This window comes from Nonomuraea sp. ATR24 (genome assembly GCF_041950485.1).
Classification (GTDB): domain Bacteria; phylum Actinomycetota; class Actinomycetes; order Streptosporangiales; family Streptosporangiaceae; genus Nonomuraea; species Nonomuraea ceibae.
In genome coordinates this window covers 194653-250886 of sequence record NZ_JBGNUU010000014.1, presented here as the reverse complement: position 1 = coordinate 250886, position 56234 = coordinate 194653, and the positions used below count along the sequence as shown (strand labels likewise).

At 74.2% G+C, this 56234-nt stretch carries 51 protein-coding genes, 1 tRNA gene and 1 riboswitch (2 of these 53 only partly in view); of the genes, 18 read left to right on the top strand and 34 right to left on the bottom strand.

Going from position 1 to position 56234, the window contains the following annotated elements; translation table 11 throughout:
• The 5 genes from ACBI99_RS30775 to ACBI99_RS30755 form a co-directional block, all read left to right on the top strand.
• Positions 1–401 carry the 3' portion of an SAM-dependent methyltransferase gene (locus ACBI99_RS30775; protein ID WP_219511114.1) on the top strand. It extends 310 nt beyond the left edge of the window, so 401 of the gene's 711 nt are visible here — the last part of the coding sequence; its start codon lies off the left edge, out of view; its stop codon occupies positions 399–401.
• 69 nt (positions 402–470) lie between these two features.
• Positions 471–1418, top strand: a complete 948-nt coding sequence (locus tag ACBI99_RS30770; protein WP_219511115.1) for a tripartite tricarboxylate transporter substrate-binding protein — start codon at positions 471–473, stop codon at positions 1416–1418.
• 4 nt (positions 1419–1422) lie between these two features.
• Positions 1423–1616, top strand: a riboswitch (cobalamin riboswitch).
• A 101-nt stretch (positions 1617–1717) separates the two neighbouring features.
• Complete coding sequence (locus ACBI99_RS30765; protein WP_375074097.1) at positions 1718–3871, top strand: ribonucleoside-diphosphate reductase subunit alpha; 2154 nt, start codon at positions 1718–1720, stop codon at positions 3869–3871.
• Positions 3872–3887: 16 nt separating this feature from the next.
• Positions 3888–4883: a ribonucleotide-diphosphate reductase subunit beta gene (locus ACBI99_RS30760; protein WP_219511119.1), complete on the top strand. Its 996-nt coding sequence runs from the start codon at positions 3888–3890 to the stop codon at positions 4881–4883.
• 20 nt (positions 4884–4903) lie between these two features.
• Positions 4904–6034, top strand: coding sequence for a mechanosensitive ion channel domain-containing protein (locus tag ACBI99_RS30755; RefSeq protein ID WP_308126050.1), 1131 nt, complete (start codon positions 4904–4906; stop codon positions 6032–6034).
• A 4-nt stretch (positions 6035–6038) separates the two neighbouring features.
• Here the strand turns inward: ACBI99_RS30755 and ACBI99_RS30750 are convergent, their stop codons facing one another.
• The 7 genes from ACBI99_RS30750 to ACBI99_RS30720 all read right to left on the bottom strand — a co-directional run bounded on the left by ACBI99_RS30750 (position 6039) and on the right by ACBI99_RS30720 (position 13127).
• Positions 6039–6845, bottom strand: a complete 807-nt coding sequence (locus tag ACBI99_RS30750; RefSeq protein ID WP_357594003.1) for a cytochrome c biogenesis protein CcdA — start codon at positions 6843–6845, stop codon at positions 6039–6041.
• Positions 6842–7579, bottom strand: a complete 738-nt coding sequence (locus tag ACBI99_RS30745) for a thioredoxin domain-containing protein (protein ID WP_357594001.1) — start codon at positions 7577–7579, stop codon at positions 6842–6844. The genes ACBI99_RS30750 and ACBI99_RS30745 overlap by 4 nt, the downstream gene beginning before the upstream one ends.
• Positions 7580–7640: 61 nt before the next feature.
• Positions 7641–9716, bottom strand: coding sequence for an MMPL family transporter (locus tag ACBI99_RS30740; protein WP_219509721.1), 2076 nt, complete (start codon positions 9714–9716; stop codon positions 7641–7643).
• Positions 9717–9745: 29 nt separating this feature from the next.
• The gene (locus tag ACBI99_RS30735; RefSeq protein WP_219509722.1) at positions 9746–10519 is read right to left on the bottom strand and encodes an ABC transporter permease; all 774 of its coding nucleotides are present in this window, start codon (positions 10517–10519) and stop codon (positions 9746–9748) included.
• Positions 10520–10547: 28 nt separating this feature from the next.
• Positions 10548–11552, bottom strand: coding sequence for an ATP-binding cassette domain-containing protein (locus ACBI99_RS30730; protein WP_375074096.1), 1005 nt, complete (start codon positions 11550–11552; stop codon positions 10548–10550).
• A 100-nt stretch (positions 11553–11652) separates the two neighbouring features.
• Positions 11653–12129, bottom strand: coding sequence for a flavin reductase family protein (locus ACBI99_RS30725; protein ID WP_219509724.1), 477 nt, complete (start codon positions 12127–12129; stop codon positions 11653–11655).
• Complete coding sequence (locus ACBI99_RS30720) at positions 12126–13127, bottom strand: beta-ketoacyl-ACP synthase 3 (RefSeq protein ID WP_375074095.1); 1002 nt, start codon at positions 13125–13127, stop codon at positions 12126–12128. The genes ACBI99_RS30725 and ACBI99_RS30720 overlap by 4 nt, the downstream gene beginning before the upstream one ends.
• Before the next feature lie 140 nt (positions 13128–13267).
• Here ACBI99_RS30720 and ACBI99_RS30715 point away from each other — a divergent pair, with 140 nt between their 5' ends.
• Positions 13268–13528: an acyl carrier protein gene (locus ACBI99_RS30715; protein ID WP_219509727.1), complete on the top strand. Its 261-nt coding sequence runs from the start codon at positions 13268–13270 to the stop codon at positions 13526–13528.
• A 28-nt stretch (positions 13529–13556) separates the two neighbouring features.
• Positions 13557–16706, top strand: coding sequence for a BTAD domain-containing putative transcriptional regulator (locus ACBI99_RS30710; RefSeq protein ID WP_375074094.1), 3150 nt, complete (start codon positions 13557–13559; stop codon positions 16704–16706).
• 129 nt (positions 16707–16835) lie between these two features.
• On the opposite strand, the gene ACBI99_RS30705 is transcribed toward ACBI99_RS30710, so the two are convergent.
• From ACBI99_RS30705 to ACBI99_RS30625, 17 genes are all read right to left on the bottom strand, one after another.
• Entirely contained in the window at positions 16836–18611 is a 1776-nt protein-coding gene (locus tag ACBI99_RS30705; protein ID WP_375074093.1) for an acetyl/propionyl/methylcrotonyl-CoA carboxylase subunit alpha, read from the bottom strand.
• Positions 18604–18786: an acyl-CoA carboxylase epsilon subunit gene (locus tag ACBI99_RS30700; RefSeq protein ID WP_219509730.1), complete on the bottom strand. Its 183-nt coding sequence runs from the start codon at positions 18784–18786 to the stop codon at positions 18604–18606. Before ACBI99_RS30700 ends, ACBI99_RS30705 begins: the two co-directional genes overlap by 8 nt.
• Complete coding sequence (locus ACBI99_RS30695; protein ID WP_375074092.1) at positions 18786–20384, bottom strand: acyl-CoA carboxylase subunit beta; 1599 nt, start codon at positions 20382–20384, stop codon at positions 18786–18788. Before ACBI99_RS30695 ends, ACBI99_RS30700 begins: the two co-directional genes overlap by 1 nt.
• On the bottom strand, positions 20381–21901 hold the full coding sequence (locus tag ACBI99_RS30690) for an FAD-dependent monooxygenase (protein ID WP_375074091.1): 1521 nt from the start codon (positions 21899–21901) through the stop codon (positions 20381–20383). The genes ACBI99_RS30695 and ACBI99_RS30690 overlap by 4 nt, the downstream gene beginning before the upstream one ends.
• A 17-nt stretch (positions 21902–21918) precedes the next feature.
• Positions 21919–22524 (bottom strand): malonic semialdehyde reductase, encoded by a 606-nt coding sequence (locus ACBI99_RS30685; protein ID WP_375074090.1) that lies wholly within the window; start codon positions 22522–22524, stop codon positions 21919–21921.
• Positions 22517–24082, bottom strand: a complete 1566-nt coding sequence (locus ACBI99_RS30680; RefSeq protein ID WP_375074089.1) for an FAD-dependent monooxygenase — start codon at positions 24080–24082, stop codon at positions 22517–22519. Before ACBI99_RS30680 ends, ACBI99_RS30685 begins: the two co-directional genes overlap by 8 nt.
• A complete protein-coding gene (locus ACBI99_RS30675; RefSeq protein WP_219509735.1) occupies positions 24079–24678 on the bottom strand; it encodes a 2OG-Fe dioxygenase family protein in 600 nt (199 codons plus the stop codon). Before ACBI99_RS30675 ends, ACBI99_RS30680 begins: the two co-directional genes overlap by 4 nt.
• Positions 24678–25430 carry a cyclase family protein gene (locus ACBI99_RS30670; protein ID WP_219509736.1) on the bottom strand — a complete coding sequence of 251 codons (753 nt, stop codon included), beginning with the start codon at positions 25428–25430 and terminating at the stop codon, positions 24678–24680. Before ACBI99_RS30670 ends, ACBI99_RS30675 begins: the two co-directional genes overlap by 1 nt.
• Positions 25427–25915 carry an aromatase/cyclase gene (locus tag ACBI99_RS30665; protein WP_219509738.1) on the bottom strand — a complete coding sequence of 163 codons (489 nt, stop codon included), beginning with the start codon at positions 25913–25915 and terminating at the stop codon, positions 25427–25429. Before ACBI99_RS30665 ends, ACBI99_RS30670 begins: the two co-directional genes overlap by 4 nt.
• 21 nt (positions 25916–25936) lie before the next feature.
• A complete protein-coding gene (locus tag ACBI99_RS30660; protein WP_219509739.1) occupies positions 25937–26257 on the bottom strand; it encodes a hypothetical protein in 321 nt (106 codons plus the stop codon).
• A 53-nt stretch (positions 26258–26310) separates the two neighbouring features.
• Positions 26311–26553: an acyl carrier protein gene (locus tag ACBI99_RS30655; RefSeq protein WP_219509741.1), complete on the bottom strand. Its 243-nt coding sequence runs from the start codon at positions 26551–26553 to the stop codon at positions 26311–26313.
• The gene (locus tag ACBI99_RS30650) at positions 26550–27875 is read right to left on the bottom strand and encodes a ketosynthase chain-length factor (protein ID WP_357587662.1); all 1326 of its coding nucleotides are present in this window, start codon (positions 27873–27875) and stop codon (positions 26550–26552) included. Before ACBI99_RS30650 ends, ACBI99_RS30655 begins: the two co-directional genes overlap by 4 nt.
• Positions 27876–27879: 4 nt before the next feature.
• On the bottom strand, positions 27880–29145 hold the full coding sequence (locus ACBI99_RS30645) for a beta-ketoacyl synthase (protein ID WP_219509743.1): 1266 nt from the start codon (positions 29143–29145) through the stop codon (positions 27880–27882).
• A 108-nt stretch (positions 29146–29253) separates the two neighbouring features.
• Complete coding sequence (locus ACBI99_RS30640) at positions 29254–30093, bottom strand: ABC transporter permease subunit (protein WP_219509744.1); 840 nt, start codon at positions 30091–30093, stop codon at positions 29254–29256.
• Complete coding sequence (locus ACBI99_RS30635; protein ID WP_219509745.1) at positions 30090–31019, bottom strand: ABC transporter ATP-binding protein; 930 nt, start codon at positions 31017–31019, stop codon at positions 30090–30092. Before ACBI99_RS30635 ends, ACBI99_RS30640 begins: the two co-directional genes overlap by 4 nt.
• Before the next feature lie 95 nt (positions 31020–31114).
• A complete protein-coding gene (locus ACBI99_RS30630) occupies positions 31115–31783 on the bottom strand; it encodes a response regulator transcription factor (protein WP_364168617.1) in 669 nt (222 codons plus the stop codon).
• Entirely contained in the window at positions 31761–32825 is a 1065-nt protein-coding gene (locus ACBI99_RS30625; RefSeq protein WP_219509747.1) for a histidine kinase, read from the bottom strand. Before ACBI99_RS30625 ends, ACBI99_RS30630 begins: the two co-directional genes overlap by 23 nt.
• 543 nt (positions 32826–33368) lie before the next feature.
• On the opposite strand from ACBI99_RS30625, the gene ACBI99_RS30620 reads away from it, so the two are divergent.
• Positions 33369–34061 carry a BTAD domain-containing putative transcriptional regulator gene (locus ACBI99_RS30620; RefSeq protein WP_375074088.1) on the top strand — a complete coding sequence of 231 codons (693 nt, stop codon included), beginning with the start codon at positions 33369–33371 and terminating at the stop codon, positions 34059–34061.
• Positions 34062–34177: 116 nt separating this feature from the next.
• On the opposite strand, the gene ACBI99_RS30615 is transcribed toward ACBI99_RS30620, so the two are convergent.
• On the bottom strand, positions 34178–34876 hold the full coding sequence (locus ACBI99_RS30615; protein WP_357587654.1) for a response regulator transcription factor: 699 nt from the start codon (positions 34874–34876) through the stop codon (positions 34178–34180).
• Between the two features lie 139 nt (positions 34877–35015).
• Here ACBI99_RS30615 and ACBI99_RS30610 point away from each other — a divergent pair, with 139 nt between their 5' ends.
• From ACBI99_RS30610 to ACBI99_RS30600, 3 genes are all read left to right on the top strand, one after another.
• On the top strand, positions 35016–35990 hold the full coding sequence (locus ACBI99_RS30610) for an acyltransferase domain-containing protein (RefSeq protein ID WP_375074087.1): 975 nt from the start codon (positions 35016–35018) through the stop codon (positions 35988–35990).
• Positions 35987–37078 carry a hydrolase gene (locus ACBI99_RS30605; RefSeq protein WP_357587650.1) on the top strand — a complete coding sequence of 364 codons (1092 nt, stop codon included), beginning with the start codon at positions 35987–35989 and terminating at the stop codon, positions 37076–37078. Before ACBI99_RS30610 ends, ACBI99_RS30605 begins: the two co-directional genes overlap by 4 nt.
• A 309-nt stretch (positions 37079–37387) precedes the next feature.
• Positions 37388–37461, top strand: a tRNA-Leu gene (locus ACBI99_RS30600).
• Positions 37462–37497: 36 nt separating this feature from the next.
• On the opposite strand, the gene ACBI99_RS30595 is transcribed toward ACBI99_RS30600, so the two are convergent.
• Positions 37498–38199 (bottom strand): SDR family oxidoreductase, encoded by a 702-nt coding sequence (locus ACBI99_RS30595; RefSeq protein ID WP_375074086.1) that lies wholly within the window; start codon positions 38197–38199, stop codon positions 37498–37500.
• Between the two features lie 79 nt (positions 38200–38278).
• Here ACBI99_RS30595 and ACBI99_RS30590 point away from each other — a divergent pair, with 79 nt between their 5' ends.
• Positions 38279–38647, top strand: coding sequence for a MerR family transcriptional regulator (locus tag ACBI99_RS30590; RefSeq protein ID WP_357587646.1), 369 nt, complete (start codon positions 38279–38281; stop codon positions 38645–38647).
• Positions 38648–38734: 87 nt separating this feature from the next.
• Complete coding sequence (locus ACBI99_RS30585) at positions 38735–38983, top strand: hypothetical protein (protein ID WP_219509753.1); 249 nt, start codon at positions 38735–38737, stop codon at positions 38981–38983.
• 74 nt (positions 38984–39057) lie between these two features.
• On the opposite strand, the gene ACBI99_RS30580 is transcribed toward ACBI99_RS30585, so the two are convergent.
• Positions 39058–39357 carry a hypothetical protein gene (locus tag ACBI99_RS30580; RefSeq protein ID WP_357587644.1) on the bottom strand — a complete coding sequence of 100 codons (300 nt, stop codon included), beginning with the start codon at positions 39355–39357 and terminating at the stop codon, positions 39058–39060.
• 16 nt (positions 39358–39373) lie between these two features.
• Complete coding sequence (glgC, locus tag ACBI99_RS30575) at positions 39374–40609, bottom strand: glucose-1-phosphate adenylyltransferase (RefSeq protein ID WP_219509755.1); 1236 nt, start codon at positions 40607–40609, stop codon at positions 39374–39376.
• A 167-nt stretch (positions 40610–40776) separates the two neighbouring features.
• On the opposite strand from glgC, the gene glgA reads away from it, so the two are divergent.
• Together glgA and ACBI99_RS30565 are read left to right on the top strand one after the other, a co-directional pair.
• Positions 40777–41949, top strand: coding sequence for a glycogen synthase (gene glgA, locus ACBI99_RS30570; RefSeq protein WP_375074085.1), 1173 nt, complete (start codon positions 40777–40779; stop codon positions 41947–41949).
• A 55-nt stretch (positions 41950–42004) separates the two neighbouring features.
• On the top strand, positions 42005–43483 hold the full coding sequence (locus ACBI99_RS30565) for an Nramp family divalent metal transporter (protein WP_357587642.1): 1479 nt from the start codon (positions 42005–42007) through the stop codon (positions 43481–43483).
• 7 nt (positions 43484–43490) lie between these two features.
• Here the strand turns inward: ACBI99_RS30565 and ACBI99_RS30560 are convergent, their stop codons facing one another.
• Positions 43491–43895 carry a nitroreductase family deazaflavin-dependent oxidoreductase gene (locus ACBI99_RS30560; protein ID WP_219509759.1) on the bottom strand — a complete coding sequence of 135 codons (405 nt, stop codon included), beginning with the start codon at positions 43893–43895 and terminating at the stop codon, positions 43491–43493.
• A gap of 156 nt (positions 43896–44051) precedes the next feature.
• Here ACBI99_RS30560 and ACBI99_RS30555 point away from each other — a divergent pair, with 156 nt between their 5' ends.
• On the top strand, positions 44052–50243 hold the full coding sequence (locus ACBI99_RS30555) for a CHAT domain-containing protein (RefSeq protein WP_375074084.1): 6192 nt from the start codon (positions 44052–44054) through the stop codon (positions 50241–50243).
• 40 nt (positions 50244–50283) lie between these two features.
• Here ACBI99_RS30555 and ACBI99_RS30550 read toward each other — a convergent pair whose 3' ends face one another.
• Entirely contained in the window at positions 50284–50727 is a 444-nt protein-coding gene (locus ACBI99_RS30550; protein WP_375074083.1) for a hypothetical protein, read from the bottom strand.
• A 61-nt stretch (positions 50728–50788) separates the two neighbouring features.
• Complete coding sequence (locus tag ACBI99_RS30545) at positions 50789–51745, bottom strand: helix-turn-helix transcriptional regulator (protein WP_375074082.1); 957 nt, start codon at positions 51743–51745, stop codon at positions 50789–50791.
• A gap of 43 nt (positions 51746–51788) precedes the next feature.
• On the opposite strand from ACBI99_RS30545, the gene ACBI99_RS30540 reads away from it, so the two are divergent.
• Positions 51789–52916, top strand: coding sequence for an epoxide hydrolase family protein (locus ACBI99_RS30540; RefSeq protein ID WP_375074081.1), 1128 nt, complete (start codon positions 51789–51791; stop codon positions 52914–52916).
• Between the two features lie 6 nt (positions 52917–52922).
• Here ACBI99_RS30540 and ACBI99_RS30535 read toward each other — a convergent pair whose 3' ends face one another.
• The 3 genes from ACBI99_RS30535 to ACBI99_RS30525 form a co-directional block, all read right to left on the bottom strand.
• Entirely contained in the window at positions 52923–53471 is a 549-nt protein-coding gene (locus ACBI99_RS30535; protein WP_357587633.1) for a GNAT family protein, read from the bottom strand.
• Positions 53472–53530: 59 nt separating this feature from the next.
• Entirely contained in the window at positions 53531–54298 is a 768-nt protein-coding gene (locus ACBI99_RS30530) for a hypothetical protein (protein WP_308125981.1), read from the bottom strand.
• A 212-nt stretch (positions 54299–54510) separates the two neighbouring features.
• Positions 54511–55818: an MFS transporter gene (locus ACBI99_RS30525; protein WP_375074080.1), complete on the bottom strand. Its 1308-nt coding sequence runs from the start codon at positions 55816–55818 to the stop codon at positions 54511–54513.
• 90 nt (positions 55819–55908) lie between these two features.
• On the opposite strand from ACBI99_RS30525, the gene ACBI99_RS30520 reads away from it, so the two are divergent.
• Positions 55909–56234 carry the start of a GntR family transcriptional regulator gene (locus tag ACBI99_RS30520; protein ID WP_375074079.1) on the top strand. The gene runs 355 nt beyond the window's last position, so only the first 326 of its 681 coding nucleotides appear in the window; it begins with the start codon at positions 55909–55911; the stop codon falls past the right edge of the window.

The window sequence follows — 56234 nt, the reverse complement described above, 5'->3', positions numbered from 1 at the left end:
GCGAACTGCTGGCCGACGAGCCCCGCGCGGTGTTCGCCGAGGCCGATCCGCTCGACGCCGGCGAGGTGCTGGCCAGGGCGGAGGGCTTCCTGGACCTGTCGCGGCCGGTCGCCGTGTTCCTGGTGTCGATGCCGCACGGCGGCCGCGACCCGGGGCCGGCGCTGTCCCGGCTGCGGGAGGCGGTGGCGCCCGGCAGCTATGTGGCGCTCACCCACGCCGCCTCCGGCGACCGCCGGGACGGCACCCGCAGCCCGGCGGAGATCCGCGCGTTCTTCGGCGACTTCGCGCTGGTCCCGCCGGGTCTGGTGCAGGCGGCCGAGTGGCGCCCGGACCGGCCGAGGCTGGTCGGCGGCACGCCGCTGCCGTCGTACCTGCTGGCGGGGCTCGCGATGAAGAAGTAGCAGCAAATCGGATTAACTATGCGTGATGCGTCAATAACCTGAGGTAACTGCGCTCGGGGGAGGCGGGTCATGCGGCGGAGACGCTTTCTCGCGGCGGGCCTCGGAATGGCCGCCGCCGTGGCCGGCTGCGGCACCGAGCGCTTCCCGGCGGGCGCCGGGGACGCACGCGGCGCGTACGAGATCGTCGCGGGCGGCGAGCGGTGGGAACGCGTGACCCGCGCGTTCGCCGGCGCGGCGGGCGAGGCCGGGTTCGCCGGGCGGGGGCCCGTGCGGATCACCGTCACCGGGCTGCCCGCGCTCGCCGCCGCCGAGCTGAACCACGGCGAGTCGCTGATGGACACCGCGACGCCGCTGGCCAGGCTGGCCGGCGAGGTCGTGGTCGTGGTGGTGCCCGCCACGTCCCGCTTCCGCAGCTTCGACGAGTTCGGCGCCCACCTGCTGGCCAGGCCGGGGGAGACGCCGCTGGCCGGCGGCCCCCAGGGCGAGCCCGACCACCTGCTGTTCGGGCTGATCGCCAAGGGGCTTGGCGCCGACACCCGCCAGGTCGACTACACCGGCTACCGGAGCAGCGCCGAGGCGGCCACCGCGCTGCGGGCCGGCCGGGCCGCGGCCGCCGCCGGCGCGCTCGCCGACTGGCGCGGCCCCATCCGGCGCGGCGCCGTACGGGTGCTGGCCGTCTCGTGCGCCAGGCGCTTCCCCGGCGTGGACGCGCCCAGCCTGCTGGAGAGCGGCATCCGCGTCGACTTCGCCAACTGGTGCGCCGCCGTCGGCCCCGGCGCCATGCCGGAGGACAGGCGCGCCTCGGCGGTGCGGATGTGCGAGGAGGTGACCGGATCGCCGTCCTGGCAGCGCGCCTGCGAGGCGGGCGGCTGGGTGCGCATCCCGCTGGCCGGCGACGACTTCCGCGCCTGGCTCGACTCCGAGGTGCGCAGGACCAAGGCCGTGCTCCGCGATCTCGGCCTCGTCGAGACCAGCGGTGGCACAACATGCTGGGGTAGTTGCGGAAACGGCCACTAGATGTAGGATCCTGGTCGTCGCTGGTTCGCCCCTTGGGGCGGAGTGAAAGGGAACCCGGTGCGAATCCGGGGCTGCCCCGCAGCGGTGAGCGGGAACGACCGCCGTCACACGCACTGGAGAGATCCGGGAAGCGACGGCCAGTAGGAGTGCGCGTTGCGCCCGCGAGCCCGAAGACCTGCCAGCGGTTGTCTTGTCCAGGGCCTCGAGGGAGGGCCCGGGGGCGTCGCGCGGCCGGGGATCGAGGCGAGCCGCCGTGCTCTCGCGTGCCCTCACGGGGGAAGCTCGCGAGGAGAGAGCACGTGACACAGATCGTTGAGGGTGACCGCCGCCTGGCCATCGAGGAGGCCGCCGCGCGGGTGATCACCGACCCGGCCAACTCGCGGGTCGCCGCCCGGCTGCTGGCCGAGGAGATCGCCGAGGAGGCCGCCGGGCACGGCGTGCGGTCGTTCGCCGAGTCGGTCGCCGCCACCCACGCCGCCGGTCTGATCCAGGACTCGCTCGCCGCCTTCGTCGCCGCGCACGCCGCCGAGCTGGACGCGCTGATCGACGACGGCGCCGACGAGCGCTTCGAGTACTTCGGGCTGCGCACCGTCTACGACCGCTACCTGCTGCGCCACCCCGTCACGCGGGCCGTGCTGGAGCGGCCCCAGCACTTCTTCCTGCGGGTGGCGTGCGGCCTGTCGGAGACCGTGGCCGAGGCCGCCGAGCTGTACGCGCTGATGTCGGCGCTGGCCTACCTGCCCAGCTCGCCGACGCTGTTCAACGCGGGCGCGCGCCGGCCGCAGCTCTCGTCCTGCTTCCTGCTCGACTCGCCGCGCGACGAGCTGGAGTCGATCTACGACCGCTACGGCCAGGTGGCCCGGCTGTCGAAGTACGCGGGCGGCATCGGCATCTCGTGGACCCGGGTGCGCTCGCGCGGGTCGCTGATCCGGGGCACCAACGGGCACTCCAACGGCATCGTGCCGTGGCTGCGCACGCTCGACTCCTCCGTGGCCGCGGTCAACCAGGGCGGCAGGCGCAAGGGCGCGGCCTGCGTCTACCTGGAGACCTGGCACGCCGACGTCGAGGAGTTCCTGGAGCTGCGCGACAACACCGGCGAGGACGCCCGCCGCACCCACAACCTCAACCTGGCCAACTGGGTGCCCGACGAGTTCATGCGCCGGGTGGAGGCCGACGAGGTCTGGTCGCTGTTCGACCCCAAGGAGGTCCCCGACCTGACCGACCTGTACGGGGAGGAGTTCGACCGCGCCTACCGCGCCTACGAGGCCGCCGGGCGGTTCGTCCGCCAGATCCCGGCCCGCACCCTCTACGGGCGGATGATGCGCACGCTCGCGCAGACCGGCAACGGCTGGATGACGTTCAAGGACGCCGCCAACCGCACCTCCAACCAGACCGGCCGCCCCGGCAACGTCATCCACCTGTCGAACCTGTGCACCGAGATCCTGGAGGTCACCGGCGACGCCGAGACCGCGGTGTGCAACCTGGGCTCGATCAACCTCGCCGCCCACGTACGGGACGGCGACCTCGACTGGGAGCGGCTGCGCGGCACCGTCCGCACCGCCGTGCGCTTCCTGGACCGCACGATCGACCTCGGCTTCTACCCGACGCCCGAGGCCGAGACGGCCAACAGGAAGTGGCGACCGATCGGGCTCGGCGTGATGGGGCTGGCCGACGTGTTCTTCGCGCTGCGGCTGCCGTTCGACTCCGGCCCGGCGCTGGCGCTGTCGACCCGGATCGCCGAGGAGATCGCGCTGGCCGCCTACGACACCTCCGCCGACCTGGCCGCCGAACGCGGCAGGCACCCCTCCTACGACGACACCCGCGCCGCCGCCGGGGTGCTGCACCCCGACCACTACGGCGCCGCCGCCACGCCGCGCTGGGACGCGCTGCGCGACAAGATCGCCGTCACCGGGCTGCGCAACTCCCTGATGGTCGCGATCGCGCCGACGGCCACGATCGCCTCCATCGCCGGCTGCTACGAGTGCATCGAGCCGCAGGTGTCCAACGTGTTCAAGCGCGAGACGCTGTCGGGCGAGTTCCTCCAGGTCAACCGCTACCTCGTGGCCGACCTCCAGGCGCGCGGGCTGTGGACGCAGCCGGTGCGCGACGCGATCAAGCGCGCCGACGGGTCCGTGCAGGACGTGCCCGGCGTCCCGGACGACCTCAAGACCCTCTACCGCACCGCGTGGGAGCTGCCGCAGAAGGCGCTCATCGACCTCGCGGCGGCGCGGCAGCCGTACATCGACCAGTCGCAGTCGCTCAACCTGTTCATGGCCAGCCCCACCATCGGCAAGCTGTCGTCGATGTACGCCTACGCGTGGAAGAGCGGCCTCAAGACCACCTACTACCTGCGCTCGCGCCCGGCCACCCGGATCGCGCAGACGACCGTCCCCGTCGCCGAGGCCGTCGCCTGCTCGCTGGAGAACCCGGAAGTCTGCGAAGCCTGCCAGTAAAGGACGGATCCCCATCATGCTGCTCGACCCCGGAATGGACCTCACGCTCCGCCCGATGCGCTACCCGGACTTCTACGAACGCTACCGGGCCGCCATCCGCAACACCTGGACGGTGGAGGAGGTCGACCTGCACAACGACCTCGCCGACCTGACCAGGATGACGCCGCAGGAACGCCACCTGATCAACCGCCTGGTCGCCTTCTTCGCCACCGGCGACTCCATCGTGGCCAACAACCTCGTGCTCAACCTCTACCAGCACGTCAACGCCCCCGAAGCGCGCCTCTACCTGAGCAGGCAGCTGTACGAGGAGGCCGTGCACGTGCAGTTCTACCTGACGCTGCTCGACACCTACCTGCCCGACCCGGACGAGCGGGTCAAGGCGTTCGCCGCGATCGAGCACATCCCGTCCATCCGGGACAAGGCCGAGTTCTGCTTCCGGTGGATCGACTCGATCAACGGCATCCAGCGGCTGGAGAGCGCCGCCCAGCGGCGGCAGTTCCTGCTCAACCTCATCTGCTTCGCCGCCTGCATCGAGGGCCTGTTCTTCTACGGCGCCTTCGCCTACGTCTACTGGTTCCGCTCCCGGGGGCTGCTCGACGGGCTGGCCGCCGGGACGAACTGGGTGTTCCGCGACGAGTCCATGCACATGGAGTTCGCCTTCAGCGTCGTCGACACCGTACGCTCCGAGGAGCCCGAGCTGTTCGACGACGACCTGCGCGACCAGGTCACCCGCATGCTGGAGGAGGCGGTCGAGGCGGAGCTGGCCTTCGCCCGCGACCTGTGCGGCGACGGCATGCCGGGGATGAGCGTCGAGCAGATGCGCGCCTACCTGGAGTACGTGGCCGACCAGCGGCTGGCCAGGCTCGGCATGCCCGGCCGCTACGGCAGCGCGAACCCGTTCGCGTTCATGGAACTGCAGGACGTGCAGGAGCTGGCAAACTTCTTCGAGCGGCGCGTCTCCGCGTATCAAGTTGCGGTTGAGGGCAATGTGACCTTTGACGAGACGTTCTAGAACATTTGGGGGAGTAGCGCGTGCAGCCGACGTCCAACTGGCTGATCATGGCCGTCTCCGTCGCCGGGGCGATCCTCGGCGTGGAGCTGGCCAGACGGGTGCTGTCACGGGTGGGCCGCAAGTACGCGCTCGCCCGGCACCTGGTGGAGCACTGCACGTGGGCCACCTTCGCCATGGCGGCCGTCCTGGCCTGCAACATCGTGTTCGGGCCGTGGATGATGGGCGACACGCGGCAGGAGCGCCAGCTCGGCGAGTCGATCGACCGCGTCATCGGCCTGCTCACCATCGCCACCGTCACCTGGCTGATCATCGGCGTCACGTACGCGCTCACCGACGTCATCCTCGACCGGCTCGTGCTGGTCGAGGGCGAGCGCAACCGGCGGGCCCGGCGCATCATGACGCAGATCGCGCTGGTCCGCCGGATCGCCGCCGCCACCGTGATCGTCGTCGCGGTCGGCGCCATGCTCTTCTCCTTCCCGCAGGTGCGGGCCCTCGGCGCCGGACTGCTCGCCTCCGCGGGCATCGCCGGCGCCGTCGTCGGCATCGCCGCCCAGCCCACGATCGGCAACATGCTCGCCGGGCTCCAGCTCGCCTTCAGCGACGCGCTGCGCCTCGACGACGTGGTGGTGGTCGAGGAGGAGTGGGGCCGCATCGAGGAGCTCACGCTCACCTACGTGGTGCTGCGGCTGTGGGACGAGCGGCGGCTCGTGCTGCCCGTCTCCTACTTCACGCAGAACCCGTTCGAGAACTGGACCCGGCACGGCTCTCGCGTCCTGGCCGTCGTCTACTTGCGGGTCGACTGGTCGGTGCCGGTCGACAAACTGCGCGAGGAACTGTACGCGTTCATCCAGGAAAGCCCGCTGTGGGATCAGAAGGACTGGACGCTCCAGGTCACCGACGTGCTCCCCAACGGGCTGGTGGAGCTGCGCGGCCTGATGAGCGCCGCCGACTCGGCCTCCGCCTGGGACCTCAAGTGCGACGTACGCGAGCACCTGGTGAAGTTCGTCCGCGAGAACTACCCCGACGCGCTGCCCCGCTTCCGCGTCGAGACCCCCGAGACCCGGGCCGGGGTCCCCTGGTCGGCGGGCCGCGACACCGCCGCCAAGGGCACGCAGGGCGCGTCGGGCCGCGACGACCCCGGCGACGCCTGAGCGCTCAGCGGCGCCTCAGCCGCCAGAGCGTGACCCCGGCCAGCACCACGGCCGCCACCCCCACCAGCGCAAGGTCGGGCACCCGCACCGACGCCGCCGCCTCCTGCAGCCACGCCTCCCACTCCTCCGGGAACGGCGCCGCCAGCCCGCGCGTGCCGTCGGAGACCAGGAACAGCACGCCCAGCCCGGCGAACACCAGCCCCGACAGCAGCGACGTGGTGTGCACCCGCAGCCTGCCCACCCGCAGCCCGCGACCCCGCAGCCACCGCCGCCCGCCCAGGTCGAAGCGCTCCCACAGGGCCGCGAGCAGCAGCAGCGGCGCCGCCATCCCGGCCGCGTAGACCGCCAGCAGCACGCCGCCGCGCAGCGCGTCGCCGGAGGCCGCCGCCACCGTGAGCACCGCGCCCAGCACCGGCCCGGCGCAGAACCCGGCCAGCCCCGACACCAGCCCCAGCGCCAGCACGGCACCCGCCGAATCGCCGCGCACGTGCGCCCGCAGCCGCTCCAGCGGCCCGATCGTCCACCCCTGCCCGGCGGCCTGCGCCACGCCCAGCGCGATCAGCAGCCACCCGGCGGCCGTCACCAGCAGGTCCTGGTGGCCGTAGAACAGCCGGCTCGCCTGCGCGGACCCCATCCCGAGCGGCACCAGCACCAGGCACAGCCCCAGGTAGAACAGCAGCGTCCGCCCGGCCAGCCGGCGCCCGCCCGGGAACGCGTAGCCGAAGAACGCCGGCAGCAGCAGCGCCCCGCACGGGCTCAGCAGCGAGAACAGCCCGCCCAGGAACGCGGCGGCGTAACCGACGCCGCTCATCCGCCCCGGCGCGCCTTCTCGATCGCCTCCCGGAACGCCGCCACCGGCTGCGCCCCGAACAGCAGCTCCCCGTTGACCAGGAACGCGGGCGTGCCCGGCAGGCCGAGCTGGTAGGCGAACGCGGTGTCGTGGTCGACGGCCTCCCGCACGGCCCTGCCCCGGCGGTCGCGGTCGAACCTGGCCACGTCCAGCCCGGCCGTGACGGCGGCGGCGCGCAGCCGCGCGGGCGTCACCCGCGTCCCGCCCGCGAACAGCGCGTCGTGGAACTGCCAGAAGCGGCCCTGCAGCGACGCCGCCCGCGCCGCGTAGGCCGCGTCGACGCTGGCCTGGCCCCGGATCGGGTAGTCGCGCCAGAAGACGCGGACGACGCCGGTGCCGATGTAGTCGCGCTGGAGCACGGGCTCGATCTCGCGGGCGTAGCGGCGGCAGTTGGGGCACTGGAAGTCGCCGAACTCGACGATCGTGACGGGCGCGTCCTGCGACCCCTTGGCCAGCTTCAGGTCCACGGGCGGCGGCGTGGGCCCCTCCCACACGGCCACACTCGGGCTCTCGGCCGGAGTGGCCTCCGGAGTGGCCGTGGGGGCCGTGGAGGTCGGGGGCGCGGTGGCCGGGGGAGCGGTGGCCGTCACGGCGGCTTCGTCGTCGCGGTCGAGGGCGGCGACGCCGAGGACCGCCAGCACCGCCGTCCCGGCCACGGCGCCGAGCACCGCCCTGCGTCTCGATCCTGCGTCCATCTGACCCATCATCCCAGCCCCGGGGCCCGGTGCGGCCTCCCGGGAGGCCGCACCGGCCCGGTCACCGGGTGCCGACGGGGCTCTCCGCCGGCGCCGGGCTCCCGGACGCGGGGACGGGCAGCCTCGGCCACCAGACCCGCCAGTCCAGCAGCAGCGCCACCCCCGGCACCAGCACCGAGCGCACCAGCAGCGTGTCGAGCAGCACGCCGAACGCCACCAGCAGGCCGAGCTCGATCATGAACACGAGCGGCAAAGTCGCCATCGCGCCGAACGTCGCGGCCAGCACCACGCCCGCCGACGTGATCACGCCGCCGGTCGTCACCAGGGCCCGGACCACCCCGCGCGGCGTGCCGATCCGCGCGCTCTCCTCCCGCGCCCTGGTCATCAGGAAGATGTTGTAGTCCACGCCCAGCGCCACCAGGAACAGGAACCCGAGCACGACCAGCGTGGGATCCAGCCCCGGCAGGCCGAGCACCTGGACGAACACGAACGTCATCACGCCCAGCGCCGCCGCGAACGAGACCACCACCGTGGCGATCAGCACCAGCGGCGCCACCACCGAGCGCAGCAGCAGGCCCAGCACCAGCGACACCACGAGGAGGATGAGCGGGATCAGCCTGCGCTCGTCGGCGGCGGCGGCCTTGATCGTGTCGAGGTTCTGCGCGCTCGGCCCGCCCACCCGGGCGCTCGGGTCGACCGCCGCGATCCGGGCGCGGAGCGTCTCGATGGCGGCGTACTCCGGCGGGGTGTCCGGCTTGTGCCGCAGGAGCACCGCGAACTCGGTCAGCCCGTTGCCGAGCTGGCCCTTGGTGATCTGCGAGACGCCCGGCGTGGACTGCGCGGCGGCCCGCAGCCGGTCGCCCGTCTCCGCCTTGCCGATCACGATGAGCGGCTGCCCGCCCAGGTCGGGGAAGTGCGCGGGGATCTGCTGCAGCCCGCTGATGGACTCCGGCTTGTTGACGAACTGGTCCATCTGGCGCAGCGGGCTCGCCGGGGTCAGCAGGCCCAGCGCCATGACGCCGAGCAGCAGCAGCGACCCGGCCACGGCGGTCACCCGGCGGCGCGCCACCGCCTCGCCCAGCCGCGACCACAGGCTGGACGCGCTCGGCCCCGGGTCGCCCAGGCGCGGGATCCTCGGCCAGAACGCGGGCCGCCGCAGCAGCACCAGCACCGCGGGGAACAGCGTCAGCATCGCGGCGAGCGCGCTCAGGATCGCCACCGTGGCGACCGGGCCGAGCCCCTTGAGGCTGTTCATGTCGGCCGCGAGCAGGCACAGCAGCCCGGCGATCACCGTGGCGGCGGAGGCGACGACGGCCGGGGCGCTGCGCCGCAGCGCGGTGCCCATGGCCGACAGCGGCTCGTCCTGGAGGCGCAGCTCCTCCCGGTAGCGGGCGACGATCAGCAGCGCGTAGTCGGTCGCCACCCCGAACACCAGGATGATGAGGATCGCCGAGTTCTGGTCGCTGACCGTCAGCCCGAACGCCTCCACCAGCAGGTACGCGCCCGCCTGGGAGAGCACCACGGCCGCGCCCGCGCACAGCAGCGGGATGAGCCACAGCAGCGGGCTGCGGTAGGTCAGCACCAGGATCAGGGCCACCACGATCGTGGCCGCGATCAGCAGGCTCTCGTCGATGCCGTCGAAGACCGTGTCGATGTCGGCCTCGATCCCGCCGGGGCCCGACACCTTCACGTCCAGGCCGGCGGGCCGCTCGGCCACGACGGCGCGCATGCCGTCGATGTAGGTCGCGGGCGCGCCCCGCTCCGACGGGACGGACGCGATGGTGAACGCCGCCTTCCCGTCGGGCGACAGGTCCACCTTGCCCTCGTTCGGCGGGGGCACGCCCGGCTTGCCGAACCGGGCGATCAACGTGTCGAGATGCCGCTTGACCGTGTCCTTGTCCTCCTGGGTGAGCCCGCTGTCGCGCACGTACACGATCAGGAACTCGTAGTCCTGGCCGCGCGGGAGCCGCGTCTCCAGCGCGGTCACCTGCGTCGACTGGGCGCTGGACGGCAGATAGTCCACGACGCTGTCGCTCTTGACGCCGTCGAGCCTGGCCGCCAGCGGCAGGGCGCCCGCGACCAGGGCCGCCCAGATAACGATCATCACCCAGGGCAGTGCCTTGCGGGTGCGGTTCATCGGTGGAACTCCTTCGTCGGTGACGCCGGTCATCCGGACCTGCGCCGGAACCGGTGGATGGCGAGCGGCGCGAAGAGCGCGGTCAGGGCGGCGATCCACACGGCCGACCACATCAGCGGCCGGGCCACCTCCCCGCCGAGCAGCAGCCCGCGCATGGTGTCGGCGACCGACGTGACCGGGTTGAGGTTCACCCAGACCTGCAGCCAGCCGGGCATGGTCTCCGTCGGCACGAACAGGTTGCCGGTGAAGGCCAGCGGAAGAATGATCAGGAACGCGAACTCCGACGCGCTCTCCGCCGCGCGCACGGTCAGCCCCAGCAGCGCCGACCCCCACGACATGGCGAAGCCGAAGCACAGCAGCACCACGACCGCCGCGAGCGTCTCCAGGACGCCGGTCCGGATGCGGAAGCCCAGCAGCATGCCGACGACCATCAGGACGACGATGGACAGCAGGTAGCGGACCATCTCGCCGAGGATCGCCCCGGTCAGCGGGGAGAAGCGGGCGATCGGCAGGCTGCGGAACCGGTCGTAGACGCCCTTCTTGAAGTCGGTGCCGAGCGCGGTGCCCAGCCGCATCGTGGCGAACAGCGTGGCCTGCACGAGCATGCCCGGCAGCGCGAACTGCAGGTAGTCGCGCCAGTCGCCCTTGATCGCGCCGCCGAACACGAACGTGAACAGCAGCACGATCACGATGGGCTGGACGACCAGCTCGATGATCTCCTCGGGGTTGGTCTTCAGGTGCAGCAGGCTGCGCCGGGTCAGCGTCAGCGTCTCGCGCGCGCCGGCGACGGGAACGGTGGTCATCGGGACTCCTCGGTGGATGCGGGCCGGCTCACGGCTCGGCGCGACCGGCGGCGGCCTCGCGCGCGGCGGCGGCCGTGCCCGCCGGGCTCGCCGGGCTCGTCGTGGCCGCGCGGTGCCCGGTCAGGGTCAGGAACACCTCGTCCAGGTTCGGCCGCCGCAGTGCCAGCTCGGCCACCTGGACGTCGGCCAGGTCGAGCCTGAGGACCACGGCCCGCAGCACGTCCGGGTCGGCGACGGGCACGCTCACCCGCCGGTCCTCGACCGTGGCCGGGCCGCGCGCGATCTCGCCGAGGATCGTGGCGACCTCCCCGAGGTCCCGCTCGTTCGCCGGCCACACCTCCAGCACCTGGCCGCCGATCTTGCTCTTCAGCTCGAACGGGGTGCCGTCGGCGATGACGCGGCCGTGGTCGAACACCACGATCCGGTCGGCGAGCTGGTCGGCCTCCTCCAGGTACTGGGTGGTCAGCAGCACCGTCGTGCCGTCGGCCACCAGGGCGCGGATCACGTCCCAGAGGCCGTCGCGCGCCGCCGGGTCCAGGCCCGTCGTCGGCTCGTCCAGGAACAGCACCTGCGGCCGGCCGATGAGGCTCGCGGCCAGGTCGAGCTTGCGCCGCATGCCGCCCGAGTACGTCCCCGCCGCCCGCCTGGCCGCCTCCGTCAGGCCGAACTGCTCCAGCAGCTCGAAGCTGCGCAGCCGCGCGGTCTCCCTCGGCAGGCCGAGCAGCCGGCCGATGACCAGCAGGTTGTCCAGGCCGCTGATGATCTCGTCGACGGCCGCGTACTGGCCCGTCAGGCCGATGACCTTCCGCACCTTCGCGGCCTGCCTGACCACGTCGAACCCGCCGACCTCGGCGACGCCGCCGTCCGGGCGGGTCAGCGTGGCCAGGATGCGGACGGCCGTGGTCTTGCCGGCGCCGTTCGGGCCGAGCACGCCCAGCACCTCACCCGCTCGCGCGGCGAAGCTCACGCCGTCGAGCGCGCGCGTGGAACCGTACCGTTTGCCGAGGTCGTCGGCCCGGATGGCGTAGGTCATGGCCACCTCCTTACGTGTGTGGGTGTGATCTGAGACGAGGATCGTCGGCGGCCCTGTCCCCGCCCGCACCCCGTGCTGTCCCGGGGCTGTCCCGGTCCTGTTACGGAGAGCCGAGCCGGTGGAAGGCGCGGTTGAAGTAGATGAGCGGGTCGCCGTGGCGGAAGCGCACCCAGGTGACCCGGCCCAGCAGGAGCATGTGGTCACCGGCGTCGTAGCGGTCCTCGATCGCGCACTCGACCACGCACATCGCCGCCTCGACCGCCGGCAGCCCGGCCGGGGTCTCGCGGGCGACGCCCGAGCCGAACTTGTCCGCGGCCGTGTTGGCGAAGCGCAGCGCCACCTCGTCCTGGCCGTCGCGCAGCATGCTGACGGCGAAGCTCTCGCACGCGGCGAAGACCGGGTAGCAGTTGGCCGACTGGGCCAGGCACACCAGCAGCAGCGGCGGGCTGAGCGAGACCGAGCAGAAGGACGTGGCGGTGAACCCGTACGGCTCGCCGTCCCCGCCGACGGTGGTGACCACGGTCACGCCGCTGGCGTAGGCGGCCATGGCCGAGCGGAAGGCGTCTGACGAGGTCATGGAAGGTGCACGACCTGTCCGGCGTAGTTGAGCCCGGCGCCGAACCCCATGAGCAGCGCCGCGTCACCGGACGCCGCCCGCCCCGAGCGCAGCAGCGCTTCCATGGCCAGCGGGATGGACGCCGCCGAGGTGTTGCCGCTGACGACCACGTCGTCGGCGACCGCGACGTGGCCCGGCAGGCCGATCCTGGCCGCCAGGATCTCGATCATGCGCAGGTTCGCCTGGTGCGGGACGAACGCGGCCAGGTCACCCGGGGCCAGCCCGGCCAGCTCCAGCGCCCGCCGCCCGGCGGGCACCGCGTGCTCCACCGCCCACCGGAAGACGCGCCGGCCGTCCATCTTCATCCTCGGCGGCGGCAGCGTCGGGTCGGCGCGGAAGGCGCCCCACCCGGTGTTCATGCGCAGCGCGTCCCGCGACGACCCGTCCGCGCCGCGCACCACCGGGCCGATCCCCGGCGCCGCCGACGGCCCCACCACGACCGCGCCCGCGCCGTCGGCGAACAGGAACGCGATGCCCCGATCGGTGGGGTCGACGATGTCGGTCATCCGCTCCACCCCGGCGACCAGCACGTACCTGGCCTGCCGGGTCGAGACCATGTCACCCGCGATCGCCAGCGCGTGACAGAACCCCGCGCACGCCGCCGACACGTCGAACCCCGCCGAGCCCGTCGCCCCCAGGTCGGCCGCCACCGTGACGGCCAGGGGCGGCGTCTGCACCAGGTTCGACATGCTGGCCACGATCACGCAGTCGACCTCGCCCGCCCCGACGCCCGCGTGCCGCAGCGCCGACCGGGCCGCCGACACCGCCATCACCGCGAGCGTCTCGTCCTTCTCGGCGAAGCGGCGGCTGCGGATGCCGGAGCGGGTCTCGATCCACTCCTCCGTCGAGTCGATCCACTCGCAGATCTCCTTGTTGCTGACCACGCGTCGCGGCCGGTGGACGCCCACCCCGAGAATCCGGCTGTGCGTCCGCGGTGCCGCCAGAAGCTGGCTGGTCATGGCAGTCTCGGACCTCCTTGCGTCGGTGTCGGGCGCATGCTCGCGAGCTCCGGTGGAGGGCAGATCGAGGACCGCTGGAGGAAGCCCGCCTCCAGCCCGTCTCCAGAGGTTCTCCAGCGCCGCCCGTCAGCCTGGCCGGCATGACGGAGTTCACCTTCGACGACCTGAAGCGCGTCGTCAGCACCTGCCTCGGCACCACGGAGGCGGCCGACCTCACCCCCGAGTCCGCCGACACCCCCTTCGAGGAGCTCGGCCTGGACTCGCTGGCCCGGTACGAGGTGGCCACGGTGCTCCAGGAGCAGCTCGGCCTGCCCATCCCCGACGAGGACATCGACCGCATGCTCTCCCCCCGGCAGACGCTGACGTACGTGAACGAAAGGCTGGCCGCCGCCGCGTCCTGACCGATCGGCGGTGTCCTAGAGTCGCCCTGTGGAGTTTCGGATCCTGGGTCCGCTCGAAGTGCGGCGCGACGGCCAGCTGATCGAGGTCAGAGGCGCCCGGCTCCGGGCGCTGCTCGTCGTCCTCGGCCTCAACGTCGGCCAGGTGGTCCCGGCCGACCGGCTGATCGCCGAGCTGTGGGCCGACGGGGCGCCGGTCGACGCCGTCAACGCGCTGCACTCCCTGGTGTCGCGGCTGCGCTCGGCCGTCGGCCGCGACACGATCGACTCCCGGCTCGGCGGCTACGTGCTGGCGGCCGACCCCGACGACGTCGACGTGCGCCGCTTCGAGCGGCTGGCCGCCGCCGGGCAGGCCGCGCTCGCCGCGCAGGACCACTCCACCGCCGCCGACCTGCTCGGCCGGGCCCTGGAGCTGTGGCGCGGCCCCGCGCTTCTCGACGTCGCCGACGCCATGTTCGCCCAGGGCACGATCGCCCGGCTGGAGGAGCTGCGGCTGTCGGCCACCAAGGACCGGATCGAGGCCGACCTCGCGCTCGGTCGGCACGCGACGCTGCTGCCCGAGATGGAGGTGCTCGTCGCCGCCCACCCGCTGGACGAGCGGCTGCGCGCCCTCCAGATGCGCGCCCTGTACGCCGCCGACCGCCAGGTCACCGCGCTGGAGGTCTACGAGCAGACCAAGCAGGCGCTGGCCGACGAGCTCGGCATCGACCCCTCGCCCGAGCTGGAGACCACCTACCTGGCCGTGCTCCGGCGCGACCCTCTCGTCCGCGGCCGCCGCCAGGAGCGGCGCACCAACCTGCGGGCGGCGCTCACCTCGTTCGTCGGCCGCGACGCCGAGGTCGAGCTCGTCGAACGCTGCCTGGCCGAGCACCGGCTGACCACGCTCGTCGGGCCGGGCGGCGCCGGCAAGACCCGGCTGGCCCAGGAGGTCGGCGCGCGGGCCGTCCCCCGCATGCGCGACGGCGTCTGGCTGGTGGAGCTGGCCGCGCTCACCGACCCGGCCGACCTCCCGCAGGCCGTCGCCTCCGTCCTGCACCCGACCGAGGGCATCCTGCTGACCGGCGCGCGCGACGGCGAGCCGCCCGCCGTCGGCATCGGCCACCTCGTCTCCATGCTGGCCTCCCGCCAGCTCCTGATCGTGCTCGACAACTGCGAGCACCTGATCGACGACGTGGCCCGGCTCGCCGAGACGCTGCTCGGCTCCTGCCCCGGGCTGCGGCTGCTGGCCACCAGCCGCGAGTCGCTGAACATCGCGGGCGAGCGGCTCGCCCCGGTGCCGCCGCTCACCGTCCCGCCCGAGGTCACCGGCCCGCCGGGCGCGCTCGCCGCCCCCGCCGTGCGGCTGTTCGCCGACCGCGCCCTGGCCGTCCTGCCCGGCTTCGCCGTCACCGAGGACAACGTCGACGACGTCGTACGGGTGTGCCGCAGGCTCGACGGGATGCCGCTGGCCATCGAACTGGCGGCGGCCCAGATGCGCGTCCTGTCGGTCGACCAGCTCGCCGAACGCCTCGACGACCGCTTCCGGCTCCTCGTCGGCGGCAGCCGCACCGCCTTCCCCCGCCACCAGACGCTGCGCGCCGTCGTCGACTGGAGCTGGGAACGGCTGGAGCCCGCCGAACGGGCGCTGCTGCGCAGGCTGGCGGTGTTCGCGGGCGGCGCCACCCTCGAATCCGCCGAGCGGGTCGCGGGCGCCGACGTGTTACCGCCGCTCGGCGCCCTGGTCGACAAGTCGCTGCTGCACGTGTCCCGCGAGCCCGCCGGCGTCCGCTACCGCATGCTGGAGACCGTACGCCTCTACGCCCTCGAACGCCTGGAGGAGTCCGGCGAACGCGAACGGCTGCGACGGGCGCACGCCACCCACTTCACCGAGGTCGCCGAACGCGCCGAGCCCGGCCTGCGCGGCCCCCGCCAGCTCGCCCTGCTGGCCCGCCTGACCGCCGAGCACGACAACCTGCGGGCCGCGCTGCGCCAGGCCATCGAGACCGGCGACGCCGCCACCGCCGTGCGGCTGGTGGCCGCGCTCGGCTGGTACTGGCGGCTGACCGGCTCACGCGGCGAGGGCGCCGAATGGACCAGGCAGGCCCTGGCCGCCGGGAAGGACGCGCCGCCCCGCGCCACCGTGCTCGCCCTCCTGCTCGGCGGCCTCGACGCCGGCCGCGAGCTGGCCGGGCGGGCTCGCGCCGCCGTCGCCGCCTGGCGCAACGAGGGCGAGCCCGGCGGCCACCCCTACCTCACGCTCGTGGAGCCCGCCCTGGCCATCGCCATGAAGGAGCCGCCGGGCCGCATCGTGGCGCTCGCCTCACGCCACACCGGCGACCCCGACCCGTGGACCAGGGCCACCGCGCTGCTGTGGCGCGGGCTGCGCCGTCTGGACGACGCCGACGAGCAGGCCGACGCCGACCTCGCGGCGGCGCTGGAGGCGTTCCGGGCCGCGGGCGACCGGTGGGGCATGGCCTCCGCGCTGCGCGCGACCGCCGAGATCGCCTCCGTACGCGGCGAGTACGCCCGCGCGCGGGCCGCCTACGCCGACGCGCTGCGGCTGTCCGACGAGCTCGGCGCCCGCCACGAGCGCCCCGCGCTGCTCTACCACCTGGCGGCGATCCAGCTGGAGAGCGGCGACCCCGACGCCGGGCTGGCCTGCCTGAGCGAGGCCCGGGAGATCGCCGAGGAGCTGGGGCAGCCCGCCACCGTCGCCGGGGTGCACCTGCTGCTGGGCAACCTGGCCCGCCGCGAGGGCGACCTCGCCCGGGCGCGCGACGAGCTGGCCGCCGCCCTCGCCATCGTCGACGGCAGCGGGCTCGACCTCATGGAGCTGCGCTCGCTCGTGATGACCTCCCTCGGCCTGCTGCACGCCCGCGAAGGGCTGCTGGAGCAGGCCGAGGAGTCGCACGGCCGGGCCCTGAGCGCCGCCGTGGGCAGCGCCGACGTGCCGATGATCGGCGCCGTGCTGGTCGGGTGCGCCGACCTGGCCGCCCGGCGCGGCGCCCCCGAGCGGGCGGCCGTGCTGCTCGGCGGGGCCGCCGCCATGGCGCCCGGCCCCGGACTGTCGCGCCACGACCTGTCCGCCGTCACGCGCGTCGCCGCCGACCGGCTCGGCCGCCCCGCCTTCGACCGCCTCTACTCCCAGGGCCGCACCATGGACCGCGAGGAACTCATCGCCTACGGCCGCGCCACCCTCTGACCGCCCGGCCCATTCCGGAAACGCGCGTCCCTGTCCTCTCCGGGGGCTCGCGCGTACCCGCCCTCCGGTTGCCCCCACAGAGGGAGCGTGTCCCGTACGGGACGGAAGGGGCGTACGCGGAGGAAGGGGTCAGGGGACGATCTCGCAGAGGACCGCGCCGCCCGCGACGGTCTGGCCCACCTCGGCGGCCAGCCCGCGGACCACGCCCGCCTGGTGCGCGGTGAGCGCCTGCTCCATCTTCATGGCCTCCAGGATGACCACCCCGTCGCCCTCCCGCACCGAGGCGCCGTCGGCGACGAGCACCCGGACGACCGTCCCCTGCATGGGGCTGACCAGCGCGTCCCCACCCGCAACCGGCTTGCGCGCGGGCCTGCGGCGCTTCGGCTCGCCCGGCCGCGCCTGGACGGCGGGCGCGGCGGCGGACGGGACGGCGGGCGGGACGGTCAGCCCGGCGGGCAGCGACACCGCCACACGCCGCCCGGCCACCTCGACCGTGAGCCGGTCGCGCGGCGCGGGCGCCGTCTGCTCGGGCGCGGCCTCGTACGGCGGGATCAGGTTCACGAACTCCGTCTCGATCCACCGCGTGTGCACCCCGAACGGCGCCGCCGGATCGGCCGGGGCGAACGCCTCGTCGTCCAGCACCGCCCGGTGGAACGGCAGCACGGTCGGCATGCCCCCGATCTCGCACTGCGCCAGCGCCCGCCGCGCCCGCGCCAGCGCCTCCGCCCGGTCGCGGCCGGTGACCACCACCTTGGCCACGAGCGAGTCGAACGCGCCGGGCACGGTCATCCCCTCGTCGTAGCCGGGATCGACGCGCACCCCCGGGCCGGTGGGCAGCCGCAGCCGGGTCAGGGTGCCCGGCGCGGGCAGGAAGCCGCGGCCCGGGTCCTCGGCGTTGATCCGGAACTCGATGGAGTGCCCGTGCGGGACCGGGTCGCCGTGCTCCAGCCGCCCGCCGGCCGCGATGCGGAACTGCTCGCGGACCAGGTCGACGCCGGAGACCTCCTCGGTCACCGGATGCTCCACCTGAAGGCGCGTGTTGACCTCCAGGAACGTGACCGTCCCGTCCGCGCCGAGCAGGAACTCGCAGGTGCCGGCGCCGACGTACCCGGCCGCGCGCAGGATCGCCCGCGACGCGGCGGTGACCGACCCGGCCTGGGCGGGGGTCAGGAACGGCGCGGGCGCCTCCTCCACCAGCTTCTGGTGACGCCGCTGGAGCGTGCAGTCGCGGGTGGAGACCACCACGACCGTGCCGTCGGCGTCGGCCAGGCACTGGGTCTCCACGTGCCGGGGCCGGTCCAGGTAGCGCTCGGCGAAGCACTCGCCGCGCCCGAACGCCGCAGCCGCCTCCCGCACCGCGGACTCGTACAGCTCCGGGATCTCCTCCAGCGTCCTGGCCACCTTCATGCCGCGCCCGCCGCCCCCGTGCGCCGCCTTGATCGCGACCGGCAGCCCGTGCTCGCGGGCGAACGCGACCACCTCGGCGGCGCCGGACACCGGGCCGGGCGTGCCGGGCACGAGCGGCGCGCCCACCTCGCGGGCGATGCGGCGGGCGCTCACCTTGTCGCCCAGCAGCGTGATCGCCGACGGCGGCGGGCCGATCCACGTCAGGCCCGCGTCGAGGACGGCCTGCGCGAAGCCGGCGTTCTCGGCGAGGAAGCCGTAGCCGGGGTGGACCGCGTCCGCGCCGGCCCGCAGCGCCACGCCGATCAGGCGATCGGCGTCCAGGTACGTCTCGGCGGGCGTCCGGCCGCCCAGGGCGTAGGCCTCGTCGGCCACCCGGACGTGCAGCGCGTCGAGATCCTGCTCGGCGTAGACCGCGACGCTGGCGAGCCGGGCGTCGCGGCAGGCGTGGGCCACCCGCACAGCGATCTCGCCCCGGTTGGCGATGAGCACCTTACGCACGTGTTCTCCATGATCGTGGTGAGCGGTAGCCGGTCTCCCAGGCCCGCGGGACGGGCCGCCGGGCGGCGGCGGGTCCGGCGGGCGGGGCCGGGCTGCGGGCGACGAGCGCGACGATCAGGGCGGCGAGCTCCTCGTCGGTGAGCTCGGCGCCCTCCACCTGGATCGCGCCCGCCATCAGAACGGCGGGTTCCCGTGCTTGCGCGACGGCAGCGGCTGATGCTTGGACGCCAGCATCTCCAGCGAGCGGATGAGCGTGCGCCGCGTGTCGGCCGGGCTCACCACGTCGTCCACCAGGCCGCGCTCGGCCGCGTAGTAGGGGTGCATCAGCTCCCGCTTGTACTCGGCGATCCGCTCGGCGCGCACCGCCTGCGGGTCGGCGGCGGCGGCGATCTCCCTGCGGAAGATCACGTTCGCCGCGCCCTCCGCGCCCATGACCGCGATCTCGTTGGTCGGCCAGGCGTACGACAGGTCCGCGCCGATCGAGCGGGAGTCCATGACGATGTACGCGCCGCCGTACGCCTTGCGCAGGATGAGCTGGACGCGCGGCACGGTGGCGTTGCAGTAGGCGTACAGCAGCTTGGCGCCGTGGCGGATGATGCCGCCGTGCTCCTGCTCGACCCCGGGCAGGAAGCCGGGCACGTCCACGAGCGTGACGAGCGGGATGTTGAAGGCGTCGCAGGTCTGGACGAAGCGGGCGGCCTTCGCCGAGGCGTCGATGTCCAGCGCGCCCGCGAAGGACGCGGGCTGGCTGGCCACCACGCCCGCGACCCGGCCGCCGAGGCGGGCGAAGGCGCAGATGACGTTGGTGGCCCAGCCGGCGTGCACCTCCAGGAAGTCGCCGTGGTCGACGATCTCCTCGATGACGTCGCGCATGTCGTACGCCCGGCCGGGGTCGGCGGGCACCAGGTCGAGCAGCCGGTCGTTGCGCCGGTCGGCCGGGTCCTCCGGAAGCTGCTCGGGCGGCAGCTCGCGGTTGTTGGACGGCAGGAACGCGAGCAGGTCGCGCACCGTGGCCAGGCACTCCTCCTCGTCGTCGCAGGCGAAGGCCGCCACGCCGGAGACGCCCGCGTGCACGTCGGCGCCGCCGAGCTCGGCGTGGGTCACGCTGGCCCCGGTCACGGCCTCCACCACGTCGGGGCCGGTGATGAACATCTGGGCGATGTCGCGCACCATGAACGTGAAGTCGGTCAGCGCAGGGGAGTAGGCGGCCCCGCCCGCGCACGGCCCCATGATCACGCTGATCTGGGGCACCACCCCGGACATTCGGGCGTTGCGCTGAAATATCCCGCCATATCCGGCGAGGGCGGTGACGCCCTCCTGGATCCGCGCCCCGGCCCCGTCACAGAGCCCGACCAGCGGCGCGCCCGCCGCCTCGGCCAGGTCCATCAGCTTGTGGATCTTCTGCGCGTGCGCCTCGCCGAGCGCGCCCCCGAACATGCGGAAGTCGTGCGCGTAGGCGAAGACCGTGCGCCCGTGCACCTGGCCCCAGCCCGTCACCACGCCGTCGGAGTACGGGCGCTTGGCCTCCATGCCGAACCCGCGTGCCCGGTGCCGCCGCAGCGGCTCCACCTCGGTGAAGGAGTCCTTGTCGAAGAGCAGGTCGATGCGCTCGCGCACGGTCAGCTTGCCCTTGCGGCGCTGCAGGCCGGTCTCCCGGTCGCCGGGCCCCTCCAGCACCCGCGCCTTCAGCCGGGCCAGCTCGGCGTCCCGCTCCCGCATGCTCCCGTCCGCGCGCCCAGCCGGTCCGCCGGGCCGTTCGTCGAGTGCCGTCATCCCGTCTCCCCCTCCCCGAACCAGGTGCGCAGCGCCCCGGTGAGCGCCTCCGCGCGGTACGCCGCCCCCTGCGGCAGCACCCAGGCCACGCAGCCGTCGGGCCTGAGCAGCATCGCGTCCACCCCGTCCACCTTGGCCCGCGCGGTGACGGTCCCGACGCGGGCCGACCAGGGCGCGATCCCGGCGCGCACCTCGGCCCGCCCGGCCAGGTCCAGCAGCAGCCCCCGCCCCCGGCCCAGCCGGTCGCGCAGCGTGGTGGCCGCTCCAGCAACCGCGCCGTCCAGCGGCAGGTCCGGGCAGAGGGTGCCGGCCAGCGGATGGTCGTCGCCCACGGCGTAACGGACCGACTGGCCGGTCTTCATGTCGACGATGCGCCGGGTGACCGGCTCCAGGCCGGTGAACTCGGCGAACAGCTCGCGCAGCGCCCGGCTCTGCGGGTCGGGCCGCATGAGCGCGGCCTGGGCGCGGGTGTTGTCCAGCAGCCCGGCGGCCACCGGGTGCCGCTCGGCCGTGTAGGTGTCCAGCAGCCCTGCGGGAGCCCAGCCGTGGACCTGGGCGGCCAGCTTCCAGCCCAGGTTCGCGGCGTCCGCCAGGCCGACGTTGAGCCCCTGGCCGCCGAACGGCGCGTACACGTGCGCGGCGTCGCCCGCCAGCAGCACCCGGCCCCGGCGGTAGGTGGTGGCCTGCCGCGCCTCGTCGGTGTAGACGAACCCGGACAGCAGCTCGTCGATGACCACCTCGACCCCGCTCACCCGGCGCACGCTGGCCTCCAGGTCCGCGAGCGTGAGCGGCGCCGCCGGATCGGCGGGCGGGCCGTCGAACTCGACCGACGCCACCCGGTCGGCGCCGAACCCGGCGAAGACGAACACGCCGCGCTCGGTGTGGTGGAAGCCGCGCGGCAGCGCCCGCCTGGCCTCCTCCGACAGCCGTACGACGCCGTCGCGGCCGGTCAGGCTGCCCGGCGTGCCCGCGAAGCCGAAGCCCGCCAGCTCGCGCACGGTGCTGCGCCCGCCGTCGCAGCCGGCCAGGTAGGCGCAGCGCAGCCGCAGTGCCCCGGCCAGGGTGGCCACGTCCACGCTCACGCCGTCGCCGTCCTGGGACAGGCCGGTGACCTCGTGCTCGCGGCGCACGTCCACGCCCAGGCTCCTGGCGTGCCGGGCGAGGATGTCCTCCAGCGCCGGCTGGTCGACGCGGACCCGGCGGCGGTCGGGGTCGGAGGCGAGCGACGGGTCGAGGAAGATCCCGCCGAAGTGCTCGCGCGGGCCGCCCGGCTTGCCGGTGAGCCGCAGGTCGCGCTCGTTCGCGGCCTCCTCGGCGGCGCGCAGCTCCGCGCCCAGGCCCAGCCCGCGCACCGCCTCGGCCGCCAGCGGGCCCATCGAGCCGGCCTTGACCGCCCGCTCGGGCCGGGCCCGCCGCTCCAGCACGAGCACCGCCACCCCGGCGGCGCGCAGCTCGCAGGCGAGCATGAGCCCGACCGGGCCGCCGCCCGCCACGACCACGTCGAAGTCGTTGGTCATCTCAGCTCCTCAATCGTCTAGATCACGGTCACGGCGTCGTCGAACTCCAGCCTCGGCAGCCGGGGCGGCGGCGTGCCCGGCGCGGGCCTGCCCAGGTTCAGCACGGCCAGCGTGGTGTGCCTGCCGTCGCCGAAGAACTCCTTGTCGAGCCCGCCGGGGTCGAAGCCCATCGTGGGCGCCGCCGCCAGCCCGGCGGCGCGCACGCCGAGGATGAGGTACGCGATCTGCAGGGCCGCGTTGAAGCGGGCCGACTCCTCGCGCACGCGCGGGTCCTCGAACAGGCGCGCCGCGTCCGGCCGGCCGGGGAACAGCTCCGGCAGCCGCTCGTGGAAGCACAGGTCGGCGGCCAGCAGCGCGGTCAGCGGGGCCGCCGCCGTCCTGGCCCTGCCGGGCCCGGACATCCACCGGACCGCGTTCGCCCGGGCCTCGGCCGAGCGCAGGAGCACGATCCGCAGCGGCTGCTGGTTCATCGAGGTGGGCCCGTACCGGACCAGGTCGTAGACGGCCCGGACCAGGTCGTCGCCGACGGGCTCGCCGGTGAACACATCGACCGTGCGGGCCTCGCGGAACAGCAGGTCCTGCGCGGCCCGGTCGAGCAACAGCCCGAAGGCGTCCTCAGCCATCGCCGAACCACCTGGCCAGGGCCGAGGGCAGCCCCTCGTACGGGCGCCCGTCACCGGCCGGCAGCACCCAGGCCACGCAGCCGTCGGGCCTGACCAGCGCCGCGTCGATCCCGTCGAGCCCGGCCCCGGCGGTGACGACCGCGACCCGGTCGGCCCACGGCGCCGCCGCGGCGCGCACCTCGGCGCGGTCCGCCTGGTCGAGCAGGACGCCGCGGCCCCGGCCCAGGTGGTCGAAGAGCCGCTTGCCCGTCGACAGCTCCAGGTCCGGCAGCAGCGTCCCGGCCAGCGGATGCTCCTCGCCCAGGTCGTAGCGGACGGACAGGCCGGTCACCATGTCGTAGACGCGCCGGTTGACCACGTCCAGGCCGAGCACGCCCGCGAACAGCTCGCGCAGCGCCCGGCTCTGCGGGTCCGGCCGCATGAGCGCCGTCTGGGCGCGGGTGTTGTCCAGGAGCCGCGCCGCCACCGGGTGCCGCTCGGCCGTGTAGGAGTCCAGCAGCCCCTCCGGGGCCCGCCCCTGGACCTGCGCGGCCAGCTTCCAGCCCAGGTTGGCGGCGTCGACCAGGCCGACGTTGAGCCCCTGGCCGCCGAACGGCGGGTGCACGTGCGCGGAGTCGCCCGCCAGCAGCACCCGGCCCAGCCGGTACGTGGCCGCCTGCCGGGTGTGGTCGGTGAAGCGGACCCCGGACAGCAGCCGGTCGACGGCCGCCTCGGTCCCGCTCACCCGGCGCACGCTCTCCTGGAGCTCCTCGGCGGTCAGCGGCGCGTCTCGGTCCTGCGGCGGGCCGTCGAACTCCACGGTCGCCACCCGGTTGGCGCCGAAGGCGGCGAACAGGTAACCGCCCCGATCGGTCAGGTTGAAGCCCGGCCGCAGCCCGCCCGCGCCGGCCATGCGGACCAGGCCCTGCCTGCCGGTGAGGGTCGGATCGGTGCCGTCGAAGGCGAAACCGGCCAGCTTGCGCACGGTGCTGCGGCCGCCGTCGCAGCCGGCCAGGTAGGCGCAGCGCAGCCGCAGCTCGCCGCCCGGGGTGGCGACCTCGACGCTCACGCCGTCGCCGTCCTGGGACAGGCCGGTGACCGTGTGCTCGTGCCGCACGTCCACGCCGAGCCGGCCGGCGTGCTCGGCGAGGATGCGGTGCAGGGTGAGCTGGTCCACCCGGACCCGGCGGCGGCCGGGGTCGGACGACAGCGCCGCGTCGAGGGGCAGCCCGGCGAAGTGCTCCGGCGGCCCCGCGTGCCCCGGCGCCCGCCCCCCGGGAGCTCCCGGCGGGCCACCGCCCGGCCGTCCGGCCGGGGCGGCGGACAGCAGCTTGGCCAGCATCTCCTCGTCGCGCCTGATCGCCTCGGCCTCGGCCTCCATCAGCGCCTCGCCCAGCCCGAGCCGGGCGACGGCCTCGGCCGCCAGCGGCCCGATGATGCCCGCCTTCGGCATCGGGTCCGGCTCGGGGTCGCGTTCGAGGACGAGCACCGTCACGCCCGCCGAGCGCAGCTCGCAGGCCAGCATCATCCCCACGGGCCCCGCGCCCGCGATCACCACCTCGTGGAAGCCCCCGGTCATGACCGCCCCTCGCCGTCCGTGCGGGTCAGCGACACGACGAGCACGTCCCGCTGCGCCCGGCCCCCCGCCTTGGGGGTGAACGGCGTGCAGTGGTGGGTCAGCGCCCGGTCGTCGAGCAGCAGCGTCTCGCCCGGGTTCAGGCGGCGCTCGAAGACCAGCGAGGTCTCGTCCTCGGCGGTGGCCAGCATGTGCACGGCCCCGTTGACGTTCTCCTCGGCGACGACGGTGACGAGCACGTGGTCGCCGCCGCCCTGGTGGAAGCCCTGGGACGGGTGCGCGTTCTGCCGGTCGTCGGCGTAGTTGCGGACCTGGAAGACGGTCAGCGCGAACTCCTCGCCCGGCAGCCACGCGCGCACGCGCGGGTCGCCGACCTGGGCGGCGACGAAGTTGCGCACCGCGGCCCCCAGCGGGTCGTACGGCGAGCCGCCGTCGCCCTCGTGCCAGGTGACGGCGGTGCCCTTGACCTGGCCGGTGCCGGTCGCGACGTGGCGGACCACCTCGTCGTCCTTGAAGCCGACGTTGGCCGACAGGCCGGAGAAGCTCGCCACGAGCCCTTCGGTGATCTTGTCGATGCTGCTGAACGTGCGATAGAACATCAGCTCTCCTCCATGATGGCGACCACCCGGGTCCAGCCGGCTCCCGCGCCCGCGATCGACACCGGGAAGCACGAGACGTCGAACCCGGTGGCGGCGGGCAGCGTCCCGAGCCCGGCCAGCTTCTCCAGCTGCAGATACTCCTTGCGCCGCCCGTAGACGTGGGCGGGCCACAGGCACGCCTTGTCCCCGGTGCGCTTGTAGTCCTCGACCATCGCGCGCATCGGCCGGTCCAGCCCCCACGCGTCGATGCCGATGACCCGCACGCCGCTCTCGACCAGGAACTCGGTGCCCTCGCCGGACAGCCCGGCGTAGTCGGTCAGGTAGCGGGCGCTGCCCCACAGCGCGTCGGCGCCGGTCCACAGCAGCACGATGTCGCCGGGGGCGAGCCGGTGCCCGGCCGCGTCGAGCGCCGCCGTGAGCCGTTCGACGGTGACGGCCTCGCCCGAGGGCACGTCGCGTACGTCCAGGCGGACGCCGGGCCCGTGACACCACTCCAGCGGCACCTGGTCGATGCTCCTGGCGGGCCGGCCCGCCGTCAGCGGGCCGTAGTGCAGCGGCGCGTCCATGTGCGTGCCGGTGTGGGTGGTCAGCGTGACGGTCTCGTTGGAGATGGCCATCCCGTCGGGGAAGTCCTCGGGGCTCAGCCCGAGGACGATCGCGCCCGTACGGTGGTCGAGCAGGTCCACCGTCACCGGCGTGGCCTCGCTCGGCGTGTCGCGGGTGGCGACGCTCAGGTCGTAGAACCGCTTCACGCGACCGCGCCGGCGGCGAGCCGCTCGGCCTCCGACTTGACCGCGCCGAGGTCGGCCACGCTGTTGCGCTCGACGGCCGCGCGCAGCATCGTGTCGGCCTCCTCCGGCGTGAACCGGCCCGCGACCTTGCCGCCGACCGGCTCGCGCGCCTCGAAGTCGTGCGTCAGCACGAGCTGCGTGCGGTCCTCCCCGAACGGGAAGGCCCGCCACTCGCCGCCCATCCGCCCGACGATCGGCGCGGTCTCCAGCTGCCGGTAGGCGATGACGCGCCGCCCGGCGTCGATGTCCCTGCGCGACACCCAGGTCGCAAGCTCCCCGCTGACGTCCACCAGGAACCGGGCGATCTGGTACGTGTCGTCACCCTCCAGGATCGTGACCTCCTGGGTGGGCGGGAAGATCCTGGCGTACCCCTCCACGTCGACCAGCAGGTCCCAGACGACGCTGACGGGGGCGTCCACGGTCACGGTGTGCTCGGCGTACGGCATGGCGCTTCCTCCTTCGCTGGGTCAGACCGACAGGGGCTCGTGGTTGGCGTAGGCCGCCTCGAACCGGAGCTTCTGCTTCCACTGCGTGGTGAAGTCGTAGACCTCGGGGATCTCGGAGAACGTCTTGAGGTCCTCCAGCGTCTCGGTGGTGAACTGGGCGATCTTCGAGGCGGTGATGCCCCGGGAGCGCTCGTCGGCGGGCAGCCACAGGTGCGGCCGGTAGTCGAAGCCCTTGACCAGCGGGTTGCGGTCGAGCAGCTCCTTCATCGCGGTGAAGAACTCCTCCTGGTCGCCCTCGGTCGCGGAGGCGGGGAAGCGGTAGATCAGGGTGTGCACGATCATGACGTGGTCCTTCCGGAGGTCAGCGGAACAGGGACGGAACGGGCGGCGCGCGGTCAGGGGACGGTCACGCCGGAGACGAAGTCGAGCAGGGCGCGGGGCGTGGTCAGCTCGGCCACCTGCTCGTCGGGGATCCGCACGCCGAACTCGGTCTCGATCCGGGCGGCGGTCTCCATCAGGGCCAGCGAGTCGTAGCCCAGGTCGGTGAAGAGCTCGTCCAGGATGTCGCCGCCGAGGTCGACGTGCTCGTCCTCGCCGGCGCAGGCCACCATGATTCTGCGAAGGTCGTCGAGAGTCATTTCTCCTCTTTCCGAGGTACGGCTTCCGGATGTTCGGGCTTGCGAAGGACGACGGCGGCGTTGAAGCCGCCCTTTCCGCGCGCCAGGACCAGCGCGTGGGTGAGCGCCGCGCTCCTCGGCTCGGCGCCGCGCACCAGGTCGATCCGGTACGCGGCGGGCACCTCCCCGGCGTGGGGCACGGGCGGGATGACCCCGTCGCGCAGCGCCAGCAGCGCGCACACCACGTCGAGCGGCCCGCTCCCGGCGTACAGGCGGCCGGTCAGCGCCTTGGGCGCGGTCACCGGGACGCCCCCGGGCCCGAAGACGGCGGAGATCGCCGCGGCCTCCTCCCGGTCCAGGAACGGCACCCCGGCGGCGTCGGCGAAGACGACGCCGATCTCCCCGGGCTCGGTGCCCGCGTCGGCGAGCGCCTTGCGGATGGCCTGCTCCAGGCCGGGCGGCCGGCCCGAGCCCGGCCGCGGGTCGAAGGTGGCGGCGTACCCGGCGACCTCGCCGTAGACCTTGGCCGCGCCGCGCCGCAGCGCCGCCTCCCGGTCCTCCAGGACGAGGATGGCCCCGCCCTCGCCGGGCACGTAGCCGTCCGCCTCCCGGGTGAAGGGCCGGTAGGCCAGCTCGGGGACGGGCTCGCGGCTGAGCCTGCCGCTGGCGATGTGGCTCACCCAGCCCCACGGGTCGAGCGAGGACTCCACGCCGCCCGTCACGATGTGCGGGGTGCCGCGGCGCACTGCCCGCCGGGCGTGGCCGAGCGCGTCCAGGCCGCCCGCCTGCTCGGCCACCAGCACCCCGCCGGGGCCGCGCATGCCGTGCCGGATGGAGATCTGGCCGGTGTTGACCGCGTAGAACCAGGCGAAGGACTCGTACACGCTGACCGTCTGCGGGCCCTGCGTCCAGAGCTTCTGGATCTCCCGGTGGGTGAACTCGAAGCCGCCGGAGGCGTTGGAGGTGACCACGCCCATGCTGTACTCGGGCAGCTCGGCCGGGCGCAGCGCGGCGTCCTCCAGCGCCCACTCGGCCGCCGCCAGCGCGAGCCGGGTCACCCGGTCGGTCTGCGGCATCAGCCTGGAGGGGATGTGCTCCTCGGCGACGAACCCGCTCACCTGCCCGGCCAGCGTCACCGGGTAGCGGGGGCCGCCGCCCCGGGGGTGCCCGCCGGCGTGTCCCTCGGCGTGCAGCGGCCGGATGCCGCTCTCCCCGCGCAGGGTCGCCGCCCAGAACTTCTCGGCGCCCAGCCCGTTGGGGGCGATGACGCCCAGGCCGGTGATGACGGCCGTGGCCGGCCCGCCGGTCCGCTCGCCGGGCGCGGCGATCGTGGTCTGCGTCATGGCGTCAGCTCCCGTTCCCGGCGCGGCTGAGCAGCATGGCGCTCTGGAAGCCGCCGAAGCCGCTGCCCACCGACAGCACCGTGTCCACCCGCTGGTCGCGCGCCTCGATCGGCACGTAGTCGAGATCGCATTCGGGGTCGGCCTCCGTCAGGTTGGCGGTGGGCGGCACCATGTCGTTCTCGATGGCCAGGGCGCAGGCGACGAGCTCGATCGAGCCGATCGCGCCCAGCGAGTGGCCGATCATCGACTTGATGGAGCTGACCGGCGTGCGGTAGGCGTGCTCGCCGAGCGCCCGCTTGAACGCGGCGGTCTCGTGCCGGTCGTTCTGCTTGGTGCCGGAGCCGTGCGCGTTGACGTAGTCGACGGCGTCGCCGTCCATGCGCGCCTCGGCCAGCGCCGCGTTGATCGCCTCGGCCATCTCGCGGCCGTCGGGCTTGAGCCCGGTCATGTGGTAGGCGTTGCAGCGGGTGGCGTACCCGTTGATCTCGGCGATGATCCGCGCGCCGCGCCGCCGCGCGTGCTCGTACTCCTCCAGCACCAGCATGGCCGCGCCCTCGGCGAGCACGAAGCCGTTCCTGGTCCGGTCGAACGGGCGCGAGGCGTGCTCGGCGTCGTCGTTGCGCGGCGTGGTCGCCTTGATCGCGTCGAAGCACGCCACGGCGATGGGGGAGATGGGGGCGTCGGTCGCGCCGGCGAGCACGACGTCGGCGCTGCCCTCCTTGATCAGCTGGTGGCCGTACCCGACGGAGTCGAGGCCCGAGGTGCAGCCGGAGGAGACGATGGCCGCCGGGCCCTCCGCGCCGGCGATCCAGGCGACCTCGGCCGCGATGGCGCTCGGCACGAAGTAGTCGAACAGGTGCGGCGAGGCGTACCCGGGGTCGACGAACCAGTCGTGGCCCGTGTCCGACAGCACCAGGTACTCGCGTTCGAGGCTGGTGGTGGCGCCGACGGCGGTGCCGACGCTGACCGCCACCCGGCCCGGGTCGAGGCCGGCCGCCTCCAGCCCGCTGTCGGCGACGGCCTCACGTCCGGCCACCACCGCGAGCTGGGTGGCGCGGTCCATCCGGCGGATCTCCCGGCGCGTCAGCCCGGACGCCTCGGGATCGAAGTCGCACTCGGCCGCCACCTGGGACCGGAAGGGCGAGGGGTCGAAGAAGGAGATCCTGCGGGTGGACGTCCGCCCGGAGGACAAGAGCTCGAAGAAAGACTTCGTCCCCGCACCACCGGGCGCGCGTACGCCCATTCCGGTGATCACGGTTCGTCGGTCCATGAGACGCACACGCTCCTTTTGCGACATCGGCTGTCGCAGGTGAACATGTGCGACGGTCCTCGAGCGCCGCTCGAGGACCGTTGGGGTCCCAGCCTGGCGTTCCGCCGGTCAGGCGTCGCGCCGGCGCAGCGTCCAGGCGGCGAGCCCGAGCAGCGCCACGAGGTACGCGCAGAACACGAGGAAGCCCGGCAGCGGCGCCAGCACCCCGCCGGCCTGCGTCTCGGCCATGAACGCCTTGCCCGCGGTGGCCGGCAGGTAGGGCGTGACCGCGTCGGCGACGCCCTCCGGCAGCAGCATCCCGGCCAGCGAGTCGAGCAGGAAGACGGCGAACGACACGACGGAGACCGCCATCGCCGTGCTGCGCATCAGCGTGGCCAGCGCGATCGCCGCCACCCCGACCCCGGTCAGGTACACCGGCGCGGCCAGCACCGCCCGCAGCACGCCCGGGTCGCCCAGCGACGGCGCGACGCCGTGCGCGCCGAGGAGCGCCGACCCGGCCAGGAACGACACCAGCGAGGAGAGGAGCATCAGGGCGAGCACGACCCCGGCGAAGACCACGCACTTGGCCCACAGCACCGGCAGCCGCCTCGGCACCGCCGAGAACGTGGCGCGGATCAGCCCCGTCGAGTACTCCGACGACACGTACAGCACGCCGAGCGCGCCGATGAGCAGCTGGGCGAAGGCGACGCCGCCGAGGGTGGCGCCGGTCGGGGTGCTCGGCTGGAACGGCGGCCCGTCCGGCTCCAGCGTGCCCGCCGCCAGCGGCTCGGCCATGGCGCCGGCGGTGATCAGCCCCACGCCGACGAACACGACGACCGACAGCAGCAGGGCGACGGTGGTCGAGCGCACCGACCTCAGCTTGATCCACTCGCCGTTGACCGCGCGGGCCAGGCTCACGCCGGGCGCCACCGCCGCGGCGCTCGCGGGATGGCTCACGGGCCGGCTCATGACGCGATCCCTACGCCGGTGGGCGCGCGGAACTCCACCGACAGGCCCGTCAGCTCCATGAACGCCTCCTCCAGCGAGGCCCGCGCGGTCGTCAGCTCGTGCAGCGGCAGGCCGCACGCCGCCGCCTCGTCGCCGATCCGCTCCGCCGGGACGCCCTCGATCTCCAGCAGGTCGTCGTGCCGCCGGGTGATGGTCACGCCCGCGCGCTGGATCAGGTTGCACAGCCGCACCGGGTCCGGAGTGCGCACCAGCACCCGCATCCGGCGCTCCGACACCGACCTGATCAGCTCGCCGACCGGCTCGTCCGCGATCAGCCTGCCCTGCCCGATGACCACGACCTGCTCGGCCGTCTCGGCCAGCTCGCCCATCAGGTGCGACGACAGGAACACCGTCCGGCCCTCGGCCGCCAGCCCCTTGAGCAGCCTGCGGATCCACACGATGCCCTCGGGGTCCAGGCCGTTGACGGGCTCGTCCAGCACGACCGTCGCGGGGTCGCCGAGCAGCGCCGCGGCGATGCCCAGCCGCTGCGCCATGCCGAGGGAGAAACCGCCCGCCCGCCGGTGCGCCACCTCGCTGAGCCCGACCAGCTCCAGCACCTCGCGGACGCGCCGCCGGGGGATGCCGTTGGTCGCCGCCAGCGCCGCCAGATGGTTGAACGCCGACCTGCCCGGGTGGGCCGCCTTGGCCTCCAGCAGCGCGCCGATCTCGCGCAGCGGCGCCGCGTGCTCGCGGACGGGCCGCCCGTTGACCAGCGCCACGCCCTCCGTGGGCGCGTCCAGGCCGAGGATGAGCCGCATCGTGGTGGACTTGCCCGACCCGTTGGGCCCCAGGAACCCGGTGACGACGCCGGGCCTGACAGTGAAAGTCAGGTCGTCGACCGCCAGCGTGTCCCCGTAGCGCTTCTTCAGGTTGGTGACCTCAATCATGGTCCCACGATGCAGCAGCCGCGACCTCGTCCGCGTCGTCCGATCGCAGTATCCGCGAGATCATGCGTCCGTACGAGACGGCCTTGACAGCGGTGTCAGGCGCTCGCCACCGTGACCAGGCCGGCCTGGTAGGCGGTCACCACGAGCTGCGCCCTGTCCCGCGCGCCCAGCTTCGCCATCGCCCGGTTGACGTGCGTCTTCACCGTGTACGGGGACAGGCACAGCTCCTCGGCGATCTCCTCGTTGGAGGCCCCGGTGGCCACGTGCACGACGATCTCCAGCTCGCGGGCCGTCAGCGCCTCCAGCACCCCGCCCGCCTCGGTGTCGGCCTTCACCGGCTGGTTGAGGAAGCGGGTGATCAGCCCCTTGGTGGCCTTCGGCGACAGCAGCGCCTCCCCGGCCGCCACGACGCGGATCGCGGCCAGCAGCTCGCCCGGCTCCACGTCCTTGCCGAGGAAGCCGCTGGCGCCCGCCCGCAGCGCCTGGAACACGTACTCGTCGATCTCGAACGTCGTCAGCACCAGGATGCGCACCCCCGACAGGCTCTCGTCGGCGGTGATCTCCCGGGTGGCCGCCAGCCCGTCCATCTCCGGCATCCGGATGTCCATGAGGATCACGTCGGCGCGGGTCTCGCGGGCCAGCCGCACCGTCTCCAGCCCGGTCTGCGCCTCCCCGACCACGCACAGGTCGGCGGCCGTCTCGATGAGCGAGCGGAATCCCTTCCGGATCAGGGTCTGGTCGTCAGCGAGCAACACGCGGATCATCCTGGTTCCTCTCGGTGAGTTGGCTTCCCGTCAGCGGCAGCCGGGCCACCACCGCGAACTCCCCGCCCCGGGCGGGCCCGGCGCTGAGCACGCCGCCGACGGACGCGACGCGCTCGCGCATGCCGATCAGGCCGTGCCCGGTGCCAGGATCGGCCCCGGCCGTCCCGGCCCGCTGGTTGCGCACGTCGATGGTCAGCTCGCCGGCGGTGTAGGCCATCGTCATCCGGACGTGGCCGCGCCCGTACTTGCGGGCGTTGGTGAGCGACTCCTGGATCGTCCGGTACGCGCACAGGTCGACCGCCGGCGGGAGCGGCACGGCCAGGCCGGAGACGGTCCGGTCCACCTTGAGCCCGGTGCGGGCGAACGACTCCAGCAGCGGGTCCAGGTCGGCGAGCCCCGGCAGCGGCTCCAGCGGTGCCCGCGCGTCGCCCGACCCGCGCAGCACGTCGAGCACCGCGCCGAGCTCGTTGAGCACGGTGCGGCCGGCCGCCCGGACGTGCGCCAGCGCCTCCTCGGCCGCGTCGGGCCGGTGCCGCAGCAGGTGGGCGGCCACCCCGGCCTGCACGTTGACGACCGAGATGTGGTGGGCGACCAGGTCGTGGACCTCGCGCGCGATGTGCATGCGCTCCTCGACGACCCGCCGCCTGGCCTCCTCCTCCAGCGCCAGCTCCGCCCGCCGGGCCCGTTCCTCCAGCGCGGCGACGAGCTGGCGCCGCGTCACGGCGGCCTGCCCCACCGCGCCGCCCGCCAGCGTCGCGGCGATGAACGGCGGCGGCCCGCTCTGCGCGTCGGGCCAGGTGGTCCCCTGGACGAGGAAGTGCACCGCGACGAGGAGCGCCGACCCGCCGGCCGCCACCGCCACGGCGGTCCCGCGCTCGCTCACCGCCCCCACCGTGTACGCGGTCAGCAGGATCGCGGCCATGGCCGGCTCCACCACGTCGAGCGGGTCGGCCAGCGCCGAGGCCAGCAGGGTGAGGAACAGCGCGGGCACCGGCACGACCCGCCGGACGGCGACGGCGGCGCCCATGAGCACGGTCAGCACCGGTAAATGCCGGGCCGCTGGTTCGGGCGTGTCCAAATACGGTGCGAGAAGCGCCGAAATACTCACCGCGGCGCCGGCGATCGCGTCGACAACGAGAGCGGGAAGTCGGGGAATATGGCGCCTTATACCTCGTTGTCTCACGTCGCCACAATAACGGGTGCGCCGCCAATCGGCCTACTGCAATTGCAGTACGTGGCGGTTACCGCGCATGCGGTAGCGTGCGCTTACCACATGTAGTGATAAGACATTAAACGGTTGCGAAGTGAACCATTTACCTGCCCGTCCATCAATGCCCGCCTCGTCGCAGCGGCGAATTACATGCGGGCGGCTCACCTTCGATGGAGCATACCTCTTTAGAGGCACGACATTCGAGACATGTTCCATCTTGCTATATTCTCGCCGGGTATTAGGGGTCGCCGCATGTCGTGTTCCATCAACTGACGGGGAGACATGATGCCCAAAACCAATTTCTCGGTGCTTGGACCGATGGAGGTGGTGCATGCCGGCCGGGCCTGCACGCCAAGTGCGCCCAAGGTTCGCCAGGTGCTCGCGCTGCTGCTCGTTTCCGCCAATCGCCTGGTGCTGGTCGATTCCATCATCCGCGAACTGTGGGACGACAACCCGCCCAAGAGCGCCCTCACCACCACCCAGACCTACATCTACCAAATACGCAACCTGATCCAGCGCGAGCGCCTTAGCGGCTCCGGGCGCGAACTGCTGCTGACCAAGCCGTTCGGCTACACGCTCCTGGTCGACCAGGACCAGCTCGACCAGGACCGCTTCGACCACCTGGTCACCCGGGCCGAGGGCTTCGCCCGCGCCGGGCAGCACGAGGCCGCCGCCGCCGACCTGCGCCAGGCGCTGGGGCTGTGGCAGGGGCCGCCCCTGGCCAACGTGACCCAGGGCCCCCTGCTCCGCTCCCACGTCGTCCACCTGGCCGAACGCCGCACCCACGCGCTGGAGCTGCGCATCGAGGCCGACATGCACCTCGGGCGGCACCGGGAGCTGATCGGCGAGCTGCGCAGCCTGATCGCCGAGAACCCGCTGCACGAGTGGCTGCACGCCCAGCTCATCACCGTCCTCAGCCAGGCGGGCCGGCGCGGCGAGGCGCTGGCCGCCTTCCAGGGCCTGCGCGAGGTTCTCGACCGCGAGCTGGGCCTGGACCCGTCGCCGGCGGTCCAGCGCCTGCACCGCGAGGTCCTGCGGGGCGGCCGCGTCCTGGCCATCCCCGCCTGACCCGTCCGCTTCAAGGCCCGTTCACATCGAGGCCCGTCCACTTCAAGGCCCGTCCACCCTGGCCCGCCCAGCGGCTGCGGCGGACCGACGGGCCCCGGCGCGGCCGGCCGGGCGGTTCAGCGGGCGCCGAGGCAGTGGGCCTGCCCGGGGGACGCCGCCCGCGCGGTGGGGAGGCCGGCCGCCTTGTTGACCGCGTCGATGCGCGACACCGCCCCGAGCTTGCCGTAGATGTTGCGCAGATGCCGCTTCACCGTCCCCTCGGTGATCGACAGCCGGGCGCCGATCTGCGCGTTGCTCAGCGCCTGGGAGACCAGGTCGAGCACCTGCCGCTCGCGGACGGACAGGCGGGCCGTCCAGCGCGGCCCCGCCTCGGCATCGGCCTCGCGCCGCCGCTCGCACCCGGGCCGGCGCGGCGACGGGCCGGGCTCCAGCCGGGTGAGGTTGCGCAGCACCAGCACGAGGTCCGCCCGTGTGCTGGTCGCCGGCAGGCACCAGTGCGCGCCGTGCCCGGCCAGCTCGCCCAGGTCGACGGTGTGGCTCAGCGCCACCACCACGATCTTGACGTCCGCCAGGTGCCGCCGGACCTGCCGCAGCGCCCGCCACTCGGCCTCCTGCGGGCCGCCGCCCGCCCCGGCCAGCACCACGTCCGGCCGCACCCGCGCGGCCACCTGCGGGACCTCGGCCGGCGAGCGCGCCTCCCCGACGACGCTGATGCCGTGCAACCTGCCGATCCAGTCCCTCAGGCACTCCCTGAAGATCACATGATCCGTACCGAGAACGACGCCGATCCCCCCGGCCGCGTCCGTACCTTCCACGGAATCCACCCCCTTCTTGCCGACGTGCGGTTCCGACCCTGCTGGACGGACCTGTCATGGCCCGCACACGGCTCTGTCACCGACTACGTATCGAGGCAGCCTCGAGCCCGGCTCAAGATCGGTCACGCAAGCTGGCGGCATGCAACAGACCGAGAGGCGCACGGTGCTGCTCCTGCCGGGGCAGGGCGCCCAGTACCCGCGCATGGCCGCCGAGCTCTACCGCGAGCAGGCGGCCTTCACGGCGGCCATGGACGAGTTCTTCGACGCCTGCGGCCGCCGGGGCGGCGAGCTGCGCGACGACTGGCTGTCGGCCGCGCCCCGGGTGCCGATCGACGACGTCACCCGGGCCCAGCCCCTGCTGTTCGCGGTGAATCTGGCGATCGGCCGGGCCCTCACCGACGCGGGCAGGCCGGTTGACGCGCTGCTCGGGCACAGCGTGGGCGAACTGGCCGCCGCCGCGCTCGCCGGCGTGTTCAGCCCGGCCGACGGCGCGGAGCTGATGTGCCGCCGCGCCGACGCGGCCCGCCTGATGCCCCCGGGCGGCATGCTCGCCGTGGCCGCCACCCCGGACGACCTCGCCCCCCACCTGTCCGGCGGCCCCGGCGGGGAGCTCGGCGGGGTCGTGGTGGGGGCCTGGAACGCGCCCCGGCAGTGCATCGTGTCCGGGCCCGATCCGGCGCTGGAGGCCGCCGAGGAGACGTTGCGCGGCAAGGGCTTCATGTGCCGCAGGGTCCGGGCGCTCCAGCCGTTCCACAGCCCGGTGCTGCGGCCGGCCGCCGAGGAGCTGGTCCGCTGCCTGGAGGGGATGCGCCTGAGCCCGCCACGCGTCCCGGTGCGCTCGTGCCGGACCGGGCGGTGGGTCACCGACGAGGAGGCGGTCACGCCCGAGTTCTGGGCGCTGCAACTGGCCGAGCCGGTGCTGTTCTGGCCCGCACTCGACGGCCTGCTCACCGACCGGCCCGAGGGCGGCTGGACGCTCGTCGAGGCCTGCCTCTCCCAGCTCGCGCCCCTGGCCAGGCGGCACCGCGCCGTGGCCCGGGGCGGCGCCGAAGTGATCACGATCGGCCCCGGCGAGTTCCCCATGACGGCATCCGTACGAAGGAGTGGATCATGACCGACCACGAGGCCACGGGCCTGCTCGAAGCGGCGGACGCCGTCGCCAAGCTCGCCGGCGAGCGGGCCGCCGAGGCGGAGGCCGCGCGGAGGCTGCCGGAGGACGTCGTCGCGGCGATCCTCGACGCCGGGTTCGCCCGCCACTTCGTCCCGCGCGGGCATGGCGGGGCCGAGGCGGCGTTCACCGAGCTGCGGCGGGCCCTCGCGACGGTGGGGGAGTCGTGCGCGTCCGCGTCGTGGTGCGCGCTGATCGTGGCCACCTCGGGCCGCATGGCCGCCTACCTCCCGGCCGAGGGGCAGGCGGAGGTCTGGCGCGAGGGGCCGGACGCGGCGATCTCGGCGGCGCTCGTCCCGTCGGGCACGGCCGAGGAGACGTCCGGCGGGTGGCGGCTCTCGGGGGAGTGGCACTTCCTCAGCGGCGTCGACTTCTCCGACTGGGCGCTGCTGTGCGCGCCCGCGCCGGACGGGCCGAGGTTCTTCGCCGTGCCGCGCGGCGACTACCGGATCAGGAACACCTGGTTCACGCTCGGCATGCGCGGCACCGGCAGCAACACCGTGGTCGCCGACGGCGTCCTGGTGCCCCGCCACCGCGCGGTGCCGCAGGGCGCGGTGTTCCGGGGGCACAGCGAGCACTCGGCCGCGCCGTGCCACCAGACGCCGCTGGCGGCCGTGGCGGGCGCGCTGTTCGCCGCGCCCGCGCTCGGCTCCGCCACCGCGATGCTGCGCGCGTGGACCGCGCAGCAGACGGCCAAGGGGCCCGGCCTGCCGCCGCCCGCCCAGCTGGAGCTGGCCCGCTCCAGCGCCGAGCTGGACGCGGCCCTGCTGCTCACCGAGCGGGCCACGGCGATCGCCGACCTGGGCCGCGTCGCGCCCGCGACGGCCGCGCGCAACGCCCGGGACGCCTCGCTCGCGGCCCAGCTCGTCCGCGCCGCCGCCGCCCGGCTCTTCGAGTCGGGCGGCAGCCAGGCCCAGCGGGACGACAGCGACCTGCAGCGCCACTGGCGGGACGTGCAGAGCGCCACCTCGCACGCGGCGCTGCGCTTCGAGCGCACCAGCGGCCCGTACGCGCAGTCGCTGGGCGCGGGCTGACCGGATATTCGGTGGCGTCCCGCACGATCTCCGGGATACCTTGAAGCTGTCCGGAACGACATACGAGAAGGAGGCGAGCGGTGACATCCCTGGCACTGACGCCTCCGGCCTCCGGGTGACCTGACGAGGACACCAGGACGGCCGCCCGGGCTCGACCCCGAGGCGGCTTTTTCATGCGCGTCACCAGGATCCAGCGGCCCTGAAGGGAAAGGCGCCGCGAGCAAGGCCTGCGCGGCGGGGCTGGCGGCCCCCGGGCGGACCGAGCTCATGCCCCGGGCCGGGCCTCCCGCCGGCCCGTCCGGGGCCCACGCCGCTCTGGCCCAACTGGCAGAGGCGCCGCCCTCAGGAGGCGGAGGTTCGGGGTTCGAATCCCTGGAGCGGCACCGGGTTCAACTGCACCGGGTTCAACAGCACCGGGTTCACAGCACTCCCGGGTAGAGGGCGGCGGGGTCGGCCGACAGGGCGGCCTTGATCCGGGCGGTGCCGTCGTCGGCGACGACCTCCGCCCGTCCGGCCTCGACGCCGTCCAGCGCGGCCCGCACGACGTCGGCCGGGTCGTTCTTGGGCACGTCGTAGCCGGCCATCATGTCGGTGTCGGTGCTCGCCATGAGCAGCCCCGTCACCTGGGTGCCCTGCCCGGCGAGCTCCAGCCGGGCGCCGTTGGTCAGGCTCCACGCGGCGGCCTTCGACGCGGCGTACGCGCCCGACCCGGGGTAGGACACCCACGACAGCGCCGACAGCACGTTGAGCACCGCGCCGCCCCCGTTGGCGGCCAGCACCGGCGCGAAGGCCCGGATCATGGCCAGCGGGCCGAAGAAGTTCGTCTCCATCTCCAGCCGCACCCGCTCCGGGTCGCCGCCCACCAGGTCGTGGCCGGTGGAGACGCCCGCGTTGTTGACGAGGAAGGTGACGTCGCCGGCGGCCCGCGCCGCCGCCGCGATCGTGCCGGGGTCGGTGACGTCGACGCGCAGCACCTCCGCCCCGGGGACGCCGGCGGTGCGCGGATCGCGTACGGCCGCGTACACCTTGGCCGCTCCCCGCTCCAGCAGCTGCCGGGCGAAGTGCCGCCCGATGCCCCGGCCGGCCCCGGTGACGAGGGCGACGGAACCCGTGATCTTCATGATGTGCCTCCGATGTCGTCGGTCGGGGCTACGCTAAAACCTGACGTTGACGTCAGAGGCAAGCCGGAGGGGAGCGGGCATGCGCATCGGGGAGCTGGCCGCCGCGACCGGCGTGAGCGTGCGGGCGCTGCGCTACTACGAGGAGCAGAGCCTGCTCGCCGCCGCGCGCAGCGCCTCCGGCCAGCGCCACTACCCGCCCGCCGCCGTGGAGCGCGTCCGCCTCATCCAGGAGCTCTACGCCGCCGGGCTGTCCAGCCGGACGATCGTGGAGCTGCTGCCGTGCATCGAGTCGGAGGAGGTCAGCGAGGGGCTGCTCGACCGGCTCGCCGCCGAGCGCGATCGCATCGACCGGCAGATCCGCGACCTGACCGGCACCCGTGACCGGCTCGACGCCGCGATCGCCACCGCCTCGCTCGCCCGGGAGGCGGGCCGCCCCTGCCCGCGCTGAGCGCGGCCCGCGTGGCGTTCCCCCGCCCGGCGGATGGCTCCGTATAGTGATGCAGCGATGACACTTCGTGATCACGGGGGGAATATCATGAAAGCCATCCTTGCCGCCGCCGGCGGCGCCGTCCTCGCCGCGGCCGCCCTGACCGCGACCCTCGCGAGCCCGGCCGCCGCCGACAAATGGCCGGGCTGCGACGGGAAGAGCGCCACCTGGCAGAAGATCCACGACGACAACACCGTCTCGTCCGGCACGTACGACGAGACCGACTGCGACGACCACCACGGCTGGTGGGGCAGCGACTACCACCGCAGCGGCTGGCTCTACACGCTGGCCGACTGACCGGCGTCACCACGGTCCCGGAGCTCGCCCGCCGAGCCCGGGGCCTCGCCATGTCCGCCCCCGTCCGGCACCCGTCAGCCGCCCGCCTCCCACACGGCCTCGAACGCCGGCGCGCTGATCTCGGTCAGCTCCCAGATCTCCAGCGCCTGATCGGTCAGGAAGCCGTGCTCGTCCTGCAGGTGCCGCCACCAGTAGCGGTGCACCTGACGCCCGGCGCGGATCTCGATCTGCCGGATCGCCCACTGCTCGCCGTCGCCCTCGACGCTCTCGAACAGCCACACGCCGCCGTCCTCGTCGTCGCCCCGCCAGTGCCGGCGGGGCAGGTCGGACTCGCTCAGGTCGCGGATCAGCGGTTGGCGGAGATCAGGCTGCACCCCCACACTCTACGGCTCACCGGTCGACGATCTCGTTCTTGCCGATGACCACGACGCCGCCGCGGGTCAGCGCGAACCGGGTGCGGTCGTAGTCCAGGTCGAAGCCGATGCGGGCGCCGTCGGGGATGACGACGTTCTTGTCGATGATGGCCTTGCGCACGATCGCGCCGCGCCCCACCTTGACGTTCTCCATCAGCACCGAGTCCTCCACCAGCGAGTGGGAGTGCAGCACGACCTTGGGCGACAGGATCGAGCGGTAGGCGGTGCCGCCGGAGACGATCACGCCGGGCGAGACCAGCGAGTCGATGGCCCGGCCGACGCGGTCGCCGTCGTTGTGCACGAACTTGGCGGGCGGCAGCGGGTCGTGCCCGGTGTGGATGGGCCACTTGTCGTTGTAGAGGTTGAAGACCGGATGCGCGGCGATCAGGTCCATGTGCGCCTCGTAGTAGGCGTCGAGCGTGCCCACGTCGCGCCAGTAGCCCCGGTCGCGCTCGCTCGAACCGGGCACCACGTTGTTGGCGAAGTCGTACACGTCGGCCCCGCCGGACTTGACCATCATCGGGATGATGTTGCCGCCCAGGTCGTGCTTGCTCGTGGGGTCGAGGGCGTCCTCGCGCAGCGCGTCGATCATCGCCTGCGTCTTGAACACGTAGTTGCCCATCGAGGCGTAGACCTCGTCGGGCGAGTCGGCCAGCCCGACGGCGTCCTTGGGCTTCTCCCGGAACGCCACGATGCGCCGGCCCTCCGGGTCGGTCTCGATCACGCCGAACTGGTCGGCCAGCGACAGCGGCTGCCGGATGGCGGCCACGGTCACGTCGGCACCGGAGTCCTCGTGCTGGTCGACCATCTGCCGCGGATCCATGCGGTAGATGTGGTCGGCGCCGAACACGATCACGTGCTCGGGCATCTCGTCGTAGATCAGGTTCAGGTTCTGGAAGAGCGCGTCGGCCGAGCCGGAGAACCAGCGCGGGCCCAGCCGCTGCTGCGCGGGCACCGGCGTCACGTAGTTTCCGAGCATGGCCGACAGCCGCCAGGTGCGCGAGACGTGGCGGTCGAGGCTGTGGTTCTTGTACTGGGTCAGTACGACGATCTTCAGATAGCCGCCGTTGGCGAGGTTGGACAGCACGAAGTCGATGAGCCGGTACATCCCGCCGAACGGCACCGCCGGTTTCGCCCGATCCGCCGTGAGAGGCATGAGCCTCTTTCCCTCTCCACCTGCCAGCACGACCGCAAGCACCCTCCGGGACCTCATGTCCTGGACGCTACCCTCAATCGGCCGATCTATCGACGAATGCGCGTCCGGCTCCCTCCCGTCGTGTCCCGTTCTCTCGGGTTATGTACGCCACGCGGCGGGCGGTCGTTCCGCATGTCGGGCTTGTCGCCGTGTCGCGGGGAGGCACTTCCTCGTATGGTCGTGTCATGCGTGTTGATCTGCTGAGCAGGGAGTACCCACCGGAGGTCTACGGCGGGGCCGGCGTGCACCTGGAGTATCTGGCCAGGGAGCTGCGCGAGCTGGCCGACGTGCGGGTCCGCTGCTTCGGCGCGGACCGGGACGAGCCGGGCGTGTCGGCATACCGTACGCCCGCCGGGCTGGGGGCGGCGAACGCGGCCCTCCAGGTGCTCGGGGTGGACCTGGAGATGGCCGCCGCCTGCGCGGGCGCGGACGTGGTCCATTCGCATACCTGGTACGCCAACTTTGCCGGGCATGTCGCGAAGCTGCTCCACGGCGTGCCGCACGTGGTCACCACGCACAGCCTCGAACCGCTGCGGCCGTGGAAGGCCGAGCAGCTCGGCGGCGGCTACGCGATCTCGTCGTGGGCCGAGCGCACCGCGCTGGCGGCGGCCGACGCGGTGATCGCGGTGTCGGAGGGCATGCGCCGCGACGTGCTGTCGGCCTATCCGGGGATCGACCCGGCCAAGGTCACGGTGATCCACAACGGCATCGACACCGCCGAGTACGCCCCGGACACCGACCAGGATGTCCTGAAAAAGTATGGAATAGACCCCGACCGGCCGTACGTGATCTTCGTGGGCCGGATCACCCGTCAGAAGGGGCTCGTCCACCTCCTGCACGCGGCGCGCGCCCTCGACCCCGGCGCGCAGCTCGTGCTGTGCGCGGGCGCGCCCGACACGCCCGAGATCGAGGCCGAGGTCACCGCGCTGGTGCGCGGGCTGGACCGCGAGGGCGTGTTCTGGATCTCCGAGATGCTGCCCAAGCCCGAGGTCATCCAGCTCCTCACCCACGCGGCCGTGTTCGTGTGCCCGTCGGTCTACGAGCCGATGGGCATCGTCAACCTGGAGGCGATGGCCTGCGAGACCGCCGTGGTCGCCACCGCCACCGGCGGCATCCCCGAGGTCGTCGCCGACGGCGAGACCGGCCTGCTCGTCCCGATCGACCAGGGCCCCGACGGCACCCCGCACGACCCGGAACGCTTCGCCGGCGACCTGGCCGCGCGCGTCAACGCCCTGCTCGCCGACCCCGCCCGCGCCGCCGCCCTCGGCCGGGCCGGTCGCGCCCGCGCCGTCGAGCACTTCTCCTGGGCCACCGTCGCCCGCCGCACCCTCGCCCTGTACGACTCGCTCACGCGCTGATTGGGCCTTGCCGACCCTCCTGCCCCGGCTCACGCTGGGGGCAGGAGGCGAGGACATGGCGCACCCACTCGGAGTCAGCCGCCCGGATCTCGGCGTCACCGACCTGCCCACGCCGGAGGAGGTCTTCAAGGTCTCCCGGATCGGCCCGGCGCAACTGTTCAAGTACGCGGTCGGGCCCAGCCTGATCGCCCTCGGCATCTCGATCGGCAGCGGCGAATGGCTGCTCGGCCCGCTCAGCGTCGGCCAGTACGGCTTCGTCGGCGTCGGCTGGGTGATCCTCGTCTCGGCGCTGCTCCAGACGTTCTACAACGTCGAATGCTCCCGCTACGTCGTCGCCACCGGCGAGGCGCCGGTCGTCGCCTGGGGGCGCGTGCCGCCCGGCCGGCGGCTGTGGGTGCCGCTGTCGGTGCTGATCGTCCTGTTCTCCTTCATCGCCGGCGGCTGGGCCGCCTCGGCGGGACAGGGCGTGTACGCGCTCGTCCACGGCCGCATCCCGCCTGCCGGGGCCGAGGAACCCCGGCTGTGGGCCATCGCGCTGCTCGTGGTCGTCTTCCTGATCACCGCGCTGGCCCGCCGGATCAGCCGGGCGCTGGAGCTGGCCAACTGGCTGCTCGTGTCGGTCATCCTGCTCGCGCTGCTGGCCATCGACCTGCTCGTGGTGCCGTGGGAGCTGTGGTGGGAGGGCATCCGCGGCTTCGTCACCCCCGCCGCCCCGCCCGCCGGCATCACCGCCACCCAGCTCGGCGCGCTGGCCGGCTTCACCGCGCTGGCCTCCGGCCTCAACTGGTACGTCATGGGGCACTACCGGGACAAGGGCTACGGCATGGGCCACCGCACCGGGTTCATCTCCGGGCTGCGCGGCGACCGGCGCGAGATCCTGGCCAGCGGCGTCACCTTCCCCGACGACGAACGCAACCGGGGACTGTGGCGGCGCTGGTACCGGCTGCTCATGGTCGACATGTGGGGCGTGTTCTTCGTCGGCGCCATCCTCGGCATGCTGCTGCCCACGATCCTCATGTCCCAGGCCGTCGCGCTCTCCGGCGAGCGGCCCACCAGGGCCGACGTGCCCACGTTCGTGGCCGTCGCGCTCGGCGACGAGTACGGCGGGGCCATGTTCGCCGTCGCGCTCGTCCTCGGCGTGCTCGTGCTGTTCTCCACCCAGCTCGGCATCTTCGAGGCCATGGTCCGGGTGACCACCGACGCCGCCCACGCCACCAGCCCGCGCCTGCGCCGGCTGGTGGAGGGCGACCCGCGCCGGTTCTACTACCCGTTCATGATCGTCCTGCTGGTGGTGATCTCCGTCGTCATCCACCTCAGCCTGCCCGTCGCGCTGGTGGAGTGGTCGGCCAACATGTCGAACCTGGGCGCGCTCATCTACCCGTTCTTCCTCATGTACCTCAACAGCAAGCTGCCCAGGCCCGCCCGGCCCCGCCCGTGGCACTACGCCGTGCTCGGGCTCAACGTCGTCTTCTTCGGGTTCTTCTTCGTCAACTTCATCGCCGACTTCCTCGGCGACCCGCTGGTGACCTTCTGACCCCCGGTCAGCGGGTGCGCTCCAGCACCACGATGGGGATCTCCCGGTCGGTCTTCTTCGTGTACTCGTCGTAGTCGGGCCACGCGGCGGCCATCAGCCGCCACAGCTCCGGCCGCTCCTCAGGGGTGGCGGTACGGGCGCGGGCCTTGAACCGGTCACCCTTGACCTGCGCCTCCACCTCAGGCTCGGCCAGCAGGTTCTTGTACCAGTCGGGATGGTCCGGGTCGCCGCCCTTCGAGGCGACGAGCACGAGGTCGTCGCCGTGCCGCTGGTAGATCAGCGGCGTCGTGTACGGGTCGCCCGACGTGCGGCCCTTGGTGGTCAGCAGCAGCACCGTCGTGCCGTTCCAGTCGTGTCCCTCGGCGCCGTCGGTCTCACGGTAGCGCCGGACGTGTTCCTTGCCGTAGAGCATGCCTGCATGCCTACCCCCCGGACAGGCTTCTCACCTGGGCCTGTACGACAGTGGAAGTCCCGTGGCACACACCAGAACTGTAAGCGCTTACCTACCGGCGCCCCCCGGCAGGGGCGGTCCTGTACGCCGGCGCGCACCAGTGAGAGTGTTGCCTTCATGAACGATCCGGCCTGGGCTCTCGCCTCCCGCATCGCGGCGTTCGACCGGGACGCCGACCCCGGGCCGGTGCGGGACGAGACGGCGCTCGCCGAAGCCGAACAGGCCATGCTCGCCTGCGACGGCGGCCCCGCCGACGCCGTCACCTGGCGGCTCATCGGCATGCTCCACCTGGCCCGCTACCGCCTCGACCCCGGAGAGGGCGCCGAAGCCGCCGTGGCCGGCGTGTTCTTCGCCGCCGTGGCCGTCGTCGACCCGCGTGGCCTGCCCGAACGGCTGCGCGGCCCCGGCGCCGCCGACACCCCCGAGACCTGGGCCAAACTGGTCGAAGAGCTCTTCCGCCACGTCGACCCCGGCGCCCACCCCCACGTCGCCCTCCTCCTGCACACCCTCGTCCGCCGCGCCCTCGCCGAACCGACCCCCGAGGTGTGCGACCGGCTCGCCCAGGTCCTCCTCCAGGAGGCCGACGGCGCCTGGGCGTCCCGCGCCCTCGCCCTCCTCGGCGACGGCCTCACCCGCCTGCACCGTGCGACCGGCCGGCCCGAGGCGCTCGACGACGCCGTCCACGTCCTCTTCCGCGCCGCCCTCGGCGACCCCCGCCACTTCGGGGCCCTCGCCGCCGCCCTCGGCCGCGCCATGCCCGGCGACGACGAGCTCACCCGCGCCCACCTCACCGCCGCCTGGCGGCCCGACGGCCCGGAACGCTCCCAGGCGCTCCTCGCCCTCCTGGAGCTCGCCGGGCGGCGCGCCGCCCAGTCCGCGCACGACGCCGACCTGCTCGCGTTCATCCGCACCGGGCAGGCGGCCCTCGACTTCTGGCACGAGCCCCGCGCCGCCCACCCCCGCGTCCTCGCCGCGTACGCCTCCGGGCTCGTCGAGTGGTACGCCGTCACCGGCGACGAACGCTCCCTGGAGGCCGCCCGCGAAATGCTCGCCGCCCTCGGCGAACCGCCCGGCGACATCCCCGCCGAGCTCGGCCGCGACCCCATCGCCCGGCTCGACCTCCTCGCCGGCCGCCGCTGGCGCCGCTACCGCGCCACCGGCCACCCCGCCGACCTGGACACCGCCCTGCACGCCCTGCGCCACGCGGCCACCCGCGCCTACCCCGGCCACCCCGACCGTCCCCGCCTCCTCGCCAACCTCGCCAACGCCCTCACCCACCACGCCACCCCTGAACCCGCCCTCAGGGGACCGAGCGGCCTCCTCGGCGAGGACGCCACTACGGCGACGGGCCCCGGCGGCGCACCCGCTTCTGGGCGGCAGACCGGCACCCCGGATGGCGCGGCCGCCGCTGGAGGGCGGGGCGACGTGGGTTCTCGTGGGGCGGCCCCTGAACGGGCGGCACGTCCGTACGGTGGGGGCGCCACTCCGGAGGGGCCGCCTCACGGTCAGGACGCCATCGGGGTCGTGGGAGGGCAGCGGGACGCCCGGGCGGACGAGGCGATCACGGCGGCGCGGGAAGCCGTGGCGGCGTGTTCCGGCGCCGACCCGATGCGGCCCCGGGCGCTCCTGCTGCTCGCCCGGGCGCTCCGGCTCGACCCCGGCCTGCCCGCCGCCGACGAGGCGGTGACCGCCTTACGGCAGGTGATCGACGCCGGCGAGGAGCCGGCGGAGGCGTACGCGCTGCTGTCCCTCATGCTGCGCCGCCGCGCCCTGGCCGGCCAGGGACGCCAGGACCTCGACGACGCCGTGCAGGCCGCCCGCCAGGCCGCCGAGACGGCCGCCAAGACGCTGCCCGACCAGCCCGCCGTCCCGGCCCCGCTGGCCGAGGCGCTGCTGCTGCGGTTCGACGTGCTGGGCGACCCCGCCGACCTGGCCGAGGCCCTGACCGTGCCCGCCACCGCCCTCGACCCCGCCCTGCACGCTCACCTGGCCCGCACCCTCGCCCGCCTGCCCGAGCACCCGTCGCCCCTGGCCACGGCCGGGCCGGAGCCGGCGGAGGCCGCCGCGCGGCTCGCGCTGGACGTCGACGACGACCTGACCCGCGCCCTCCTGCCCCTCGCCGGACGACCCGGCCCGGCCCCCGCCGAAGAACCGGACGCCCTGGCGACCCGGCTGCTCGGCATCGCCGGCCTGTTCGCGGACCGGGGCAGGCATCGCATCGCCGCCGAACTGCTCGTAGGTGCCGAACGGGCCTTCACCGACGCGGGCGCCCCGGCCGGCGCCGCGCGGGCGCGTTCCCTGATCGGCCGCTGCCACGAGGAGCTGGGCGAGTGGGAGGCGGCGCTGCGCTCGTACGAACAGGCCGCGATCACGTACCGCGACCTGGGCGACGCGCACGCGGAGGCGGCGGAGACCGGCCGGATGGGCGCGGCGGCGAGCGGCGGGAACGATCCGGCCCGCGCCGCCGCCCTGCACCTGCGTGCCGCCGACCTCTGCCGCCAGGCGGGCCTGGCCGAGGCGGAGGCGTCCCAGCAGGAACAGGCCGCCGCCGCGCACCTGGCCGCGGGCGACCCGGAGGCCGCGCTGGAGCGTTCGAGCCGCGCCCGCGAGCTGTACCTGGCGCTCGGCGAGAGCGTACGCGCCGCCCGCGTCCTCATCGTCAGCGCCCGGTGCGGCGCCGAGCTCGGCCATCTGCCCGCCGCCGCCGAGGTGATCACCACCTGCGCCGCCGAGCTGGAGACGCACGGCTCCTGGGACGACGCCTGCCAGGCGCTCGACGCCCACGCGCGGCTCCTCCACGCCCTCGGCCACGCCGGCCACGCCGCCGCGTGCGAGACGGCCATCGTCGAGATCGTCCGCCGCCGGGGGAACCGGCGCGATCCCGCCGACGAGTGGTACCGGATCGCCCGCCGCCGCCGCGCCCGCGGCGACCTGCCCGCCGCCCGGCAGGCCTTCGAACGGGCCGAACGCGCGTACAACGCGATCGGTCACCAGGACGGCCTCGCCGCCGTCCGCCACCAGCTCGGCACCCTCGCCTACGCCGAGGGCGACCCGGACCAGGCCGCCCAGGACCTCGCCACGGCCGCCGACGCCTACGCCCGCCTCGGCGCCCGGTCCCGCGAGGCCGCCGCCCGCACCCTGCGCGGCGCCTGCCTCGGCGACCTGAACCGGCCGGACGACGCCCGTACGGAACTCGCCCGCGCCTTCGAGCTGGCCGCCTCCGAGGGGGACCTGGAGGCGCTGTTCTCCGCCACGCTGGCGCAGGCCGACCTGGCGCTTCACCCGGCCTCGGCATCGCCCGGCACGCCTTCCCGCCCCCAGGCGGAGGCAGGCCGGCCGTCGCGAGCAGCGGCGGAACTGGCAGCCGGGTTCGGGAACGAGCCGGGCGCCGCCTTCGAGGACCGCGGGGGAGCCGGTGACGGGTGGCTCGCCGAGGTGCGGCGGGGGCTGGCGGCCAAGGCTTCGGACAGTGCCGGGGCCCGGGGCGCGTGGGCGGTCGCGGCGGGGGAGCTGCTGGAATCGGCCCTGGGGATGGCAGCGGGTGACCCGGTGCGCGAGGCGATCGTCCAGGACCGCCTGGCGGTGCTGGCCGCGCGTACCGGTGACGCGGACGGGGAGATCGAGGCGCTCGAACGGGCGGCGGCGGGGCTGCGTCACACGGGCCGTCCCGGCGCCTTCGCTGCGGTACGGCTCGGGTTCGCGCTGGAGGCGCGCGGGGCGCTGGTGCGTGCCCGTTCCGCCCTGGAGGAAGGGCTGGCGGCCCTGGCCGACGACCCGGCCCCCCAGCCGGCCGAGCCGTCGTACGGCCATCGCGCCCCGACGGAGGGCACGGCGTGTTCAGGCGATGGGCCGGCGGGGGCAGAGGCGCCGTACTGGCTGATGGCGGGGCAGGTCGAGGCGGCGGTGCTGGTCCGGGTGGCGGAGCTGCAGCTGGCGCTCGGGGAGCGGGCGCGCGGGAGGGCGGCGCTGGCACGGGCGCTCGCGGGGCTGCGGCGGGAAGGGGACCCGGCGGAGGCGCCGGCCGAGTGGCTGCGCATCGAGGAGGCCGAAGCGGCGGCAGACCTGGCCGGGGTGCTCGCGCCGGCCCGGCAGGCGCTCCAGGTGAACGACGACCCGGGACGCCGCTCGCGGCTGCTGGCGAAGCTGGCCGAGCTGGCGTTGGAGGCGGAGGAGCCCGCGGTGGCGCACGACTACGCCGCCCAGGGGTGCGAGCTGGGTGACTCCCGTCTGGTGGAGCATCTGCGCAACCTCGGCGCGGCGGCGCTGGCACAGGGGCGGGCCGCCAAGGCGGTCGACCACCTGACCAAGGCCGCCCAGCTCGCCCGCGAGCCCGTCCGGGCGACCCCAGCGGCAGGCACGGCAAGCACAGCCGGCTCGGCGGGGGCGGCGTTGCCGGTGCGGCTGGTGCGGGTGCTGGCCGTGCTGGGGGCGGCGCTGGTCGAGGCGCGGCGGCTCGCGGAGGCCGGAGTGGTGCTGGCCGAAGGGCTGGCGCTGACGGGCGGGCCGGCGTGGCGGGTGCCCAGGGCCGAGCTGCTGGTGGCGCGGTCCCGGCTGCGGCTGGTGCAGGGCGAGCCGGGGGAGGCGGTCACGGGCTGCCTGGAGGCCCTGGTGCTGGGCGAGGCGGCAGGCGATGACAGGCTCGTCGGGGCGGCCTGCGACGGCCTCGCGGAGGCGTACCGGGAGCTGGGGGAGACGGCGCGGGCGCGGTCGTTCGGCGCGCGGGCGGTGGAGGTCGACCGGGCCCGGGGGCGGCGGCGGGCCGTGGTGCTGGGGTTGATCCGGCAGGCGACCTTGCAAGCCCAGGGGTACGGGCTCGGGGCGGGTGGGCCGGAGGCTGTGGCGGGGCTGGAGGAGGCGCTGGGGCTGGCGCGGCGGATCGGGTTCGCGGCCGGGGAGGGGCTGGCGCTCGGCAGGCTGGCCGCGCTCGACGTGCGGGCCGGGGAGCACGCGCGGGCGCGGCAGCGCGCCTCGGAGGCCATCGCGCTGCTGCGCGGCACCGGGCAGGAGGAGGCGCTGGGCCGCGCGTACCAGGACAGGGCGGTCGCCTCGGAACGGCTCGGTGACCTGGCGGCGGCGCTGGCGGACGCCGAGGCGGCCGGTGAGCTGTCCGAACGCGCCGGCGACGGCGCCGCCGGGGCGCTGCGTGACAGGGCCGTCGAGCTGGCCGTGCGGCTGGGGCGGGGCCGGACCGCGTGGGCGCACGCCGAGCGGGCGAAGGCCAGGCTCCTGGCCGTCCAGCTCGGCCCCGTGGGCCGGGCCGACGGGCCAGGCCCGGGGTGGCGCGACGAGGGCGTCGTGGCCGAGGCCGTGGAGGCGATGGCCGGGGTGCTCGGGACAGCCGAAGCAACCGGGGCAATCAGGGCAACCGGGGCGGCCGAAGCAGCCGGGGCGCGCAGGGGCGCGGGGGTGACCGGGGTGCTGGGGTTCTACCTGAGCGGCGGCCGGGTGCTGGTGCTCGCGCACCGGACCGGGTGGGCGCAGCCGAGGGCGTTCGGCACCCGGGTGGGAACGGAACTGCTCGCGGCGGCAGGCGGCGAGGGCCGGTGGGGCGACGACTGGGCGCTGCTCGGCGACCTGCTCCTGGGCGACGCCCTCGACGCGCTCGGCGACGACCTGGACATGCTCTACCTCGTCCCGTACGGGGAGCTGGACCGGCTGCCGCTGCACGCGCTGGCCCCCGGCGGCCGGCTGCTGCTCGAACGCTGCCCGGTGGCCTACGCGCCGTCGCTGGCCATGCTGGGCGGCCTCGCCCGGCGGCAGGCGGCGCGGGGGCGGGGTTCGCTGGTGGTCGGCTACGCGCAGGACGCGGTGGCGCGGGTCGCGTACGAGAACGAGGCCGCGGAGATCGCGCGCGACGGCGGCCAGGGCGCGCACACCGGGCCGGATGCCACGGCCGCGCTGCTGGAAGGCGACTGGGACCGGATCCACCTGGCCTGCCACGGCTCCTACGACGGGGAGGACCCGTTCGGGTCGGGCGTCAGGCTGGGCGACGGGCTGCTGACCGCGCGGCGGATCGCCGGGATGCGGATCGGGGCCGGGCTGGTCGTGCTGGGCTCGTGCGAGAGCGGCGGCGCGGCGGTGCTGGGGCAGGCGCTGCTGCGCGCGGGGGCCGGGGCCGCGGTGGCGCCGATGTGGCCGGTCGGCGGGGAGGTCAGGCGGGCGGTGACGCGGCGGCTGCACGCGAGGATCCGCGACGGCGCCGGGCGGGCGCAGGCGCTGCGCGAGGTGACCCTGGAGGCACGCGACAGGCACGGCGCCACCAGGCCGGACCTGTGGGCCGCGTACGTGCTGATGGGCCTGGCCGCCTGAGCCGCGACGCGCCAGGGCGGGAAGCGGGGACGCGGGCCGGTCAGCGGTGCGCGGTGAGCAACGCGTCGACGGGGAGGGGGTCGACGGGGAGGGCGTCGTCGGGGGTGCGCTCGCGCACGTCGCTGTCGCGGATGGCGAAGACCGCCGGCAGGACGCCCACGTCACCGTAGTGGCCGGTCACGGCCGCGCCGACGGCGCGGCGGACGTCGGCGACCACCTGGCGCGAGGTGTGGCCCGCGCCGGGCACCGTCACGTGGCCAAGCAGGCCGGCGAAGCGTGATTCCGACACCGCCGGGGGATGCTGGCCGGGCGCCACGGGCCGGTCGAGCCAGAACACCTTGCCCGACAGGACGGCGTCATAGCCCGCGCCCTCGCCGCCCAGCGTGCGCGCGGACTCGGCGAGCAGCCGGCCGAACCCGGCCAGGTCGGCGTCCGGCGGCAGGTCGGTGGTGACGAACAGCGGCACGATCAGCGTGTCGAGCATGGGCCATCCCTCCTGTGAGGAGCCTCATCGTAGGGGCCGCCACCGACAATTTCCGGCCGGCTCACTGGCCGCCCGCCGCGCCGGCCAGCCGCGCCGCCAGCACGCGCAGGTGATCGGCCAGCTCCGGCGGCTCGTGGACCTCGAACGGCACGCCCAGCGACACCAGCCAGGACGCCATCTCGTCCAGCGAGTCGCCGCCCGCGGTCAGCAGGCAGGAGGCCGGGCTGAGCGGTTCGACGGCGGCGGCGGACGGGGAGAGCCGCTCGGCGACCGCCGCGGCGGGGGCGTGCACGGTGAACCGGCCCCGGAAGCGGTACGGCGCCTCGGCGATCCGGCGGGAGGCGTAGCCCGCCAGATCGGTGTCGGGCGGGCGGCGCGGGGTGAACCTCGGCCCGTTCGGCGTCCGCAGCCGCACCCGGTCCACCCGGAACAGCCGCCAGTCGTCACGGCCGGGGTCGAAGGCGACCAGGTACCAGCGCCGCCCGGTGGCCACCAGCCGGTGCGGCTCCACGACGCGCGTGGTCACGGCGCCGCCCGCGCCGCAATAGTCGAACCGCAGGCTCTCGTGGTCGCGGCAGGCCGCCGCGATCGCCGCCAGCGCGTCCGGATCGACCGCGGGCGCCCGCCCCGTCATCGGCACGGTCATCGACTGCACGGCGTTGACCCGGCGCCGCAGCCGCGACGGCAGCACCCGCTCCAGCTTGGCCAGGGCGCGCAGCGACGTCTCCTCGATGCCCGCCACGCTGCCCTGGGCGGCGGTGCGCAGCCCGACCGCCACGGCGACGGCCTCCTCGTCGTCGAGCAGCAGCGGCGGCAGGTCGCCGCCCGCGCCCAGCCGGTAGCCGGGCGCCCCGGCGGTGGCGTGCACCTGGTAGCCGAGCTCGCGCAGCCGCTCCACGTCGCGCCGCACCGTGCGCGCGGTGACGCCGAGCCGCCCGGCCAGCTCCGTCCCTGACCACTCCCGGTGGGTCTGCAGCAGGGACAGCAGTTTGAGCAGCCGCGCCGACGTCTCCAGCATCCTAGGACCCTACCTGTCCTAGGCCGGTCCTAGCGTGGTGGTCATGAAGCCCTTCCGCATCGACATCCCGCAGGCCGACCTCGACGACCTGCGTGAACGCCTCGCCCGCACCCGCTGGCCCGACGAGCTCGACGGCTCCGGCTGGTCGTACGGCGTGCCGGTCGCGTACGCCAGGAGGCTGGCCGAGCACTGGCGCACCCGCTACGACTGGCGCGAGCACGAGGCGGCGCTGAACGCCCACCCGCAGTTCGTCACCGAGATCGACGGGCAGGACGTGCACTTCCTGCACGTGCGCTCGCCGGAGCCGGACGCGCTGCCGCTGCTGATCACGCACGGCTGGCCGGGGTCGGTCGTCGAGTTCATGAAGGTCATCGGCCCGCTCACCGACCCGCGCGCGCACGGCGGCGACCCCGCCGACGCCTTCCACCTGGTGGCCCCGTCCATCCCCGGCTTCGGCTTCTCGGGCCCCACCCGCGAGCGCGGCTGGGACGTGGCCAGGGTCGCGCGCGCCTGGAAGGAGCTGATGAGCCGCCTCGGCTACGACCGCTACGGCACGCAGGGCGGCGACACCGGCGCGACGATCTCCCCGATGGTCGGCAGGCTCGACCCGGACCGCGTCGTGGGCGTGCACGTCAACGGCGGCCTCGGCCATCCCACCGGCGACCCCGCCGAGCTGGAGGGCCTCACGGAGGCCGAGCTGTCCAGGATGAGCCTGTACGCGGACGAGGACGGCCGCGGATACGCGATCATGCAGGCCACCCGGCCGCAGACGCTCGCCTTCGGCCTGCACGACTCCCCGGCCGGGCAGCTCGCCTGGATCGCCGAGAAGTTCAAGGAGTGGACCGACCCGGCCCGCGAGCTGCCCGAGGACGCCGTCGACCGCGACCAGCTGCTCACCAACATCAGCCTCTACTGGCTGACCGGCACCGCCGCCTCCTCCGCCCGGCTCTACAAGGAGAGCGCCGCCTCCTGGTTCGGCCGGCCGGAGCCGTCGCCGATCCCGCACGGCGTGGCCGTCTTCCCCGGCGACCCCGGCATTCGGCGCTTCGCCGAGCGCGAGCACCACGTCGTGCACTGGTCGGAGTTCGGCAGGGGCGGCCACTTCGCCGCGATGGAGGCGCCCGACCTGCTGGTGGACGACGTGCGCGCGTTCTTCAGGCTGGTGCGGTGAGCCCGCTCAGCGGTCGGTCCACTCGTCCTCCAGGGCGGCGTGGATGACCGAGTCGCGCCAGCCCCACGGCGTGGACACGTGGTGGCGCAGGACGCCCTCCTCGACCATCCCGGCCGTGAGCATCGCGAGCTGCGCGGGCAGGTTGGCGGGGGAGCGGGCGCCCCAGATGCGGTGCAGGCCGAGCTGCTTGAAGCCGAACTTCAGCAGCAGCCGCACCAGGTCGGTGCCCATGCCGCGGCCCCAGTGGTCGGGGCGCAGCCCGAGGCCGATCTCGGCGCTGTGCGGATGCTCGGCGTCGACGCGCAGCCGCGCCACGCCGATGGCCTCCGGCTCGCCGGGTTCGAGCACCGCCAGCACGTAGAGCCTGCGCGGCTCGGCCGCCGCCGCCCGCACCGCCTCGTCGACGAGGCCGGCCACCTGCGGCAGCGACAGCGGCGCGAACGGCATGTGCTGGGTCGCGCCCGGGTCGCCGTAGACGGCGTGCAGCGCGGCGACGTCGGCTTCGGTGACCTCACCGAGCCACAGCCGCCCGCCCTTGCACACCACCCGGCGCATGCGGAGAAGGTAACGCGGGCGGGCCGATCTTCACAAGGACGCCGGGTCCGACAAGTACGTCAGGTGGCGAGCTGACTGCCGTAGGCGCGCGCGACCAGCTCGGCGATGGCGCCGTGCGAGCCGAGCGGCTCGGCGTGACCGGCGTCGACCGACGCGGCGGCCCGCTCGACGAGGCCGGCGGGCGCCTCGTGGCCGATCAGGCAGGGCGCGATGGCCAGCCGCTCGGCGCCGGCGGCGCGCAGCCGCTCGGCGGCCACGGGCACGCCGGGGTCGCTGTCGAGGGAGGCGGCGACGACCGGCAGCGTGAGCCGGGAGGCCAGCAGCACCGCCGTGGCCTGCACGGCGTGCACGGCCCGCTCGCCGCCGACGGTGCCGAGGATGACGCCGTCGACCGGGCTGGAGACGTTGAGCAGGCGGACGCGGTCGGCCCTGGCCAGGCCGCGCTCGGCCAGCCGGATGTGCAGCGCCTCGGCCAGCAGCGGGTGGGGGCCGAGCGCCTCGGTCATCACGGCGGGGGCGCCGCTCTTGGCCACGGACTCGGAGATCTCGGTGAGCACGACCGGGTCGTCCCACGTCAGCAGGGGGACGACGACGGAGTCGCGGTCGGCCGGCAGCGAGGCGGCCAGCTCGTCCACGGCGGTGAGCCGTACCTCGATCTGGGGGTTGTCGACCCGCACGACGGCGGCGATCTCGGCCGGCACGCCTGAGGTGCCGCCCGGCGCCGCGAGCACGAGGACGGGCGCGTCCGGGGGCAGGGACGTGGGGACGGGACGGCGGTGGCGGCCGCCGCCCGGCCTGGGGGACCGTGCACGTACAGGGAGGCTCACAGGCGCGCAGTTTATGCGTAAACCGTGTCCGGCGTTCCGGGAATCGGCGGCGATTCCGTTACAACGCCCGCCCTGTGATAGAGATCACATCGACGGACCGGCCCGGCCCCCGTGGCCTGGCGGGCCGGCCCGACGGCGAGCCCGGGACCGCCGCGCGGACGGCGGTGGCAGCCGCCGCCCGCGGCTCCCGCGGCGGACCGGGGGAGCGGGGGTCAGGCGCGCTGCGGCTGCGTGCCGGGGTCGGTGGCCAGGTCGAGGTCGCGGGTCTCCGGCGCGATGGCCAGGCCCACGGCGGTGACGGCGAGCGCGGCCACCACGTACAGCGACACCGCCAGCGTGGTGCCGAACGCGTCGAACAGCTTGATCGCGATGATCGGGGCGAGCGCGCCGCCGACGATCCCGGCCACCTGGTAGCCCATCGAGGCGCCGCTGTAGCGCAGCCGGGTGCTGAACAGCTCGGCGATGAAGGCGGCCTGCGGGCCGTACATGGCCGCGTGCGTGATCAGCGCCACGACCGCCGCCAGCGCGATCAGCGGGAACGAGCGCGTCTCCAGCAGCGGGAAGAACGCGAACACCCACACCGCGGCGCCGATCACGCCCGCCAGGTAGACCGGGCGCCTGCCGTAGCGGTCGGACAGGGCGCCGAACAGCGGGATCAGCGCGAGCTGCAGCGCCGAGCCGATGAGGACCGCGTTGAGCCCGACCGACCGGTCCAACCCGAGCGGGCCGGTCAGGTGGACGAGGATGTAGGCGGTGAAGGTGTAGAAGGCGACGTCCACGCCGATGCGCGCGGTGAAGGCCGACAGCAGCGCGCGCGGGTGCGTGCGCAGCACCTCGACCAGCGGCATCCGCGCCTTGGCGCCCTGCTGCTCGACCCGCTCGAACAGCGGCGACTCGGTCACCCTCAGTCGCACCCACAGGCCGACGAGGACCAGCACCCCCGACAGCAGGAACGGCACCCGCCAGCCCCACGACAGGAACGCGGCGTCCGGCAGGGTGAACGACAGTACGGCCAGCGTGCCGGTGGCCAGCACGTAGCCGGCGGGCACGCCCACCTGCGGCCAGCTCGCGTTGAAGCCGCGGCGGCGGGGGTCGCCGTGCTCCAGCGACATGAGCACCGCGCCGCCCCACTCGCCGCCCAGCCCGAGGCCCTGGACGAAGCGGAGCAGGGCCAGCATGACGGGCGCGAGCACGCCGATGCTGTCGTAGCCCGGCAGCACGCCGATGAGGAACGTGGCGGCCCCCATCAGCAGCAGCGTGACGACCAGCACGGTCTTGCGGCCGGCCCGGTCGCCGAAGTGGCCGAACACGATGCCGCCCAGCGGCCTGGCCACGAACGCGACCGCGTTGGTGGTGAGCGCCAGCAGGGTCGCGCTGAGCGGGTCGAACGTCGGGAAGAACAGCTTGCCGAAGACCAGCGTCGCGGCCGTGGTGTAGAGGAAGAAGTCGTACCACTCCAGCGACGTGCCGATCAGGCTGGCGAGGATCACCCGCCGGGTCTGTTGCGTGGAGCTTGACATCAGCATCGCTCCTTCGTCAGGGGGTTGGTATCAACCTAAGAATCGTTGAACGATTCGACAAGAGGTTTGTTTGATGATTTCCTGTTGCCTGTGGACGAAGCTCTCGTGGATCTCGTACGGGACCGGTCCCGCCTCGGGCGCAGCAGCACCGCCGAGCGCGTCGCCGACATCCTGCGCGACCGCATCATCGAGGGCATGTTCAAGCCCGGCGACCGGCTGTCGGAGGAGACGATCTGCGAGCGGCTGGAGGTGTCGCGCAACACGCTGCGCGAGGCGTTCCGGCTGCTCGGTCACGAGCGGCTGCTGGAGCACCGGCTCAACCGCGGGGTGTTCGTGCGCGTCCTGTCGGCCGACGACGTGGCCGACCTCTACCGGGTGCGCCGGGTGCTCGAAGGGGCCGCCGTGCGGCGCGAGCC

Coding starts and splice junctions, on each gene's coding strand:
- ACBI99_RS30760 (WP_219511119.1), top strand. CDS start 3,888: ATGCTGCTCGACCCCGGAATGGACCTCACGCTCCGCCCGATGCGCTAC.
- ACBI99_RS30595 (WP_375074086.1), bottom strand. CDS start 38,199: ATGAAGATCACGGGTTCCGTCGCCCTCGTCACCGGGGCCGGCCGGGGC.
- ACBI99_RS30695 (WP_375074092.1), bottom strand. CDS start 20,384: ATGACGGCACTCGACGAACGGCCCGGCGGACCGGCTGGGCGCGCGGAC.
- ACBI99_RS30655 (WP_219509741.1), bottom strand. CDS start 26,553: ATGACTCTCGACGACCTTCGCAGAATCATGGTGGCCTGCGCCGGCGAG.
- ACBI99_RS30550 (WP_375074083.1), bottom strand. CDS start 50,727: ATGCTCGACACGCTGATCGTGCCGCTGTTCGTCACCACCGACCTGCCG.
- ACBI99_RS30730 (WP_375074096.1), bottom strand. CDS start 11,552: ATGACCTACGCCATCCGGGCCGACGACCTCGGCAAACGGTACGGTTCC.
- ACBI99_RS30585 (WP_219509753.1), top strand. CDS start 38,735: ATGAAAGCCATCCTTGCCGCCGCCGGCGGCGCCGTCCTCGCCGCGGCC.
- ACBI99_RS30555 (WP_375074084.1), top strand. CDS start 44,052: ATGAACGATCCGGCCTGGGCTCTCGCCTCCCGCATCGCGGCGTTCGAC.
- ACBI99_RS30525 (WP_375074080.1), bottom strand. CDS start 55,818: ATGTCAAGCTCCACGCAACAGACCCGGCGGGTGATCCTCGCCAGCCTG.
- ACBI99_RS30675 (WP_219509735.1), bottom strand. CDS start 24,678: ATGTTCTATCGCACGTTCAGCAGCATCGACAAGATCACCGAAGGGCTC.
- ACBI99_RS30565 (WP_357587642.1), top strand. CDS start 42,005: ATGGCGCACCCACTCGGAGTCAGCCGCCCGGATCTCGGCGTCACCGAC.
- ACBI99_RS30640 (WP_219509744.1), bottom strand. CDS start 30,093: ATGAGCCGGCCCGTGAGCCATCCCGCGAGCGCCGCGGCGGTGGCGCCC.
- glgC (WP_219509755.1), bottom strand. CDS start 40,609: ATGAGGTCCCGGAGGGTGCTTGCGGTCGTGCTGGCAGGTGGAGAGGGA.
- ACBI99_RS30745 (WP_357594001.1), bottom strand. CDS start 7,579: ATGGACGCAGGATCGAGACGCAGGGCGGTGCTCGGCGCCGTGGCCGGG.
- ACBI99_RS30590 (WP_357587646.1), top strand. CDS start 38,279: ATGCGCATCGGGGAGCTGGCCGCCGCGACCGGCGTGAGCGTGCGGGCG.
- ACBI99_RS30735 (WP_219509722.1), bottom strand. CDS start 10,519: ATGACCACCGTTCCCGTCGCCGGCGCGCGCGAGACGCTGACGCTGACC.
- ACBI99_RS30540 (WP_375074081.1), top strand. CDS start 51,789: ATGAAGCCCTTCCGCATCGACATCCCGCAGGCCGACCTCGACGACCTG.
- ACBI99_RS30715 (WP_219509727.1), top strand. CDS start 13,268: ATGACGGAGTTCACCTTCGACGACCTGAAGCGCGTCGTCAGCACCTGC.
- ACBI99_RS30635 (WP_219509745.1), bottom strand. CDS start 31,019: ATGATTGAGGTCACCAACCTGAAGAAGCGCTACGGGGACACGCTGGCG.
- ACBI99_RS30560 (WP_219509759.1), bottom strand. CDS start 43,895: ATGCTCTACGGCAAGGAACACGTCCGGCGCTACCGTGAGACCGACGGC.
- ACBI99_RS30605 (WP_357587650.1), top strand. CDS start 35,987: ATGACCGACCACGAGGCCACGGGCCTGCTCGAAGCGGCGGACGCCGTC.
- ACBI99_RS30700 (WP_219509730.1), bottom strand. CDS start 18,786: ATGGCGGGCGCGATCCAGGTGGAGGGCGCCGAGCTCACCGACGAGGAG.
- ACBI99_RS30720 (WP_375074095.1), bottom strand. CDS start 13,127: ATGACCAGCCAGCTTCTGGCGGCACCGCGGACGCACAGCCGGATTCTC.
- ACBI99_RS30660 (WP_219509739.1), bottom strand. CDS start 26,257: ATGATCGTGCACACCCTGATCTACCGCTTCCCCGCCTCCGCGACCGAG.
- ACBI99_RS30545 (WP_375074082.1), bottom strand. CDS start 51,745: ATGCTGGAGACGTCGGCGCGGCTGCTCAAACTGCTGTCCCTGCTGCAG.
- ACBI99_RS30630 (WP_364168617.1), bottom strand. CDS start 31,783: ATGATCCGCGTGTTGCTCGCTGACGACCAGACCCTGATCCGGAAGGGA.
- ACBI99_RS30685 (WP_375074090.1), bottom strand. CDS start 22,524: ATGGCTGAGGACGCCTTCGGGCTGTTGCTCGACCGGGCCGCGCAGGAC.
- ACBI99_RS30645 (WP_219509743.1), bottom strand. CDS start 29,145: ATGGACCGACGAACCGTGATCACCGGAATGGGCGTACGCGCGCCCGGT.
- ACBI99_RS30610 (WP_375074087.1), top strand. CDS start 35,016: ATGCAACAGACCGAGAGGCGCACGGTGCTGCTCCTGCCGGGGCAGGGC.
- ACBI99_RS30535 (WP_357587633.1), bottom strand. CDS start 53,471: ATGCGCCGGGTGGTGTGCAAGGGCGGGCGGCTGTGGCTCGGTGAGGTC.
- ACBI99_RS30665 (WP_219509738.1), bottom strand. CDS start 25,915: ATGCCGTACGCCGAGCACACCGTGACCGTGGACGCCCCCGTCAGCGTC.
- ACBI99_RS30770 (WP_219511115.1), top strand. CDS start 471: ATGCGGCGGAGACGCTTTCTCGCGGCGGGCCTCGGAATGGCCGCCGCC.
- ACBI99_RS30650 (WP_357587662.1), bottom strand. CDS start 27,875: ATGACGCAGACCACGATCGCCGCGCCCGGCGAGCGGACCGGCGGGCCG.
- ACBI99_RS30750 (WP_357594003.1), bottom strand. CDS start 6,845: ATGAGCGGCGTCGGTTACGCCGCCGCGTTCCTGGGCGGGCTGTTCTCG.
- ACBI99_RS30725 (WP_219509724.1), bottom strand. CDS start 12,129: ATGACCTCGTCAGACGCCTTCCGCTCGGCCATGGCCGCCTACGCCAGC.
- ACBI99_RS30690 (WP_375074091.1), bottom strand. CDS start 21,901: ATGACCAACGACTTCGACGTGGTCGTGGCGGGCGGCGGCCCGGTCGGG.
- ACBI99_RS30740 (WP_219509721.1), bottom strand. CDS start 9,716: ATGAACCGCACCCGCAAGGCACTGCCCTGGGTGATGATCGTTATCTGG.
- glgA (WP_375074085.1), top strand. CDS start 40,777: ATGCGTGTTGATCTGCTGAGCAGGGAGTACCCACCGGAGGTCTACGGC.
- ACBI99_RS30680 (WP_375074089.1), bottom strand. CDS start 24,082: ATGACCGGGGGCTTCCACGAGGTGGTGATCGCGGGCGCGGGGCCCGTG.